Origin of the sequence: Paenibacillus woosongensis (assembly GCF_030122845.1) — a bacterium.
Taxonomy (GTDB): Bacteria; Bacillota; Bacilli; order Paenibacillales; family Paenibacillaceae; genus Fontibacillus; species Fontibacillus woosongensis_A.
Genome location: NZ_CP126084.1, coordinates 3,917,895 through 3,975,565, shown reverse-complemented (window position 1 = coordinate 3,975,565; position 57,671 = coordinate 3,917,895). Strand labels below are relative to the sequence as shown.

Below are 57,671 nucleotides of genomic sequence, written 5' to 3'. Positions count from 1 at the left end.
AGGGCAGCGAGCCCTTGGGGGCCCTCCCTTACGGTAAGGGAGGGTTTGGGAGGGTTGAGACCCCAATACTATTAATGAAGGAGCCATAAATTCATGAATCGTACTCATCATTGCGGATCGCTTAGCGCCGCTCACATTGGAGAAACAGTAATTCTGAACGGCTGGGTGCAGACCCGCCGCGACCTCGGGGGCGTTCTGTTCATCGATCTCCGCGACCGCAGCGGCATCGTGCAGATCGTATTCAACCCGGACTATTCCGGCGAAGCGCTGGAAATCGCCGATAAAGTACGCAGCGAATACGTCCTTGCCGTGAAAGGGAAAGTAGTCAAGCGGGATCCAGAAACGGTCAACCCGAACCTGCCGACTGGCGAAATTGAAGTGCAAATTTCCGAAATCGAAGTATTGAACGCGGCTAAAACGCCTCCGTTCTTCATTGAAGACGGCATCGAAGTGGACGAGTCGATCCGCCTGAAATACCGCTACCTGGATTTGCGCCGTCCGGAAATGCAGCAGACATTGATGCTTCGTTCCAAAGCAGCGAAGGTATTCCGCGATTTCCTGGACGGGGAGGGCTTTATCGAGGTAGAGACGCCAATCCTGACGAAGAGCTCTCCGGAAGGCGCTCGCGATTATCTCGTACCGAGCCGTGTACATGCCGGCGAATTTTTTGCCCTGCCGCAATCGCCGCAGCTGTACAAGCAGCTGTTGATGGTCAGCGGAGTGGAGCGCTACTACCAAATCGCCCGCTGCTTCCGCGATGAGGACCTGCGCGCCGACCGGCAGCCGGAATTCACCCAGGTGGACATCGAGACCTCCTTCCTGTCCCGCGACGAACTGCTCGACATGATGGAGAGACTCGTTGTACGTCTGTTCAAAGAAACCAAAGGAATCGACATTCCTACGCCGTTCCAGCGTTTGAGCTATGCTGACGCGATGGGCAAGTATGGCTCTGACAAGCCTGATCTGCGCTTTGGCCTGGAATTGATCGAAGTGAACGATATCGTATCGACCTGCGGGGTCAAAGTGTTCTCCTCCGTTATCGAGAAGGGCGGCGAGGTTAAAGTACTTAACGCCAAGGGCTGCGGTACATGGAGCCGCAAGGAAATTGACGATCTTGGAACGTATGCGGCCCGCTACGGCGCGAAGGGGCTTGCCTGGATTCAAGTGAAGGAAGGCGAATTCCGCGGACCCATCGTTAAATTCTTCTCCGAGCAGGAAATCGAGGCGCTGAAAGAGCGTACAGGTGCAGAGGAAGGCGATCTACTGCTCTTCTCCGCCGACACCAAGAAGGTAGTTGCCGACGTACTTGGCAATCTGCGTCTTAAAATCGGCCGCCAGCTTGGCCTGATCGACGACAACGTGTACAAATTCGCTTGGGTTGTCGACTTCCCGCTGCTTGGCTGGGACGAAGAGCAGAAGCGTTATGTCGCTGAGCACCATCCGTTTACGCGCCCTCGTGACGAGGATATCGCTCTGTTCGATACCGATCCGGGCAAAATTCTGGCCCAGGCCTATGACCTCGTACTGAACGGCTACGAAGTCGGCGGCGGTTCGATGCGGATCTACAAGCGGGAAGTTCAGGAGAAAATGTTCAAGGCCATCGGCTTGTCCCCTGAAGAAGCTCAGGAGAAATTCGGCTTCCTGCTCGATGCCTTTGACTATGGTACTCCACCGCATGGCGGCGTAGCCTTCGGTTTTGACCGTCTTGTCATGCTGCTGGCCGGCCGCAATAACCTGCGTGAAACGATCGCGTTTCCGAAGACGGCGAGCGCGACAGATCTGCTCATGAATGCCCCGTCTGAAGTGGATGCGCCGCAATTAGAGCAGCTTCATATTAAATTGGCCGTGAAGCCGGCTGAAGATAAAAAACAATAATTCATTCGCTAGAGACGGGTACTGCCTCCTGACAGGAAGCCGTAGCCCGTTTCTGCTTCATAAAGGAGGATTGCGGGAAGTATGCTGCATCAGTTTTCACGGACAGAGCTGGCGATCGGAGCAGAAGGTCTTGAAGCCTTGAAGAACAGTACGGTAGCGGTGCTTGGCATCGGCGGAGTCGGCTCGATTGCCGTAGAGGCGCTAGCCCGTACGGGAGTCGGACGCATCATTCTGATCGATAAAGATGTTGTCGATATTACGAATATCAACCGCCAAATCCATGCCCTGACTACGACGATCGGGCAGAAAAAAGCGGATTTGATGTGCGAGCGGGTTAAGCTCATTAACCCGGAATGCGAGACGATTGCGCTAAATATGTTTTATACGGAAGAAACCTACGAGCAGCTGTTCCAATATGACATCGATTACGTATTGGATGCCTCGGATACGATCATGTACAAAATCCATCTCATCAAAGAATGCCTGAAGCGAAAAATTCCGATGCTGTCCAGCATGGGCGCCGCGAATAAAATGGATCCGACCCGCTTCCAGGTAGCGGACATTTCGAAGACCTCGGTCGATCCGATGGCTCGCGTCATTCGCACGAAGCTCCGCAAAGACGGCATCAAGAAAGGGGTTAAGGTTGTATTCTCCACGGAGGATCCGGTCAAACCTCGCGAGGATGTCACTAAGAAAATTGCCCCGGAGGGCGCGAAAATCCGCAAGGCGAAGCAGCCTCCGGCCAGCAACTCGTTCGTTCCGCCCGTCGTCGGCCTCATTATGGTCAGCGTAGCCGTCCGGGAACTGCTCGAAATCAACGGAATCAAGATTTAATGAAGACAAAGCGATTTTGCCTTTTTACATGAAGGCGGTCGCTTTTTGTTTTCCATGGTGGTATAATGTAACTCCTTTTGACTCTGGATATATAAAATCACTCGCCAGGACAATTGGAACACTTAACCTATAAACCTTAGGAGGTAACTGAAATGACTGATTTTCAAAGTGCCTATCAAGAAGAGAAGGAGCGGCTGGACCGTACCTTACAGGAGATCGACCGCCAATTGTCAGCTTTGCGAGCCATACCTGTATATACAGGTCATGATTTTACGGAGCAGGTACTGGAGGCGGGCCGGGAGGAACAGCGCCAGCAGCTGGAGAAATCAGTGCGGGAGCCCTACTTCGGCCGGCTTGATTTTGAGGAACAGGGCCGGAAGCCTGCCTCTCTATATATTGGCAAAGTCGGCGTCAGCGACCCTTCCGGCCAGCAGCCGATTGTCATTGATTGGAGAGCGCCGGTAGCGAGTTTATTTTATTCATTTACAGGCGGGGATTCAGCATCCTATGAAGCGCCGGAGGGCATGATCGAGGGACTTGTCTATTTAAAAAGAAACATCGTGATCCGTCAGCAGATTCTGGAGCGCGTCGTCGATACGTTCAATCGGGAGGACGAGGGTCCCGCGGTGTCGGATGAATTCCTCGTCTATCGGCTAGGCGAAAATAAAGACAACCGGCTGCGTGACATCGTATCGACGATCCAGGCAGAGCAGGATCAAATCATCCGGGCGGCAAAAAACACGGCACTTATCATTCAGGGCGTGGCGGGCAGCGGGAAAACGACGGTAGCGCTGCATCGCTTGGCCTTTTTGCTGTATCAATATAAAGAGCAGATCAAGGCGGAGCGCATGATCATTTTTGCGCCGAACCATATGTTCATCGACTATATTTCCGAGGTGCTGCCAGAGCTCGGCGTCGGCGATATCCAGCAAAGTACGTTCCCGGACTGGGCTGCGGAAATACTTGGGCTGGAGCATCCACCGGCCGCAAGCCAGAGCGATCTTCACCGGTGGTTCGATGCAGGCCGGTCGGAGCCTGTGCCGGAAAGTGAGCTGCCGGGCCGATTCAAGGGCGCGATGCGCTTCAAGGCGGTGATCGATGCTTTTCTCGCTGACATGGAAGCCTTATGCGTCCCGCAGATCGATTTCGAGCCTTGGGAGGGAACGAAGCTTCCTTATGCCGAGATTCTGGCCTGGTTCGAAGGAGAATACAAGCATTATCCTGCGGCAAGACGCAAAGAGCGGGTGCTGGCCCGGCTTCACCGCTGGATCGAGATGGAGCTGAAGAAAGCACCGTCTGCGGCACAGCTCAAGGAGTGGAAGAAGAAAGCGCAGCAGCGCGAGAAGGCCTATGCCAAGAAGTGGCCGGAGCTTACGCCGCTTTCGCTCTACGAGGAGCTTTTTCAGCTCAAAAAAAAGGGGAGCATAGGCCTTCCAGACATGTCTGCTGATATTCCCCCGGCCATTTGGCAGGAGACGCGCGGCAACTTGAAGCAGGGCATCGTTAAAGAGGAGGATCTCGCGCCGCTGCTCTATTTATATACGTGCATTCATGAGATCGAGGGCCAGATGACTTTCGACCATGTTGTCATCGACGAAGCTCAAGATTTCTCTCCATTTCAGGTTGCGGTGCTGGACCGCTTTGTCAAAGGGCATTCTTTTACGATTCTGGGAGATTTGTCGCAGGGCATCCATTATTACAAAGGGGTGCGCGATTGGCATGAAATGCAGGAGCTGTTTCATTCGGAGGATACAGCTTATTTTGCCCTGACGCGCAGCTACCGCTCGACGATGGAAATCATATCTTTCGGAAACGAAATATTGGCTAGGGGAGTCGGCACAGAGCTGCTGGCCGTTCCCGTATTTCGCAGCGGGGAGCCGGTCAAGCTATTGCCTGCGGCGGGAACGGAACGGAGCGAGGCCATCAAAGAGGCACTGAAGGCCGTGCTCAAGGGAAGTTACCGGACGACGGCACTGCTGACGAGGACGCTGCAGGATGCTTCGGAGCTTCATGAAGGGCTTGTTCAGGAGGGGATCGAAGCCCATTTGATCGATGGCAGCAGCGATCAGTATGCCGGCGGCATATCTGTGCTGCCAGCTTATTTGTCCAAAGGGCTTGAATTTGACGCTGTCATCGTTACGGATGTCGACCGGGAGCATTACTTGCCGGAGGATGCTAAACTGCTCTATGTCGGCTGTACAAGGGCTCTGCACGAGCTCTGGCTGCTGCATGGAGAGGAATTACCTGATTATGTGATCATGGAAAATTCAGAGATGGTCATGAACATGACCCGTCCTCTTCCGTAAATTCAGATCGCATGAAAATGAGTATAGATTTATGCACAGGAAGAGCTGCCTTAAGCAGCTCTTTTTCTATTTTTAACTAAGAAATAGGTCTGATGTTATAATCATTTATATGTATTTGAGTTAAAGCAGCATGGAACAGGGGGGGAGTGACTAACCTATGAAGTCATTGCCGCTATACAAAATGATTCAAGAGGATATCCGGTATCTCATACGAACGGGGCAACTGAGGCCGGGGGATCGCGTCCCATCGGAGACAGAGCTTGCGGAGCAGTATCATGTAAGCAAGATTACGACTAAAAATGCTTTGAATGGACTGGCTGAAGAAGGAATCCTGGTCAGACACCGGGGAAAAGGGACATTTGTCAATCATATCCCCAAGGATATCCCGTCCATGGGCGGTCATAAGGGATTAATCGGGCTCATTCTCCCCAGCATGAAGACAAAGGTAGACCAGCGGATCATCAATGCTATCGAGCAATACGTTCGGAAAAATGGTTATCATCTTCTGATCAAAATTACTCAGGAATCATCGCTGGAGGAGAGCAAGGCCATCGAGGATTTACTCCAATTAAGGGTAAAGGGGCTCATCATATTTCCGATTGAACAGGAGATGTATAACAATGATATTTTAAGATTGTCATTGAATCGGTTCCCGCTCGTCCTGATCGACCGTTATCTGAAAGAAATCGAGACTTACAGCGTGAGTGCAGATAACGTAGACGGTTCCTATCAGGCGGCCAAGCACCTCATAAGCAGAGGGCATCGGCAAATTGCTTTTGTCACTATGGAAGTGACGAATTCGGTGACAGCGGACCGGGCGTTGGGATTTGAGAAGGCGTTCCTTGAACGCAATCTGTCGATCAACAAAAATTTGTGGTGTGTGGTGAGCATAGCTGATATGGCTGCAGGAAAAGGAAGCTCCATAATACAGGAATTTCTAATGAATCATCCCGAAATTACGGCCGTCTTTACTGGAAATGCTGAACTCACCCGCATAACGCTTCAGGGTATGAAATATATGAATTTGTCAGAAGAGCAACGTCCGGAACTGATTAGTTTTGACCAGTCCGATTTAGCAGAAGTGAGCTACATCAAGCAAAATGTCGAGGAAATGTGCAAAGTTACTGTGGAGCTTCTGCTGGAGCAGATTCAAGGGACGTATCTTCCAAGAAGAGTGACTATACCTGTTATTCTATTTCATTAAAAGAGCAGTCATTTCAATTATATACCCTATAAGATATAAAAAACTTCAAGGAGTGATGATAAGATGACGATAAAATAGAAAGCGATTACATTCGCCTGTGGGAGGAAGGACGCTATGAGAAAATATTTAAAGATTATGCTTGTTCTAATGGTAGGATGCCTGATATTGCCGTCTTCGTTGGCGCAAGCCTACCAGAATCCTCAGACACTCAGCCATGAATGGGCAACTTACGGTTCCGGTGATCCTTATATTTTGAAATTCAAAGGCGATTATTATTTGTACGTCAGCACCAAGGACTCCGAGACAGGCATTAAAGCCTGGAGCTCGCCGGACTTAGTGAACTGGACTTATGCCGGACTTGTGGCAACAGACCCCGTTACGAAAGGGGCATACGCACCGGAGGTTATTTATTGGAATGGCTACTTCTATATGTATACGTCTCCAGGCGGAAACGGCCATTACGTGCTGCGGAGTGAAAGCCCGACAGGGCCTTTTACGGTTCAAACCCCGAATAAAGGATTGAGTATTGATGGGCATGTGTTTATTGATGACGATGGACAGTGGTATTTTTACCGCGCTGAACACGGCCAGATGGTCGCTCATCCGATGAGTGATCCTTATACTTTTGGAGCCGGATCGAATACTGGCGCCTCGATCAGCGGAGGCTGGACAGAAGGGGCGACCGTTATTAAGCGGAACGGAAAATATTACATGACTTATACGGGAAATCATGTTCATAGTCCGGCTTACCGGATCGATTATGCGGTGAGCAGTAATCCTTTAACGGGATTTGTACCTGCCAGCAAGCAGAATCCCGTCGTCCTCTCGACCGAGGGGCCAACGATTGGATTGGGCCATAATGGGTTAGTCACCGGCCCGGATCTGGATTCGCTCTATATGTTCTACCATAACTGGAAGGGCTACACGCCTGAAGGCTGGCCGATTCGAAGTATGAATATGGATCGTGTCGTATGGAACGGGGACAAAATGCTCGTCTCGGGCCCTACGACAACATCGCAGCCCGACCCGGATATGCCGGATTTTTATGACCGCTTTAACAGAACGGCTATTGGTTCCAACTGGTACAATGTAAACGGCGGGCATTGGGGCATCTATAACCAGGAGTTAATGTGGCAGGATAGCCTGGGGTCAACGGCGGCGCATAAACAAATTACGAACGTGTCGACGGAGGCGAATTATACGGCAGAGTTTCATATGAAGCAAATGAATCGAGGCACAAGCGCCTCCCCGCGTTACGGCGCTACATTTTCTTATACAAATGAAGATAATTACGGCGTGGCAATGCTGAGCGAATTGAACAACCGCCTGGAAGTTAATTTTGTAGTAAACGGTGTGCCCCAAGGATGGGTCTATGCTTCACTGCCTTCCGGGTTTGATTATAGCAAGTGGCATAGCATTCGGGTCGAGAAATCAGGGAACGAATTCCGAATCTATGTGGACCAAATGCTGAAGATCGTACAAAACGCCAACCTTGGCGGTGGTCAGGTCGGCTATTTAACCGAAGATACGCATGCTGATTTTGCTTATGTCGCATTCAGCAACAAAGTGGACGGTAGTAACGCTTGGGATGCGTATAAGCCTGTCCCTGGCAAAGTGGAAGCAGTTCATTATATGAGCGGTGGCGAAGGAATTGCTTATCATGATACAACCGCAAATAATCTGGGCGGCGAATACAGGAAGGATGCAGTAGATATTCGCGTGAATCCGGAGGGCGGTTATAACGTAGGCTGGAACCAGTCTGGGGAATGGTTAAAGTATAAGGTCAATGTGGCTTCAACGGGGATGTATGATGTCACGTTTCGAATGGCAACGACCATGAATGGCGTGCAAATCAGACTATGGGATGGAGCAACGGACTTGACTGGTATTGTACAAATTCCTAATACTGGCGGCTGGGATGAATGGCGCCCGATCACGGTGAAGGGCATACCTCTCACGCAAGGCTTAAGAGAGTTGCGGGTTGAATTTGTGACAGGCGAGGCCGATTTTGCCAGTATGGAGTTCCGGCATCATGCAAGCGTGCCTCATCTGAGCGATAACTTTAATAGCGGCAAGAGCGGTGACTGGAAGCAATGGGAAGGAAGCTGGTCTGTAAGCGACGGACAGTATCACTCCGCAGGCGGCACATTTGCCAAGACAACGATTGGCAATGATCATTGGGCGGACTACACCGTAGAAGCGGATATTCGCATGAACGAGGGCGGTGGAGACTCGGGGATCATTGTCCGTGGAACTAATCCGGCAAACGGGCTGGAGCTTGGACAAGGCAATGCCGATTTCTTACAGGGATATTATGCTTACATCAAGACGGATGGAGTGTATCTCGGTAAACAAAATTACAACTGGAGCCCTTTAACGGGTGTGAATCTGGCTCTGTCCACAGGTACATGGCATAAAGTGAAGGTAGTCGTTCAGGGAACGAATATTAAGGTGTACGTGGGGGATATAAACGTTCCGAAAATTGATTATAACGATAACTCGGAAACGGCATTTACCCATGGAAAAGCGGGGTTAAGAACGGCTCATCAGAGTACATCGTTTGATAACTTCACGGTTTATCCTTAATTATAGTTCTATACTTCAGAAATAGTGGAAGAAGGATCCTGCCATGCGGCTGGGTCTTTCTTTGTTCGTATCTAAGCAGGTGGAGATGATGACGATGAGATTAGGCAAAGGCTGGCGGCATTTGCGAACGAGCATTAAATACAAATGGATTTTGCTGCTCACGGCGATGACATTAATCCCTTTGTTTATATTGGGGCTGGTCTCGTATTCAATTACAAAAGACGCGATTGACAAGAAAGTGACGGACTCCTCAAAGCAGCTGATCAGACAGACAGGGGAAAATATCGATATCCGCTTCTCCGGGTACAAGGATATGCTGATGCAGGTCATCACGAACACGGAAGTTATGTCTTTGCTGGATAAGCTGCAGCAGCGTGATGAAAGCATTGTGGAACATCTCACGCTGACTACCAAGCTGGCTTACTTCACGGCGGTTTCTCCAGAGTTCAAATCGATTTCGTTTATTACGGATGCTCAGTATATTAAGGGGATTTTTCGCTGGGAGGATCTTGAAGCACATCGGGCTGATTTCTATGAGCGGACGATGGCCGAGCGGAATTCTTATGTCTGGTTCCCCACCAGACTAGGACAGTATTCGGATACGGCGGACAATCATGAGGAGCTGGTCTTCTCACTGGCCAAGCAGGTATTCAACATTTATGATGGCCGGCAAATGGGCATGGTGGTTGTGCTCGATATCCGGGAAGAGATGCTAAGCGATATTTTAAGTAAAAATACAGACAGTGAGCTTTCTACAGAAAGCTTCGTGATCGATCAGAATGGAATTATTTTATCGCATGCGGATAAATCTATGCTCATGACGCCGATGAACCTATATTTTCAAAATGACACGGGGGCAGCTATTCAGGACGGGGTGAAGGAAGGCAGCTTCGTGGCCAAGTATAAAGGGAAAGAGGTTATGGTGAACTACCTGCAGCTAAAGAGCAACGATTGGAAGGTTGTACATATTATAGAACGGTCCAGTTTATATAAGGATTCGAATCAAGTAATAAAAGTAATCGCTATGATCATGATATTGTGCGTTTTGTTCTCAATCATTACGGCCTATGCCATGGCATCGTCTGTCTCCAAGCCTTTAAAAGCGATGGTGAAGGCGATGAAGCAGGTTCATCTCGGCAATCTAGCGACACGGATTCGCATTAACGAGGACAGAATCGATGAAATCGGCAGTTTAGAATACCATTTTAATGATATGGTGGGGAGAATTGAAGAATTGGTGGAAGCGGTGTACGAGGAGCAGAATAATAAAAGAATTGCCGAGGTAAAAGCCCTGGAGGCGCAGATCAACCCGCATTTTCTCTATAATACATTGGACGCGATCAAGTGGACGGCGCTATTTCAGAAAGCGAATAATACGGCGGAGATGGCACGGTTATTATCCCGTTTGCTGCATATCAGTATCGGAAAAGGAAGTGATACGGTTCTTGTTCACGAGGAGCTGGAGCATGTCGAATGTTATATGGGAATTCAAAATTTGCGCACCACAACTCCGATTGAAGTGAATTATGAGATTGAAGACAAGGTGAAGATGTATCGAACGCCCAAAGTTATTCTGCAGCCGATAGTGGAAAATGCGGTGCTGCATGGATTTGCGGATCAGCCGCAGGGAGCGGTGATCACGATTCGCTGCAGGCAGGAGGGGAAGCATCTATTATTCGAAATTATAGACAATGGACTCGGTTTCGAGGATGAGGTCAATTTCGGCAGCCTGGAAGCGGATGACTTGCCAAAGGGAGCTTTTTTCCTAGGGGTGGGTCTCTCTAATGTAGAGGAAAGAATCAAGCTCATTTGCGGCCAAGAGTACGGTCTTACGATAAACAGCAAGCCTGGAAAGGGAACCGTTGTAGTCATTACGCTGCCAATACTAGAGTAGTCAGGGGGACAATATGTATAAAGTATTGATCGTTGACGATGAGCATTTCGTCCGGTATGGAATTAAAGCGATGATAGATTGGGAGAGTATGGGGTTTGATGTAGTTGGCGAAGCAAGCAACGGCACGGAGGGGCTGATGGCCTTCGAAGAGCTGGCGCCGGATGTCGTCATATCCGATATCAAGATGCCTGTGATGGATGGGATCGAGTTTGTCAGTCAGGTCAGGGCATTGGATCGGCAGGTCAAACTGATTTTGCTGACTTGTCTTGATGATTTTGAGTATGCCCAAAAGGCCATACGTCTCGGGATTACGGATTACTTGATCAAGTCGGATATTATGCCCAAGGATTTGGAGCAGGTGATGATGAATCTGAAGGCCGTTCTGGACGAGGCTCAATCGACTGCTGGTCATTCCCCGAATAAGCAGGCGCGCGAGGAATCGAATAAGGATCGCGTTACCAAAGAAGCATTGTTAATGGGGCTGGCCCACGGCACGATTTCGGAGGCCCATGTCACCGAGGAGAAACTGCTAGCAGCGGGCCTGTCTCCCGGCAAGACTCCTCTGATCCTACTCTATATCGGGATCGATGATTTGGAAAAACTGAGAAGTCATCACTCGGAAGAGGAGATGATTATGTTTCACACCAAGGGGATGGAAGTAACTAGGGAAATATGCTCCATGGGTGCGGAGGATAACGAAATGATCTCTGGAAGCACGGGACTGTGGACTGTACTGTGTAAAGGTATCACTGCTGATGCGGCAGGGGAATTGGCGCAACGGGTCATCTCCCGAATCTCTGACGAATTAGGATTATCGGTAACCCTTGGAGTAAGCAGTCCGATCTATACCTTGCATGAGCTCCGGGATGCTTATTTAGAGGCAGAGCATCGCTATCGGCTCAAGCTGTTTATCGGATGCGGCATCGTGATTGGCCAAGAATTCGTATATGAAACTGACTTTGCGGCGAAGCCGGTTCCGGTGATGAACAAGAAGCTGAATGATTATTTGTATTCTTTGGATCGTGAAGCGATGCAGCAGTACCTTGTCGATACCTTTGATCATGTGAAGGCCAGGCTCGACTATGAAGGCGTGCATCTCATATCCATTGAACTGCTGCTGAATTTGACCAATATGTATTTGGAGTTATCCCATGATCATGAATGGCTGTATGAACGGAAGAAGGAATTGTTTGACCAGATTAAACAGCTTGAGACGCTGGAGGAGATTATATCGTGGTTCGTGGAGATCTATGAAGAACTGATCCAAAAGATGCGGGCCGTCTATTCAAGTGATCAAGGAAGCATTGCGAAGGCTGTTCAGTACATCGAGCAGAACTATGATCAAGATCTGTCGCTCCAAGTGCTAAGTCAGCATGTTCATCTTAGTAAAAATTACTTCTCTAATTTGTTTAAGCGAGAAATGGGCGAAGGGGTCATCGACTATATTACCAAAGTTCGGCTTGAGCGTGCCAAGGCCTTGCTCCGCAATACCGATCTTAAGAGCAGTGAGGTCGGCATGTTGGTGGGCATTTCCGACTCGAAGTATTTCTCCAAACTGTTTAAAAAAATGACAGGCGCAACACCAAGCGAATATAGGGATGGAATAAAGTCCATATAAGTCATCTGTAAATTTTACACGGATCGAGAGAAATATTGCACCAGAGAGACCGGGTTTGAAGATTCGTGCCATGAAAACCTTATTTTTTTACGATAGATTGCGTGGTTTATTCCGTTTGAATGACTGCCGCTTTATTCTAATATGAAAATCAAGAACAGCATGAATGCGCTTGCATGACAGGCGGGTTAGAAGAAGCTGTTCTAAACCTATACAAGAAAAGGGGATACGCCATGGCTAGAAAGAACAGGTTCACGACGATGTTATTCTTGATGCTTGCGATCATACTGATTGTAGCAGGCTGCTCCAGCCAAGGAAGCAGTCCGGCCAACTCGGGAAAGGCGGCCGAGACGAATAGCGGTGCAGGCGGCAGTGAGGCTAGCGGGCCGGTTGAAATTACGTTTTGGAATCTATTTGGGGGCGGGGAAGGCGATTTTGTCGATCAAATCGTGGACGGTTTTAATGCCTCCCAGCAAGAGGTCAAGGTCAAGACGCTGCGGCTGGAATCGGGGGAGTATTATGCCAAGTTCGGTACAGCACTGGCCTCCGGCAAAGGCCCGGATGTAGCGGTAGCTCATGCTGATCGGCTTGCGCCTTTTGTTAAGGCGGGTCAATTGAGTGCGCTAAACGAGCTGACGGAGAAGGCCGGCTTTGATTTCAACGAAATTACGGATAGCAACGTGGAAAGCGTCAGCTATGATGGAAATCCCTATGCCGTTCCCATCGATACTCATTTCCACATGTTCTACTACAATAAAGATTTGCTTGGGGAAGCCGGGCTGCTAAATGAGGATGGCACGCCGCAGTTTGGCGAGATTTCTCCGGAAGGCTTCAAGCAGTTTTTGACAGAGATCAAGAGCAAGGTTCCAGGGGTAACGCCGTTTAGTGTGAATACGCCGTATTTTCATGAGCCCTTCTACAATTTATATTATCAGGCTGGCGGCAGTATTTTGACGGATGATCTGAGTCAAGCCGATATCAACAATGAGAAAGCCATAGATGTGCTGAAATTTTATTTGGATCTCTATGATCAAGGTCTTAGCGATATTAACGATAAGACGCCTTGGGATACATTCCATAGCGGGAAATCCGCGACCTGGTTTGGCGGTGTGTGGGAAGCGGGCTGGCATCTCGGCGAAGAAGGCCTGAATGTCGGCATCATCTCGATTCCTCCGATCTTCGGCAGCGAGACGCATTGGGCAGCCTCCCATACTTTGGTTATTCCTGAATATGTGACAGAAGAGAAGCAGGTTGCTGCAATGAAATTTATGAAGTATTTCACGCTTGAAGGCGGGAAAATTTGGGCCCAGGCGGGGCATGTTCCAGCAGCGAAGGCGGTCACTGCCAGCGACGATTACATGAACCTTCCGTATCGGGAAGAGTTTGTCGCCTCGCAAAAGACGGTAAAACACGCGCCGAAGACGGATCGGTACAATGCGATCGATACGGTGGTGAAGGATGTGCTTCAGGCCGTTATTTTTAAAACGATAACGCCGGAAGATGGGGTTAAGGGCATGGAGAAGGATATTAACGAGATTCTTCAAAATTAAGAGTAAGGTGGATGAGATGAAACCGTGTCTGATGATGCGGTTTCATTCCTTAAACCTTGCAAGCGGACTTGGTTTCACAGTTTCGCATCGCGTTGGAGGAGGATGACCGTGAAAGCTCAGCAAGCAGCAAGCGGGTGGAAAAGGCAATTGAAAAATGAGTTTTCAGCCATTGCATTTCTAGCCCCATTTTTAATTCCGCTTCTTGTTTTCTATATTTGGCCATTGCTTAGAGGCGCTTATATTAGCCTTCATTCCTGGACGATTCTGGGAATGGAGAAGTATGTGGGCTTCGATAATTATATAAAAATATTGACGAACAGCGATTTTTATAAATATTTATGGAACAGCCTGTATTTTGTCATTTTAGTCGTTCCGATCATTATTTCGCTTGGTTTGTTGCTGGCTCTGTTGATTCACCGCAAGATTCCGTTTCAGACGATGTTCCGATCGGTTTACTTCCTGCCGTATGTACTTTCCGTTTCGGTTATTAGCTTTATTTGGCTCCGAATGTTTGATTCGAAGCATGGACTCGTGAATGTCATCCTGGAGGCTCTAGGATTATCTTCAGTTCACTGGCTTACCAATCCTAAAGCGGCATGGTGGTCCATTGTCATAGCAACGGTGTGGTGGACGGTCGGCTTTGTCATGGTATTGTTCCTGGCAGGGCTGCAGGAAATATCCCAGGAGCTCTATGAGGCTGCTGATATTGACGGCGCGTCTTCGTTACATAAATTCCGGTTCATTACGCTTCCGGGTTTATCTTCTGTGATGAAGGTGCAGATCTTTTTTCAAATCATCGCAGGCTTGAAGCTGTTCGGGCAGGTTCAGATTATGACCAATGGCGGACCCGGGGATACGACGAATACGATCATCCGTTATATCTATGTGACGGGATTCAAGAAGGATATGTTCGGGCTTGCAGCCGCACAATCGACGTTGTTTTGTATTTTTATGCTGTTGATTGCCGCGGTTCAATACATGGTTGTGAACAGAAAAGAGTCGTAAATGGAGAGTGAATAGAGGTGGCGCGAGCAGCGATTTATAGTTTAACCGTCATATTGGCAGTCATATTTGTAATTCCTCTAGTTTGGATGTTTGTCGTTTCTTTCAAGCCCGAAGGCGTATCCGCGATTACGATGGCAGAGTGGACGGACTTCTCGGACTTAACCATTAGAAACTATGCCAAGGTATTAGTCGAATCGCAAATTTTGAGATGGACCTGGAATAGCTTCGTGATCGGAGCCGTAACCACATTGATTACCGTGATCATTAGCTCGTTAGGGGCCTTTGCTTTTTCACGCAAAAATTTTAAATCCAAAGGTTTTTTATTTATTTTATGTGTGTCCGGTCTGTTGATACCGACGGAAGCGATGCTAATTCCTTTATACGAGACGGTCTTAAGCATGGATTTGCTGGATAATATGTGGGGCATTATTTTGCCCAGCCTGACGAATCCGCTTGGACTGATCTTGATTAAGCAATTTATGGATGGGCTGCCCAAGGACTATATGGAAGCAGCGCAAATTGACGGGGGGCGGGATTTCCGCTTATGGTGGTCGATCTATATGCCTCTAACGCGTTCAGCCATGATTGCAATTGGTATTTTCTATTTCATTATGTCCTGGAATAATTTCATCTGGCCGTATATCGCGATTAATTCGGAAGAAAACATGGTGCTGTCTACAGGCTTGCCGACCTTCCTATCGAATAACGTGCTGCATGTGAATACGATTATGGCAGCCAGTGCGATCGCTGCTATTCCTACGATGATTGTTTATATTTTTCTGCAAAAGCATATCGTTCAGGGTGTATCGATGACAGGGGTTAAAGGGTAATTGCCTTAGTCAACTGCTTAAGACGGCATAGCATGAGATAGAAATAGGATAAAGGAGTAGATGAGATACAATGGGAACACAGATGTATATTAAGGATTATCCAAGACCGCAATTCGTAAGAACGGACTGGGTTAATTTGAATGGCGAGTGGAGCTTCGAATTCGATGATGAAAACATGGGTGAGCGCTTGGGATGGCCAAAGCAGTTCGGCGGGGATCGCCAAATTATTGTTCCTTTTACTTATGAAACCAAAGCTAGCGGGATTGGCCAAGAAGAGCATCATTCTAATGTATGGTACCATAGAGCGCTGGATATTCCAGCCGAGAAAACGGGTAAGCGAGTCATACTGCATTTCCAAGCCGTTGATTATATCGCCAGGGTTTGGGTGAATGGGGAGTATGTTGGACAGCACCAAGGAGGTTACTCCGCATTTTCCTTCGATATTACCTCCTATATCACTTACGGAGAAGCCAATAGCTTGACGGTTAAGGTGGAAGATAGTATGGATGCCGCCCAGCCGCGGGGGAAGCAGCGTTGGGAGCAGAATAGCTTCGAGTGCTTCTATGTGCAGACGACGGGGATCTGGCAGTCGGTATGGCTGGAATACGTGGCGCCTGCTTATATCGAAAATGTGAAAATAACCCCGGACGTCGACGCATGGAAGGTAAGGTTCGAATATCAAATGAACGGCGATTGGCCGGCCGGAGATATGTGGCTGGAAACGATCGTCAGCTTGAAGGGGGAACAGGTTAAAAAAGCCGGCTTGGCGATGGATCGAGCCTGGCTCCAGTTGGAGGTTGACCTGATTCATGAAGTGAACGGCCCCTGGAAGATGAGCTACTGGACGCCGGACCATCCGAACTTGTATGACGTCGAATTTATATTGTACCGCGGGGGTGAGAAGATCGACCATGTCTATTCTTATTTTGGCATGCGGAAGATTTCAACGAAAGATGGACAGGTATTGCTTAACAACGAACCGATCTACCAGCGACTTGTTCTGGATCAGGGCTATTGGCCGGAGAGCCATCTTACTCCGCCTTCGGAGGAAGCCATTATCCAAGATATCGATGCGATTCTGGAGATGGGTTACAACAGCGTTCGAAAGCATATGAAAGTAGAGGATGCCCGTTTTCTGTATTGGTGCGATGTGAAGGGGCTGCTTGTATGGTCGGAGATGGCAGCTACGTTTGAATTTAACGACAATGCGATACAGAGATTCACTAACGAATGGATGGAAGTGGTGCGGCAGTATTATAATCATCCATGCATTGTTGTGTGGGTTCCATTTAATGAATCCTGGGGGATCATGCAAATTGCCAAGGACAGGAAGCAGCAGCATTTCACAGAGGCTATCTATCATCTCACCAAAGCTTATGATCCTTACCGGCTTGTCATATCCAATGATGGCTGGGAGCATACGGTGTCGGATCTCATAACGCTTCATGATTATGTAGAGTCAGGGGAAGAGTTCCAGCAGCGTTATAAGGATAAAGAGAAAATCGTCGGAAATGCAATTGCCTTTAACAAGAGGAAGTACGCTTTTGCTGACGGTTATGCCTATAGCGGGCAGCCGATCATTGTAAGCGAATTCGGTGGCATAGCTTTTAAAAATGAGGCGGGTTGGGGATACGGTCACCAGGAATCCTCGGAAGAATCATTTGTGGCAAGATTAAAAAGGATACATCAAGCTATTCAAAATACGGATTATATTGCCGGGTATTGCTATACACAGATTACAGATGTACAGCAGGAGATGAATGGGCTGCTGACGGAGTCGCGGAAGTTAAAAGTGCCATTGGATGTCATAAGGCAGATTAATCAATCCTAGTTTCGTATGGAATAGACAAAGGAGCTGCTCATTAGAAAATCCTAATGGGACAGCTCCCGATTTTGTTATATGGAGATTTAGTGGTTAGCATGAGGGTGATGTTTCCTTCTGGGCGGTGCGCATCTTGGCCAGTATTTTGCGGATACTCTCGTCTGAGAGATAATACATCTCGGCTAAATCTCTAACCGATAGGCCTGAACGATGCTTCCTAAATATTTCCTCATTCCGATTGGCAATCGATGTGCGGGAACCGCTTAGCTCTCCCCAGGAAGCACGGCTTTGCTCCGGTTTGGGGATATAGAGAAGCTCACCTTGAATATGGCGCTGCAATTCCTTCAGCAATCGGGGGGGAAGCACATCCTTCCCATTTTTGTAGCTCACGGTCATGTTCCTCCTTGTTTCGATGTGCTCGATCTAGTTCAAGAACGAAATAAGTCTGCATGATCGTAATCCCCCTTTCGCAATAATTGATTTTATCGTTATTGTCATTTCATAAATAACTGGCTATATCTTAACATATTTTCACAGCAACGAAAATAAGGGGGCTATACAGCCCCCCTTGCTTGAGGTTTCCGCTTACGCGGAAACCACCTCACTCACTGAAATCACATTCATCAGCCCCCTTTCCAGTGATTCGTCGGCCCGACATCTATATTAACTCATATTCCGCCTTGGGAAGAAAGCGAAAGAATGATTTTAAATGTTTTGTACCCCATCATGTTTTATGTCCCAATATGGTAAAATGGTGTTTAGGTTTAGGCTGTCATTATGAGTCATAAGGAAGTGAACTCCATGGATTTGTTCTCTTACCAGCAAAGCTCGAGCCCTGCCGGCAGGCTGCTTGCCGACCGGATGAGGCCGACGACGCTGGATGAATATATCGGGCAGGAAGAGATCGTGGGGCCGGGCAAGCTGCTGCGCAGGGCGATTGAAGCGGACCAGGTATCCTCGATTCTGCTGTATGGCCCCCCCGGCTGTGGGAAGACAACGCTTGCTCATATTATTTCCAATCATACGCAAGGAGAGTTTGTCCGGTTGAATGCCGTGGATGCTTCCGTTAAAGATGTGAGGGAAGTCATCGAGAAGGCGCAGAGCGATAAGTCCTTCTATGGAACGAAAACGATTCTGTTCTTAGACGAAGTGCACAGGTTCAACAGCTCGCGGCAGGATGCCCTGCTGCCGGCTGTAGAGAAGGGGACGATTACTTTTATCGGGGCGACAACGGAGAATCCGTTCCATTACGTGAACGGGGCTTTGATGAGCCGCTCGACCCTGTTCCAGCTGCAGCCCTTAACGAAAGAACATTCGCTCATGGCGATGAAACGGGCTTTGACGGATAAGGAGAAAGGGCTAGGCTTTATGCATCTTGAAGTGGACGAAGAGGCGCTGCTGCATATCGCGGCAATGGCGAACGGAGATATACGCCGGGCGCTGAACGCGCTGGAGCTGGCGGCGATGACGACGCCTCCCCGGCCGGACGGATGTGTCCACATTACTTTGGAGGTGGCAGAGGAATCGATCCGGCGCCCGCTCGTCAAGGCGGATGAATCCACGCAATATGACGTGCTGTCCGCGTTCCACAAGAGCATTCGCGGCTCCAGCGATGCGGCGCTGTTCTGGTTTCTGTATGCGGTGGAGAAGCTGGGGATGGACCCGATGACGTTCATCCGGCGGCTGATCGCCGCCAGCAGCGAGGATATCGGACTGGCGAATCCCCAGGCGATGGTTCAGGCGGTAAGCGCGTTGGAAGCGTACCGGAACAACGGCTGGCCGGAGGCGAAGTTGAACATCGCCCAGGCGATTCTGTTTGCGGTAGAGAGCCCGAAATCCAACGCTGTGACTACAGCAATCTCCAAAGCGATGACCGCCATCGAGGATGCGAAGTCGGCGGAGGTGCCTTTGCATTTGCGGGATACCCATTACAAGGGGTCCGCAAAGCTTGGGCATGTCGGCTATAAATATCCGCATGATTATCCAGGGCACTATGTGAAGCAGGATTATTTGCCGCCGAATTTGGCGAAGCGGAAGTTCTACGAGGCGACAGAGCAGGGGAATGAGAGCAAAATCCGCCATAACCAGCAAATTCGGCAGTCGAAGGACATGCAGTAGGATAGATACGACCCAATGTACGAATTTTTACTATCAGTCGAAGCACCGTTGGGTGCTTCGTTTTTTTTTATGTTTTTGGCGTAAAATAACTAGTATTCTATAATTCTACATTTTTTCAGAAAGTGGTGAAATAATGAATGGTCCGTCGAAGGGAGCAGATGATGCTGCTGAGGGATGGCTGCGGCAAAGTTCGAATATAAGCCTGGAGGAAGTGAATAGTTCGATCAAAATCCCAAAGGACGCCAAGTTCTGGAGGAAATTTTTCGCCTTTGCCGGCCCAGGGTCTTTAGTAGCCGTAGGTTATGTCGATCCTGGTAACTGGGCGACCTCCATTGCAGGCGGGGCGCGTTTCGGCTACACTTTGCTTTCCGTCATTCTTATTTCTAACTTGATTGCCATGCTGCTGCAATCCTTGTCAGCGAAGCTGGGCATTGTGACAGGACGGGATTTAGCCCAGGCCACAAGAGATGCGGTCGGGAAGAAAACCTCCTTCGTTTTATGGATTCTCACAGAATTGGCGATCGTGGCAACGGACTTGTCCGAGGTGATCGGCTCTGCTATCGCGCTTAATTTGCTGTTTGGCATCCCGTTACTGCTGGGCATTTTGATTACAACGCTTGACGTGCTGCTGTTACTGCTGCTGCAGAAGAAAGGGTTCCGCATTAGATCTCTCTGGGGATCCTGGGAGCGACGGTAATGCCTCACAATCTGTACTTGCATTCCGCCATCGTGCAAACCAGACAATACGAGCGGACCAGGGAAGGACGAAAGGAGGCGCTGAAATATTCCGTATTGGATTCGAATATTTCATTAATCATTGCTTTTTTGATTAACTCAGCCATTTTAATTCTTGGTTCTGCTGCTTTTTACGGTACAAGTATGGATGTTTCCGAGCTTGAAAGAGCTTATGAGCTATTGAGCCCTACGGTCGGAGTAGGCATCGCTAGCACGTTGTTTGCGGTCGCATTGCTGGCCTCCGGCCAGAACTCGACGATTACCGGAACGCTAACGGGCCAGATCGTGATGGAAGGTTTTGTACGGCCGTCATTTTAGTCTTGAATGTTTTCCTCGTCACATATATCATCATAACCGGACATGATTTAGGTTAATCGATCTGGATCCACGTGATCCACGATAAAAAGGAGCCGATACAGAGATTAGATAACAAAGGGAGTGGAAATGCCATGTTCGTATCCGAAAAATATGCTGGAACCCGTGAAGAGCAATATTCCGTCGTCAAGTCGCAGCTGCGGACGCTGCTGGAAGGAGAGCCTAACCGAGTAGCCAATCTCGCTAATGCGGCGGCGCTGCTGAATCAATTTCTGGAGCAAATCAACTGGGTTGGCTTTTACTTGTATGAAGATGGCGAGCTCGTATTGGGTCCGTTTCAAGGATTGCCGGCCTGCATCCGGATTCCGCTGGGCAGGGGGGTATGCGGAACAGCGGCCATGCAGCGCACAACTGTGCTGGTGGATGATGTCGATCAGTTTCCCGGCCATATTGCCTGCGATGCCGCCTCCCGTTCGGAAATTGTCGTACCGTTAATCAAGAACGGCGAGTTGCTTGGCGTCCTGGATATCGACAGCCCGATTACCAGCCGGTTTGATGAGCTGGACCGCGAGCAGCTGGAGCAATTTGTGGAAGAGCTTGTGCGCCATCTGTAATGGCCGCCAGAGAAACGGAAGAAGGGACTGTCTCCAAAGTGAACCTAGATGACTGAGGGGCTCCCATCTTTAGCACCTCTATACAAACTGTCGGACACGAAGCTAAGCAGGGATGTAGACTAAATGGAAATCATGTATTTAATTATGCTCGAAACGAATATTTCAGGGAATTAGATGGATTTGATGCACCAAAAATCAAGAATCCGGCCCAGGATGACCTTCTTCCCTCCCACTAACGACATGAAATCCATTTAAATCTACATTCCTTTCTTAGTCGTAGATAATAACTACTATAAATCCATTAAACTAAGGGGGGCACGTCGAGGGCAATCGCTCATTCCGTCGCTTCTTCTTGCGAGGGCTGGGTTCACACCGAATTTGGGGTTTGTGGCTTTGGCCCACAATCTACTGAAGGTGGCGGGCATCCGCTTCGCTACTTTCCTGCAAAGCGACAGAGCAAAAAAAGTTGGACGGAAAACCTTACGTTTTCTTGCCCAACTTTTTATTTTGGAGACTTATTAGACAGCCCCTTCTCTTTGTGCGCACACTTCAGTTAGCTTAGGGACGCTCCCAACTCAGGAACAGGCATCTTGTCAGCTGCTTCGATCGTGCCGCCGCCCAAGCATTCGTCGCCGTCGTAGAAGACGACCGCCTGGCCTGGGGTAATCGCTTTTTGCGGCTGATCAAAGGCAACAAACATCGTTCCGTCTTCCCGCGGAATCAAGGTTACTCCTTGATCCTGCTGGCGGTACCGGAACTTGGCCACGCATTTGAACGGCTTGTCCGGCAGCTTGTCCGCGCCTGCGATCCAGTTTACGCCCGAGGCGACCAGACCGGTCGAATACAGGCTTGGGTGCTTGTCCCCTTGCACGACGTAAAGGATGTTGTTCTGCAAATCCTTTTCCGCCACGAACCAAGGCTCACCGCTGCCCGATCCGCCGATGCCAAGGCCTTGGCGCTGCCCCAGCGTGTAATACATGAGGCCGTCATGCCGGCCTTTGACTTCACCCGTTACAATGTCAACCATATCTCCGGATTGGGCGGGCAGGTACTGGCTTAGAAATTCGCGGAAATTGCGTTCACCGATGAAGCAGACTCCTGTGCTGTCTTTTTTCTTGGCAGTATAGAGTCCCGCCTCCTCAGCAATGCGGCGCACTTCCGGTTTGGGCAGATGTCCGATGGGGAACATCGCTTTGGCCAATTGCGCTTGATTCAGCGCATTAAGGAAATAGGTTTGGTCCTTGTTGCTGTCTACGCCGCGCAGCAATTTATATTGGCCGTCATGTTCTTGCACAACACGGGCGTAGTGTCCTGTGGCTACGTAATCGGCGCCCAAATCCATGGCCTTATTCAGGAACTCCCCGAATTTGATCTCGCGGTTGCACATCACATCCGGATTTGGCGTGCGGCCGCGCTTATATTCTTCGAGAAAATAGGCAAATACTTTATCATAATATTCCTTCTCGAAATTGACGGTATAGTAAGGGATATCGATTTGCTCACAGACGCGCCGTACGTCCTCGGCGTCCTCCTCCGCCGTACAGCGGCCGAATTCATCGGTATCATCCCAGTTTTTCATGAAAATGCCGATAACATCATATCCTTGCTGCTTGAGCAGCAGCGCCGTTACCGAGGAATCGACGCCTCCGGACATGCCGACGACAATTCTTGTTTCGCTGTTTGATCCAGACATCTATATCACTCCTTTGGCGGTTTCCCTGTCGATATTTTATCATAAGCAGCCAGTTCGGGCGACATTATCGGAATGTTAATTCACGGTAACCGAATTGCGCGAAAGCCGGGCCGTTTTATTTTCCAAAAGACACGGGATATGTTACGATAAACATAGGTGAATGATAGGAATAGGGAGTTATTGGCCAAGTATGTCCTTTGGGCACGGACACAAGCCCCCTTATCATTACTTTATGGATCAATGTTCAATTATATAAATATTACTTGAAAATTGAAAGAGGTGGCTTCTTTGAAGATTTCCACGAAAGGACGCTATGGCTTAACGATCATGATGGAACTCGCTGCGAAGTTCGGCGAAGGACCTACTTCCTTGAAGAGCATCGCTGAGAAAAACCAATTGTCCGAGCACTACCTGGAGCAGCTGATTGCCCCGCTTCGGAACGCCGGGCTCGTGAAGAGCGTGCGCGGTGCATATGGGGGCTACATATTATCGCGTGCTGCCGAAGAAATTACGGCAGGGGATATTATCCGCGTACTGGAAGGGCCGATCTCCCCGGTAGACTTCACGGAGGAGGATGATCCGGCCAAACGGGATTTATGGCTGCGGATCCGTGACAGCATCGCTGAGGTGCTGGACTCGACTACGCTAGATAGTCTGATCAATTATGAAGAGGTTGGCTCAGAGCAAAACTATATGTTCTACATCTAAATATAGCGACGAACACAAAAAGACTCCTCTCGAGGAGTCTTTTGTTAGGCTTATGGCAAGGATACGACAGTTTACTTTATCCAATAAGAACGATCACGCTTCGCCTGCGTTTGTGCCGGGCGGGGCTTTTCGATTTTATCGATCGGGATGATGCGAGTGACGTGCACGATTTCTTCCAGCAGAAACCAGAACGCGCCTTCCACGGTGCGAAGCTGCACCTTCTTCGGGTCTGCTCCCCATTTCGGCAAGCCGCGCATCGTCTCACCCGAGTCCAGTATTATGACGACTTCCTGCTCTAGTGTAACTGCCATCTTTAGTTCGTGCATCATTCTCACGCTCCTTCGGTTTATACTTTTATCATCGGAATATTAACGCAGAAATTAAAGAGAAAATCATGATTATGATGCACATTTGCTGGACACCTGCTAAGCCCGGCGTTATGATGGGAATGTTTCAGGGGAAGAATACGATAGAAACGCATGAAATTCAGGTTGTTTGCGCAACCTTGCAAAGAAAAGACAGGTGATCATAAATTGAGAAAAATATATTTGGATCATGCAGCTTCGACCCCGATCCATCCGGAGGTTGCCGAAGCTATGATTTCCGTCATGCAGAAGCATTTCGGGAATGCATCGAGCGTACATTCCTTCGGAAGGGAAGCGAAGCGGGTAGTAAACGGTGCTAGGGATCGCCTGGCCGCGGCTCTCGGCTGTAAACCGGAGGAGCTGGTATTTACGGCGGGTGGCACGGAAAGCGATAATCTGGCCTTATTCGGAACGATGCATGCTCAGAAATCCCGCGGCAAGCATATTGTGACGACTGCCATTGAGCATCACGCCGTTCTGCATTCGTGCCAGCAGCTGGAGCGAGACGGCTTCGAGGTAACGTATCTTCCGGTCGATCGCACGGGGCGTGTCCATGCGGAACAGATTGCTGAGGCGCTGCGGCCCGACACGGTTCTGGTCAGCGTGATGTTTGGCAACAATGAAGTCGGTACACTGCAGCCGATCATTGAAATCGGGGAAATGATCCGCAGCACCGGCAGGGACATCGTCTTTCATGTTGATGCGGTCCAGGCACTAGGTGCCGTTCCTATCCATTGCAATGAACTCCCAGTTGACCTCATTAGCTTTTCCTCGCATAAAATAAACGGCCCTCAAGGCGTAGGTGCGCTGTATATCCGTAAACAACGAATGATCGAGCCGATTCTGCATGGCGGCCTCCAAGAGAAGAAGAGACGGGCTGGCACAGAAAATATGGCCGGGATCGTCGGCTTTGCCAAAGCTGCGGAAATCGCTGTATCCGGATTGTCGGGAAGACGCGAGCACGATCTGAAGCTGCGGTCAGCATTGTTGTCCAATCTGGAGCGGACCGTCGGCTCGGAGCATTTTCGCGTTAACGGAAATCAGGAGTTTTATCTGCCGCATATCGTGAATATCAGCTTCCCGGAAATGCAGACGGAGACGATGCTGATGAACCTCGATATGGAAGGAATAGCGGTAGCCAGCGGCTCTGCCTGCACCTCGGGATCGCTTGAGCCGTCTCATGTGCTCGAAGCCATGAATCTTCCGCAAAATCTTTTGCGCTCGGCGATTCGATTCAGCTTTGGTTTGGGTAATACTAGTGAAGAAATAGAGTACACTGCCGAAAAAGTTGGAACCATCCTAACCCGTCTTCGTAAAAAAATATAATGGGCTGTGTTTTTCAGATTCCAAGGAAAGGAGGATGCGTTCGCTTTTTCACATTAAGCTGTAATTAGCCCAGCGAGGAGGGACCTGAACAACTATGAGACTGCAGGATATGATAGGCTTGGCTGTCTTTGAAGTGGAGGGCGGCAAGCAGGTTGGAAAAGTCCTCGATGTAATGTTGAATGAAGATTGGACTATTTCAGGGATTACGCTGGAGGGGAAGACGATGTTTTCCACAAGCAGCAAAGTAGTGCTCTGGGAAGATATCGTCGCTTACGGCGAGGATGCCGTCATGATTCGCAATCAACAGGCTGTCCGCAAATGCGGAGCCGAGAATATACAGCTTACCTTCATTTCGGGTAACGGCAAATTGATGGAACTTCCCGTTCTCACGGAGGACGGTACGATGATTGGAACTGTTGCGGATGTTTATTTTGAGCAGAATTTGGGAAATACAATTACTGGTATCGAAATCAGTGATGGATTCATATCCGATCTGATGGAGGGGCGCAAAATACTGCCTCTTACGCCAGGGATAACGAAAGGGGAAAATGCGATCATGGTCCCCCCGAACAGTGAGCAACGGCTGGAGAAGACCATGAATTCTATCAATGGATAGGTGATTGAATGATGAAATGTCCAAATTGCAGCTCCAAGGATATTGGGAAGATCGGTTCCCATCAATTCTACTGCTGGGGATGCTTTATTGAATTGACGGTAAACGGAGAGAAGATGTCCGTATACCAGGTAGAGGAAGACGGAACGCTCAGTTCCTTGGATGATTTGTTCTTCGGCGAGGAAATGACGCAGGATTTCTCGCAAATGCATGCATCGACTTAATATGGCCGGCCTACATATAGAATACTACGATTCTATATCGGCGCAGGTGAGCCCTTCTCCGCTAGGAGGAGGGCTTTTTACTGTCTGTGGTACGGTTATTTTTGCCTCGTCACGCGCATACTGACCTATAGCCGGCCGCCAAGGAGGGATCGTGCGTGGAACCGTTCAACAACAACAAATTGTTTCGCAATGGAATATGGCTGCTGCTGGGCCTGGTTATCCTTTATTTCCTATGGCTGCTCCGCCCGATGCTGACTCATATCTACGGATTTCTAAAAGCCGTACTGGCTCCATTTGCCATTGCGATGATTATTTCTTATATTCTTAATCCCGTGGTACGGATGCTGGGCGGCCGCAAGGTGCCGAGGACGATGGCCGTGCTGCTGATTTATGCGGTGTTTCTGACCAGCCTGTCAGTGATTCTGATCAATGTCATTCCGATGTTCATTGAGCAGCTGGAGGAGCTGGGCGAACATTTGCCAGAGCTGACCCTGCATACCCAGCAAATGATCAACCGGTGGGACAGCAGTCTGCTTCCCGGCAGCATCCGGATGGGCATGAACAATTGGTTTTTTCAATTCGAGCATCGGCTGGCTGACGGAATCTCGAAATTTCTGGACAATATCGGTACGACGATCGGGGTCGTCTTCAATGCGTTCATCATTCCTTTTCTGATCTTCTATATGCTTAAGGATTTCGAGGCATTTGAAAGAATGATTCTTCATTATTTGCCGCGTTCCCGTCGCAAGTCCACCGTTTCGCTATTGAAGGATATCGACGGCGCGCTGGGCAATTATGTGCGCGGACAGCTGCTCGTATGCGTCATTATCGGGGTGCTCGCCTATTTCGGTTATATGCTGATTGGCATGCCTTTTGCGCTGCTATTTGCCGGGGTGGTTGCGGTATGCAATGTCATCCCTTATCTCGGCCCCTTTCTTGGCGCGGCGCCCGCTCTCGTTATGGCTACCACGATATCGTGGCGCATGGTGCTTATGGTTGCTTTGATCAATACGATATGCCAGTTCATCGAGAGCAACATTATCTCCCCGCAGGTCGTCGGTAGGTCGCTGAATCTGCATCCAATGCTCATTATTTTCGCGCTGCTTGTCGGCGGAGAAATTGCCGGGGTGGCCGGCCTTATTTTGGCGGTTCCTCTATTTGCGGTGGGCAAAGTGGTTTTGCAGCATTTTTATACGTATTATGTTCGCCGAAAAACGGTCTAGAACCGCATTGACAGCGGGAATTTCGCCTTATATACTTATTAGTGATTTGTTCAAACATGTATAATCCGCAAATCGTTGACGAAATGAAGTACGTCCATGTTCATGGTTTCAGAGAAGGCGTTCCTTCGCGAAGCTGGCAGACCGATCCAGAGGTCCCGCTGCGTGTTGGCTGAAAGAACCCGATCATTGACCGGACGGAAAGCTGATTTCAGAGAGCGAAGCAAATTCGCCGGGTGGTTCCCGTTATCGAACTGTTCGAGGCGATCGTATCTATCGGGCGTGGTCAAGTTCCGAAATACGATAACCAGGGTGGTACCGCGAGTTAATCGTCCCTGATATTCAGGGGCGTTTTTTCTTTATTTCAAGATCTCATGAACTAGGAGGAACCCTTATGAAATCAAGTGAAATTCGTTCCAAATGGCTGGAGTTCTTCGCCAGCAAAGGACATAAAATCGAACCGAGCGCATCTCTCGTACCTCATAATGATCCTTCCCTGCTGTGGATCAATGCCGGAATGGCTCCGCTGAAGCCTTATTTTGACGGCCGTGTAAAACCGGATAATCCGCGCATGGCCAATTCGCAGAAGTGCATCCGCACTAACGATATTGAGAATGTCGGAAAGACGCGGCGGCATCATACGTTTTTTGAGATGCTGGGCAACTTCTCGATCGGCGATTATTTTAAAGAAGAAGCCATTACTTGGGCTTGGGAGTTTCTGACGAGCAAGGAATGGATCGGATTTGACCCTGAGCGTTTGTCCGTAACGGTCTATCCGGAGGACGAGGAGGCGTTCAAACTGTGGAACGAGAAGATTGGCCTTCCTGCCGAGCGAATCATTAAGCTGGAGGACAACTTCTGGGATATCGGCGAAGGACCGTGCGGTCCTTGTACGGAAATTTTCTATGACCGCGGCGATGCGTACGGCGATTTGTCCGACCCAGACTGCACGCCAGGCGGAGAGAATGAGCGCTTCCTGGAAGTGTGGAATCTCGTCTTCTCGCAATTCAATCATAATAAAGACGGCAGCTATACGCCGCTGCCCAATAAAAATATCGATACCGGCGCAGGGCTGGAGCGGTTCGCATCCATTCTGCAGAATGTGAACTCCAACTTTGACACGGACCTGTTCATGCCAATTATCCAGGAGACCGCGAAAATCTCCGGGGTCAAATACGGTGCGAGCGAAGATAGCGATGTGGCCATGAAGGTGATCGCCGACCATATCCGCACGGTTGCCTTTGCCGTGGCTGACGGGGTGCTTCCGTCCAATGAAGGCCGCGGATATGTCATCCGCCGCTTGCTGCGCCGGGCTGTCCGTTACGGGAAGACACTGGGTCTCGATAAGCCGTTCATGTACAACCTTGTTAAGACGGTTGGCGATATCATGGGCAGCTATTACGGCGATGTGGTGGCGAAACGGGATTTCATCGAGAAGGTAATCCGCACGGAGGAAGAGCGGTTCCACGAAACGCTGAGTGACGGATTGGCAATTCTCTCTGAGATCAGCGAGCAAGCCAAGAAGGAAGGACGCACGGTGATCAGCGGCGCGGATGCCTTCAAGCTGTATGATACGTATGGATTCCCGCTCGATTTGACCGAGGATTTCGCTGCCGAGCATGGCCTGACCGTAGACCGCGAGGGCTTTGAGTCTGAAATGGCAGGACAACGGGAGCGTGCCCGGGCTGCGAGCCATAAAGGCGGCAGCATGTCGGTACAGGGCGGCGTATTGGCTGACTTTACGACTAAATCGGATTTCGTTGGATATAATGAGCTAGAAACGTCCACCAGAATTTTGGCAATCATTGTGAACGATGAGTTTGCCGGTGTATTGTCGGCGGGCGAAAGCGGCCAGGTTATTCTGGAGTCCACTCCTTTTTATGCCGAAAGCGGCGGTCAGGTGAGCGACAAAGGGGTAATTCTGAGCGAGCTGGGCAGCGCCGATGTGAACGGACTGTTCAAGGCGCCGCGCGGACAGCATGTACACCAAGTCACGGTGAATTCTGGCGAACTTCGCGTAGGAGCGGCCGTGACGGCCCAGGTGGATCGCAAGCTGCGCAGCGAGATTCTGAAGAACCATACCGCTACACATCTGCTCCACAAAGCGCTAAAAGAAGTGCTCGGCGAGCATGTCAATCAGGCCGGCTCCCTGGTCGAGCCGCAGCGCCTGCGCTTTGACTTCTCGCATCTGGGCAGCATCTCCCCTGAGGAGCTGGCGGAGATCGAGCGCAAGGTGAATGAGCAGATTTGGAATGCGCTGGACGTCGTGATTGAATACAAGCCGATTGACGAAGCCAAGGCGATGGGCGCTATGGCCTTGTTCGGCGAGAAGTACGGCGATATCGTCCGCGTTGTCCAGGTCGGCGATTACAGCCTTGAGCTGTGCGGCGGCTGCCACGTCAGCAATACGGCAGAAATCGGCCTGTTCAAACTGATCAGCGAGAGCGGCATCGGTTCTGGTGTACGCCGGATTGAGGCGGTGACGGGCCGTGGGGCTTACATGTACATGGATGGCCAGCTCGAGCTGCTCAAGCAATCCGCAGCGCTGCTTAAATCGAACGTCAACGAGGTGCCGAAGCGGATTGAAGCGTTGTATCAGCAGCTGAAGGATCTTGGGCGCGAGAACGAGTCGCTTCAGGGCAAGCTGAGCGCCATCGAGGCCGGCGAGTTGACGAATCGCATTGTCGAGGCCGGAGGAACCAAGCTGCTTGCGGCGCGGGTAGAAGCCGCAAGTATGGATATGCTAAGAACCTTGGCTGATGAGCTGAAAGTCAAAGTACCGGATGCCGTCCTTGTACTCGGCGCAGCGATGGAGGACAAAGTGAACTTTGTCGTGGCTGTACCTCAGGAGCAGGTAAAGCGCGGCATTCATGCCGGCAAGCTTGTCAAGGAAGTGGCAGCCGTCTGCGGCGGGGGCGGAGGCGGTCGCCCGGATATGGCGCAAGCCGGAGGCAAGGATGTCTCCAAGCTGGAGGATGCCTTGAAGCTTGCTGAAGAGTTAGTTGCAGCGCAAGGGTAGATATGCTGCATTCGATACCGTAACTGAAAATTTCCTTTAAGAACCTACAATATGATATAGTAAGGGTAGACTAAGAGGAAACCAGACTGCGATCAAGAAGACGTATGTCTTAAGAAGCGAGGTGTCATCATGGACTACATGGATAAAACTGTAAAGTTTAATGTCAAGGGTGATGAGCAGGAGGCGTCTGCGCAGGAAATTCTTCTTACGGTATACGAAGCGTTGCAGGACAAAGAATACAATCCAATCAACCAGATTGTCGGATATCTGCTGTCCGGGGATCCGGCATATATTCCGCGCCACAACAATGCTAGAAGTCTTGTGCGCAAGAAGGAACGCGACGAATTGATCGAAGAACTGGTAAGGTTTTACATGTCCAGTCACCGTTAGGAGAATAGCATGAAAATTATGGGTCTGGACTACGGGGATCGCAGAATCGGCGTTGCGGTTAGCGATATGTTCGGATGGACCGCCCAAGGCGTGGAAGTCATTGAACGCCGGCGGGAGGGCGACGAGTACGGGCGGATTGCTGAACTGGCCAGTCAGCATGAGGTCGAGGAAATTGTCGTTGGTCTTCCGAAGAACATGAACGGATCGGTCGGTCCCCGTGGTGAAATATGCAAGGCCTTTGCAGAAGAGCTTCGCAGCAGGATCGAGCTGCCGGTTCATTTATGGGATGAGCGGCTGACCACCGTCTCGGCCCAGCGGACGCTGATTGAAGCGGATGTCAGCCGGAAGAAGCGCAAAGGAATTGTGGATAAAATGGCCGCAGTTTTGATTTTGCAAAACTATTTGGACTCTAAGAGTAAAAAGTGAGGGTGATCGCACATGTCTAATGATCGTATCGGCAATGAAGAAGAACCGGAGATTATTTACATCCCTGACGACGAGGGCAATGAGGAAGAGTTTGAAGTCATCATGAAGTTCGAGGTTGACGGTTCGGATGCAAAGTATATGATGGTCGTTCCTGTGGAATCCGATGAGGATCAAGAGGCCGAAGAGGTATACGCATTTCGTTACGAGGAAGACGGCGATGACCTGAAGCTGTATACGATTGAAAGCGACGAGGAATGGGAAATCGTCGAGGAAACGTTCAATACGCTGATCGATGAATTCGACGGGGAGGATCAGGATTAATGCCGGAATTTTCCGCCAGTCATGTAGTATGGACCTCCCGCGTAAAGGATGCATTCGGTACCGTCGTAGAGCTTGAGGATGAAGAGGGACGGGTTTCCGATTATTCGATCGAGAGCGAATTCGATGTCGCAGGCAGCTCCTATGCAGTGCTTAGAGCAGAGGGCGACCGAAATGCCGAACCGGAAATATTCAAAATTATCAGCGGCGAGAACGGAGCCTTGGAGCTCGTTACGATCGATGATGATGATGAATGGGAGAACGTGTCCGAATTGTACGATGAATTAACATTTCCGGAATAGAGCGGTGCGATAGCACAACTCTTCTGTGAAGCCAGTCATTTTTATAGATAAGTCTGAGAAGGGCGGATACCGCCCTTTTTGGCTGTTAAGGGAGTTGATTGATTGAAGAAGGTATGGAAGTGGCTACTTTCCTTATTGCTTATCATGCTCATCGGCGCAGGCGCGCTGGCTGCGTACGGCTATATGGAAATGCAGCCCGTGAACCGGTCGGAGCAGCCCGTCCAGATTACGATCGCACCGGGAACGGGTACGGCTTCGATTGCGAAGATTTTGGAAGATCAGGGTCTGATCAAAAACTCTTTTATGTTCAAAACCTATTTGAAGTGGAATTCGCAGGGCAGCCGCTTCCAGGCGGGCATATATGAAATGCAGCCGGGCGTGACGTATGACGAAATCATCCAAAAGCTAAACAGCGGGGACGTGGTCAAGGCCGAGATGATTCGCTTTACCATACCTGAGGGTTATACCGTCAGGCAAATGGCCGACAAGCTCGCCGATGCAGGTTATGTGGATAAAGAAGCGTTCTTGGAGCTGACCAAAGAGCCTCAGGGGATCGATGGCGCCGTTCTTGCCGATGTTCCGGCGTCGGCGGTGCTGAATTATCGCTTGGAGGGATATTTGTTTCCGGAAACCTACGAATTGGAGAAAGGAAGCACGGAAGCGGATATCATTGCCAGGATGCTGCAGGAAACGGATAAACGAATCAAGAGCATTCCTGATTTTGACCAGAAGCTGAAGGCCCGGGGACTGGATTTCAACCAGTTGATGACGGTCGCTTCCCTGGTGGAGCGCGAGGTCGTTGCGGAGAGTGAGCGGGCCCTGGTGGCAGGAGTAATTTATAACCGCATCGCCAAGGATATGAAGCTGGAAATCGATGCAACGGTTCAGTACTTGCTTGATAAGCCGAAGGAGCGGCTGCTGTACAAGGATTTACAGAGCGTGGACAGCCCTTACAACACCTATATGTACAAGGGGCTTCCTCCGGGGCCGATCGCGGCACCCAGCTTGAAATCGATCGAAGCCGCGCTGGAGCCAGAGAAATCGGATTATTTATTTTATGTCACCAAAAAAGACGGCAGCGGCGAGCATTTATTTGCGAAGACGTATGCGGAGCATCTGCAGAATATCAAAAAAAGCAAAGAAACAGCTAAATAACGAAGGTGGTTGAATATGGGAAACAAACCGGAGCTGCTGGTCCCGGCAGGTTCTTTGGCGGAGCTGGAAGGCTATCTGGAAGCCGGAGCCAACGCTGCGTTAATCGGGGAAGAGAAATACGGAATGAGGCTGCCCGGCAGTATGGCCGTAGATGAAATCGCAGAGGCCGTGAAGCTGGCTCACGCCCGCAGCGCTAAAATTTATGTCAGCGTAACGAATATTATTAGCAATGAGCTGCTGGCGAAGCTTCCGCTCTATTTGCAGCGGCTGGAGCAGGCCGGAGTCGATGGCATCCAATTCGGGGATCCTGCGGTACTGCAGGCGGTAAGATCCATGGGGTTGAATTTAAAGCTCCACTGGAATGCGGAGATGACCTCCACGAACTATGCAACGGCGAATTATTGGGGGAGCAAAGGGGCATCGCGCGTCGTGCTGGCCCGCGAGCTCAATATGGATGAAATCACGGAAATGCAGCCTCACCTCAAACTTGATTCCGAGGTACAGGTTCACGGTATGACGAATATTTATCATTCCAAACGTCGTCTGGTGGACAGTTATTTGAAGCATCAGGGAAGAACGCTGGAGCATGGCAAAGACGAATTGGGCAAAGAGCGGGGATTGTTCCTTGTCGAAGCGGAGCGTCCTGGAGAGAAATTTCCGATTTTTGAGGATACGAATGGCACGCATATTATGAGCTCCGATGATATTTGCATATTGGAGGACCTGCATCATCTAATGGCTGCGGGTGTGAACAGCTTCAAAATCGAAACTTTGCTGAAAGACGTCAATTACAATACGACGGTTATTAAGGCTTACCGGAAAGCGGTCGACAGCTATTTTAGCAATCCGGACGACTATGAATGCAATGAAGAATGGCTGGATGCAATTCGGGAAGTTCAGGATCCCGGGCGTGAGCTTTCATTCGGCTTCTTCTACAAAGAGCAAGTATATTAATAAAGGCATGAGGTGAACGAGGATGCAAACGGCACAGAAACATCAGCCGAAATATACCGGGAAACGCTATCGCTTGGACAAGCCTGAGCTGCTGGCTCCGGCGGGAAACTTGGAGAAGCTGAAATTTGCCATCCATTATGGGGCGGACGCAGTATATATCGGGGGACAGAAGTACGGTCTTCGTTCGAACGCGGATAATTTCAGTTTTGAAGAGATGCGCGAGGGCGTGGAGTTCGCAAAGAAATACGGAGCCAAGGTATTTGTGGCTACAAATATTTATGCACATAATGAGGATATCGAGGGAATCGAAGAATATTTGCGCAACCTGGAAGCTGCAGGAATCAGCGCGATCATTGCGGCGGATCCGATCATTATCGACACGGCTCGCCGCGTAGCGCCAGGACTTGAGGTGCATCTTAGCACCCAGCAATCCACGATCAACTGGCAGGCGGTGAAATTCTGGAAGGAAGAGGGCTTACCGCGGGTCGTACTGGGCCGGGAAACCAGCATGGAAGAAATTCAGGAAATCAAGAAACATGTGGACATCGAAATCGAATCCTTCATTCATGGGGCCATGTGTTCATCCTTTTCCGGACGGTGCGTATTGTCCAACCATTTCACGGACCGGGACTCCAACCGGGGGGGCTGCTGCCAGTCCTGCCGCTGGAAATATGATTTGTTCGAGGATGGACCGGGCGAGGAAGTCTGGGTATCTGAAGAGGAATTGGCTATGGCACAGGCAGGGCGGTCGCCGAAGACAGGAATTACCCCGCTCCCGCTGTTCCAGGAGGAGGATAACCCGTTTACGATGGGCTCCAAAGATATGTGCATGATTGCCCATATTCCTGACCTGATCGATGTCGGCATTGATAGCTTTAAGATTGAAGGGCGAATGAAGTCGATCCATTACGTGGCCACCGTAGTCAACGTCTATCGCCAGGCGATCGATTCGTATATGGCCGACCCGGATAACTATGTATTAAAGCCGGAATGGCTGGAGGAAATCAACAAAGCGGCAAATCGTCCGCTGAATACGGGCTTCTTCTACGATACGCCGGATCACGAGGATCATATTTACGAGCCGGAGGAGAAGGCGGTGCCGTACGACTTCGCTGGACTTGTCATGGAATATGATCCGGCTGAAGGCACGGCAGTTATCCAGCAGCGCAACTACTTCAAGCCAGGCCAGGAAGTCGAATTCTTCGGTCCGAACGGAACCTTCTTCAAGCAAACCGTCGGAACGATTTGGGACGAGGAAGGCAACGAGCTCGATGCGGCACGACATCCGCTGCAAAGAATCAAAATGAAAGTAGATCACCCCGTAGCCTATTTCGATATGATGAGAAAAAAGAATTAGTGGGATAAAATGTAAAAAAAGAGCCTTTGTCCGTGTAGGACTAAAGACTCTTTTTTTGATGTTCAGAAGTATAGATTTCAGTGGCTACAGAATCTGAAAATGCAAGAAAAGCTGTAAACAATCGCAGTCTGGTCCCTTTGGGCAAGACTTGTCTGGTCCCTTTGGGCAAGACTTGTCTGGTCCCTTTGGGCAAGACTTCGGTAAGACGTTTTCCTTACTGTCATTTTAACTTTTTTGGCAAAACGTTAAACTCATAGGAGATTTTTACCGATAATAAAAAGGAAAAGGTGGTTTTTTGTCGAATATTAACAAGCAACAGAGGAAAAATTTATGAGGTTTGTAGCATGACCTCGAGTCCTACTTTCGTGGGGTTAATTATTATGAGCGGTGGGTGATCAACATGAAATTGGTTCCAAAGAAGGAGAACCAAGCTAAAGACAACAAGAAAGAGACAAAGAAAGGTACGGATGCCGTACAGCCTAAAAATAAAGCAGGCGGAAGTTGGAAGGAGAAATTTAGTTCAATAATCGAGCACCTTCCTAAAGACATTAATCCGTCGAAATCGGTAGGTATTCGTTTGTTTCTGATTTTCTTTATTGCCATTATGTCCTTTGTACTTGCGATAGGAATTCTATCCTATACAATGGCCAAAAACACGATTGAGAAGAATGCTGAAACAGCAAGCCAACAAACCATCGTGCAAACTTCGCAGAAGCTGGATATCATTTTCCAGAAATATGAAGAGACCTTGCAGCAGGTATTCCTTGACGACGAAATGCAGAAAGCAATCCGGGATGCCTCGCTTACTACTACATCAGATTATGACCGCTTCACAACTTCTAACCAAATGAGAAACCGTCTGAACTCCATGACGTTCTCAAGCAAAGGCGTTGTTGCGGTATACATGGTTCCAGGGGAAGAGGATCTGATCGGCCCGGTAACGTCGGGAAGTGCAGACAACAATTTCATCAACAATATTCGCAGCGAATCTTGGTTCGAGGAAATGGCGAATACGTCTCAGGTGAAATGGATTACGGCTTCCAATGAGAATGCAAGCGGAACGCAGATCTTCAGATTGGTCAGATCCGTGCAGAGCGTAAGCAGCATGAAACGATTCATTCTCGTGGCTGATATTAACCTGGAAATTCTAAACGGATATTTGCAGGAGCTTAACCTTGGCAATGGCTCTAAAGTCCAAATGCTCACGGCTGATAATATGATCGTTGGTTCTTCGGTTGAAGGAGAGAACGGACAGCAATCCGAATTTACTATTCAGAAGAAGGAGGACGGAGTCCCAGGAAGCACACGCATCAAAAATGCGCAGGGCAGAACGGTGCTGGCCGTATACAATACACAGCAAAATTCAGGCTGGACGCTGATGGGAGTGCTGCCTACGGATCAATTGACCAAGGATGCCAGAAGTATTCTGGTGACTACGTTCATCTCGCTGGTTGTCGTAGCTATTATCGCCATCCTGATCGGCATGTGGATAGTCGGAATGATCGGCCGTCCGCTGGTTGCGCTTAAGAATTTGATGGAGGAAGGCGCGAAGGGCAACCTCAATGTCCGGATGCAGCCGAAATCCAAGGATGAAATCGGGATGCTGACCGCGAGCTTCAACGTCATGATGGAGCAGATTACACAGCTGGTCAAGCAAACGAACAATTCCGCGCAGGATGTGCTGGATACGGCGGCTGAACTAACACAGGCTTCCAATAAAACAGCTATTTCTGCCAAGGAAATCGCAATTGCGACAGAGGAAATTGCTAATGGGGCAACAAGCCTGGCCAATGAAGCAGAGCGGGGCAATGAGCTGACGGAGAACATTTCGCGGCAAATGGAGCATGTCATCTCCGCGAATAAAGAGATGGAGACGTCCGCACGTCAGGTGGAAAGATCCAGCCAGCAGGGTACGGAGTACTTAAATGAGCTGCTGCAGAAGACAAGCGTTACGGGCGAAATGGTCAATGCGCTAACCGAGAAGGTCGAAGCGCTGAAATCCAGTACATCCTCCGTGATGAAGGTACTCGATGTTATGCAGAACATTACGCAGCAAACGAACATCCTGTCGCTGAACGCTACGATTGAAGCGGCTCGGGCCGGAGCTGCAGGGCGCGGATTTATGGTCGTAGCAGACGAAATCCGCCAGCTGGCCGATCAGTCCAGACAATCCATCACGATGGTAGGGGAAATCACCGACAATATCCAGAAGGAAATGAACGAGACTGTCGAGGCCTTGTCGGAAGCAAGCCCGCTATTCCAGGATCAAATCAAATCCGTGAAGGAAACAAGCCAAATCTTTGTATCCGTTCAGGAGCAAATGGAAGGTTTCGTGCAGCATCTGGATTCCGTAACAGCATCGATCGACGAGCTGAACCAATCGCAATCCGTATTGTCTGAAGCGATGAGCAACGTCAGCGCGGTAGCGCAGCAGTCGTCCGCGACCTCGGAGGAGGTAGCTTCCCTGAGCAGCGAGCAGCAGAACGTCGGAGACCAGCTTGTCAACCTGTCCAACAAACTGGAGAATGTTTCCAATGGTCTGAAGGAGTCTTTGTCCAAGTTCACGGTGTAACCTAGACAAAAATATAGGCGTACTAATATGGACAAATTTAGAGTATATGTTAGTATGTTTATAAAATCTTATCTGAGGTGATTGTAGGTTGATAGGTCGCAGCGGTAATCCGACATTGAATGACAAAACATTCGATCAAATCGGATATCATTCCGGACAGGATGCAATGACGATTGAAGGTACGGTCAACAAAGTATTTATTACACTTGCGGTACTCTTAGGTGGCGCATTTGCATCCTGGTCCATGTATTTCAACGGGCAGAACGTAATTCCTTACGCCATCGGCGGGGCGATAGGGGGCCTCATTCTGGCTCTTATCATTAGCTTCAAGCCGACGACAGCTCCGTTTCTCGTACCGATTTATGGGGTTCTCGAAGGGTTGTTTCTAGGCGCGATTTCTGCGATTTTCGAAAATGTGCAGCGCGGGATCACGTTGCAGGCCGCACTGCTGACGATGGGCGTTTTTGTCGCTTTGCTGCTCGCTTACAAATCAAGGCTGATTAAAGCGACGGAGAACTTCAAGCTGGGCGTGTTCGCGGCTACAGGCGGCATTGCGCTTGTATATTTGCTGAGCTTTGTCCTAGGGTTCTTTGGAATATCGATTCCTTATCTGCATGAGAGCAATTGGATCGGAATCGGAATATCCGTCGTGATCGTTATCGTGGCCGCTCTGAATCTCGTACTTGATTTCGATTTCATCGAGAATGGCGCTAACCAAGGCGCTCCAAAATATATGGAATGGTACGGTGCGTTCGGATTAATGGTTACCTTAGTATGGCTTTATATCGAGATCGTTCGCCTGTTGGCAAAACTGGCGAGCCGGGATTAACGGATCGTGTTTCAAGTTTGAGGTGGAGAGAAATCTCCGCCTCTTTTTTATTGTAAAATTTAGATAATGATCTAAAAGACCTATATCACAGTTAGGCTATAGTATTATAACAATTGCTTATTGATATAGTCCTTAGCACTATTTAATTTATGACTTTAGCTTTCGATATTATAAATAAGGTGTAGCAGATTAGATACGAAGGGAGGGTCTTTTCTATGAAAACTCATGTTATGGAGCTTAAGGCCGGAGACAGATTAAGGGAAGACACTTTTAATGGCGCTGGGCTTCACATATTGCCTAAAGGTACGGTTATCCAAACCGAGGAAATTGCCTTATTAATTCGCCAGAGCATCGATTATGTCGACATCGACCCGCGTGACGGGGGGAGCGAAGAGGCTTACTCTTCAAATGTCGCAGACAGTATAGGATTCAGCCAAGAATTGCGAAAAAACTTCGATAAGACGATTCAAGCTTTTCAGGCCATTTTCCTTGAAGCGTTAACGACAGGTAAATTCAATCAATCCATGGTTGACGAACAGCTGCTGCCGACTTTGGAGGCGCTGGATGACCGCAAAAATATTACAACTCTGCTGTACATGCTCAGCAATGACGACGTGAACATTTATAATCATTCCCTGCAGGTTGGACTGCTGTCTTATTACATAGCTACCTGGCTCGGATACTCCAGAGAAGAGTGCCATGAGATCAGTAAAGCAGGATATTTGCATGATATCGGCAAAAGCCGTGTGCGCCAATCTATAAAAAACAAAACCGAGTTGCATGGCGAAGAACTGGAGGAAATGAGGCGCCATACCCACTATGGCTACGAAATTATCCGGGAATCGATCAAGGACAATAAGACGATCGCACTTGCTGCTCTCCAGCATCACGAATATGAAGACGGCTCTGGATACCCAATGGGAATCGGAAGAACTGAAATACATCCATATTCGCAAATTGTAGCCGTTGCCAACGCATATGTCGAAATGACGACTTCGCCTAGGCGGCAACCGCATGATAGTTTAATCACCGTTCTGCGGAAAGTGTATGAGCTTGGATTCGGAAAACTAAACGAAAGGGCAGTCCAAGCCTTGACTCAAAACCTTCTGCCAAACTTTATTGGCAAGCGGGTGCAATTAAGCAATGGGGAAAATGCAACGATCGTGTACAATAACCCTACCGATATTTTTAAACCTCTCGTTAAGGTGGATGATTTCTTCAGAGACTTGGCACGGGAGAGAGATATTGAGATCGTCGAAATATTTTTTGAATAACTAATGTGAACAAGCCCGACTGAACCCTTTGACTCAGTTGGGTTTTTAGTTGTCCGTTTATAACGCCGCATGGCGTTTTTTTTCATTTCATGGCGAAATTCTACTACACTCACCAAGCCAGATTACCCTGAAGTGTGAATCTGCTTTTCCCAGGAAATAATGAGAAGACGGAAAGGTGGGGGACGATGACATTACTTCGTAAAAGACGCATATTTTATATTCTAATAGGTTTTATGCTGATGCTTTGCATATATGCAGTTCGCATGGTCTGGATTCAGATCGCTTCGGCCAATAAGGCCATTAGCGCGTCTGGGATGACGATGAATGAATTGGCTGTGCGCCAGCGGGAAGAAGGAATAGAATTGGATCCAGGAAGAGGACAATTCTTGGATCGGTATGGCGAACCACTGACAGGGAAGACGGTTTGGGTTCCCGTTTTATTTCCGCTCAAACACTTGCCAGATACCAGCCAAATACATGATGTGGCTGACTTGCTTGGGGTTACGGCGGCTGAATTGGAAGGGAAATGGAGCAGGCTTCAATATCCGTACATATGGAAAAGCTCGGAAGGGCAAGCACCGCTCGTGCTGGCTGAGCATGAGGCGGAGCGATGGAGCCAGGTTAGCGGATTCAGGATTCTCCCTTACATGCAGCGCTATTTGGAAGATAAATCGGGAAAACAATGGCTCGGATATGTTTCGCAGCGACCGGATTATATCCGCAGTCTCTATGGGCAAACGAATAGCCGAGCACTTCCTTTATCGCTGCAGGTTGGAGCGTCGGGACTGGAACGCACCTTTGACCAGTTTCTGCGCGGCGTCGGACCTACCCGGGCCGCCTATACCGTAGATGGACAGAAAAGACCGATATCCGGTCTGGGAATGCGTTTAACAACGGCTAATGACCGTTATTATCCGCTGTCTGTCCGAACGACCGTGGATCGGACGATTCAGCAGCATTTAGAAGATTTGACCGAGCAGATGGGAATCCGTGAAGGAGCCATCGTTGTCCTGGATGCGGTGCAGGGAGATGTCGTGGCTATGGTATCGCGTCCTTTTTTTAATCCCCGGCAAATCGATTTGGAGCAGGGCAGTTGGAGCAACCATGCGGTGAAGGCTGCGGTACCGGGTTCGATCTTTAAGACGGTCGTCGTTGCTGCGGCGTTGGAGGAGGGGGTAGCTTCTCCGGGAGAAAAGTTTCATTGTACGGGACATTACGGTAAATACGGTCTTTCTTGCTGGAAGGAAGGAGGGCATGGCATGATTACGCTCAAGGAAGCTTTTGCCCAATCTTGCAATGTCGTGTTTGCCGAGTTAGGCGAGAGATTAACGGCGGACAGCATCGAACGTACCGCGGACAAATTGGGGCTCGGACGCATGGTCGGTTGGCAGAGCCCTTCTTTTTACGGAGGTCTGGCATTAAGGCAGATCGATCAAGAGGAGGCTGGAGCGGTGTTCGCCAAAGGGGCTAGTCCTGATGGGGGAGCGAGGGCACAAACGGCTTTAGGTCAACGCGATGTGCTGGTGTCCCCTTTGCAGGCTGCCAACCTGGTGGTAACCTTGCTCCATGATGGGAAAGTCGCGGCGCCGCGGCTAGCCCAGGATATTTATTTTAAAAATGGCGTCCGAATGCTTGAACTTCCTCCCCAGTCCGCTCCATCCAATTACGGGGCTATTTCCCCGGCTACGGCAAGAATACTGCGCGGCTGGATGAAGGAAGTCGTAAGTCATGGGACAGGGCAAGCCTTGCAGAATGCCCAGTGGCATCTGGCCGGCAAGTCAGGAACTTCGCAGACTGTCTCGGCCGGGAGGCCGGCCAATCATCAGTGGTTTATCGGATACGGGCCTGTGGAGCAGCCCCGTTACGCGGTGGCTGTTCTTGTGGAGAATCGGAGCCCAGGCGCGCCACATCAAGCTACCGAACTGTTCCGTAGAGTGATGGATCTACTGGCAGCAAGAATTCATGAAATTTAAGACCCTAAATTTGGAGTTAATATGATAAAATAAAAGGGATACACTAAAAGCCTTAGGGCCCGCCAAAGTCAGTGAATGAGATAGAAAAGTGGGGAAAACACATGGAGACTTTGCTGCTGTGGTTATTTTATATTTCAACACTATACGCTTTTATACCCGGTTTGATTACGCGGTTGTTCGGCTTTCGCGTATTCAGGCGAGGGATTGGGATGGATGAGTTTGCTCTAACCTTCGATGACGGTCCGGACCCGGTATATACGTCGCAGCTGCTTGATTTGCTAAAGAAATACGGAGCGAAAGCCACCTTTTTCGTTGTCGGCTCGAATGCGGAGAAGTACCCGCATTTGATCAAGCGAATGCATGAAGAAGGCCATTTGATTGGCATTCATAATTATGTTCATAAGACGAACTGGCTAATGGGACCGGCAGCGGTTAAGAAGCAGATTCAACGAACGAATAAAATTATCCATGACATTATCGGCAGTAATACGCATTACTACCGTCCGCCTTGGGGAATCGTCAATTTGTTCGACTTCGCCAGACGCAACGAGACGCAGATTGTGCTCTGGTCGTCGATGTTTGGCGATTGGCGCCAGCGCCTGGGTGCAGATCGATTAACGGAACGCATGCTGAAGAAGCTGAGGGGCGGCGAAGTATTTCTGCTGCATGATTGTGGAAATACGCTCGGAGCGAATGCGCAAGCCCCTATGGAAATGCTGAAAGCGCTGGAAAGAGTACTGCAGGTAGCCGAGAAGCAGGGAATCGGCACGATCCGGATTGACGATATGATCCAGCGGAGCGAAGCGGTGAAACGTGAGTCCCGCAATCAAAAAAGTATGGCAGCAGCGCCAAAGGAAACTTCAAAGCAGAAGGCAAGCCTTTCCTTCGGTAAACGTATTGTTGTCTCGTTATGGCTGTTGTGGGAGAGACTTTTTCATTTTGTCTTCCAGCTGAGAACAACAAATAAGGAAGAACCGATCTTTCATTTCCGCATTCGTCCGTATCGGGGAGAGCCGGTGATGATGAATGGCGATATAGAGCTTGCAAACGGCGATCGGGTATTGGAGCTTCATTTCGACAATAAGCGGCTGTTCGAAATTGGCTCTCGCTCGAGAACGTCCGTACAAATCGCCATCCAAATGATCCGCGGCGTCGAGAAGACGCTTCCCGAGCTTGCGCAATATGTTCAGACCCATCCGGAATTAATGGATGTCAAGGCATTGTATGGCGTAAGCATGATCAACCGCGGGCCGGAGCAGTTCGGGTTTACGGTAACCGATCTGCCGGACAGCTTCTTCGCCCGCTCGACGCGCCTGTACTTGAAATTTCTGATGAGCGTCATTCATCCTTCCGGCGGGGATCGCCTCAAGCAGCGTTCCTCCCATGAACTGATACCTAAGCTTATCGTGATGCCAATGGAGCTCTTGCTTGATAAATACTCTGAGGATGGGTCGCATCGCCGTTTCTCTGGCAAAGAGAGCGGTGAGATCGCCTCTGACCAGGAGAGCGCGGAGCCCGAGGAGACTGCTTTAAGCGCAACGCAGCCGTGTTAGTCCTGACACTAAAGGGGCGGTTCCACATGAAGATGTGGAACCGCCCCTTTCTATGCATATGAAGATGATTTCAATTAAATTTTCATAACTCCGCCGTTGCTCGCGTTGGTAACGAGCTTGGAATAGCGGGCAAGGTAACCGGTCTTCACCTTCGGCTCGAAGCCTTTCCAGTTCGCACGGCGACGGGCCATTTCCTCATCGGAAACATGAAGCTCGATTTTGCGGTTATTCAGATCCAGCTCGATGATATCCCCATCTTCTACGAAAGCGATTGGTCCGCCTTCGGCTGCTTCCGGAGAAATATGGCCGATACTGATGCCGCGGGAAGCTCCAGAGAAGCGGCCGTCCGTAATGAGGCCGACTTTTGCGCCAAGGCCCATACCGGCGATTTGCGAGGTTGGAGCAAGCATCTCCGGCATACCTGGTCCGCCTTTTGGCCCTTCATAGCGAATGACGACGACATGGCCTTCCTTGACCTTGCCATTTGCGATGCCTTCCAGCGCTTGCTCCTGCGAGTCGAAGCAGATGGCCGGGCCTTTATGGTATCCGCCAACCGAAGGATCAACCGCACCGACCTTGATTACGGAACCTTCAGGTGCGAGGTTTCCGTACAGAATGGCGAGGCCGCCTTTCTCGGAATGCGGGTTGTCGATGGAACGGATGACTTCACGGTCATGGACCTCGCTGCCGGCCACGTTCTCGGCAAGCGTCTTGCCCGTTACGGTCATTTGGCCGCCATGGATCGCTCCAGGCTTCTTCAACAGCTCGTTGATTACGGCACTTACGCCGCCAGCCCGGTGAACGTCTTCGATGAAATGGTCGGATGCCGGAGCCAGCTTCGAAATATGAGGGACACGGTTGGCCACCTCATTGATACGCTCCAGCGGGTAATCGATGCCTGCTTCCTGAGCCAAAGCCAAGGTGTGCAGCACCGTATTGGTTGAGCCACCCATGGCCATATCAAGCGCGAAGGCGTTGTCGATCGATTCTTTCGTTACGATATCGCGTGGTTTAAGATCCAGCTTGATCAGCTCCATCAATTGACGGGCGGATTGTCTTACGAAATCCTTCCGCGCTTCGTCGACCGCGAGAATCGTACCGTTGCCCGGCATGGCCAGTCCCAGCGCTTCGGCGAGACAGTTCATGGAGTTGGCCGTGAACATACCGGAGCAGGAGCCGCAAGTCGGACAGCCGTATTGTTCAAGCTCAAGCAGGTCAGCATCGTCGATCTTGCCCGCTTGATAAGCGCCTACGCCTTCGAAGACAGAAGTCAAGGACAGTCTGCGTCCTTTGCTGTCTACGCCGGCTTTCATCGGTCCGCCGCTGACGAATACGGTCGGGATGTTCACGCGAAGCGCGCCCATCATCATCCCTGGCGTGATCTTGTCACAGTTCGGGATGCAGACCATTCCGTCGAACCAGTGGGCGGAAACAACGGTTTCCAGGGAGTCGGCAATGATTTCCCGGCTCGGCAGGGAATAACGCATCCCGATGTGCCCCATCGCAATACCATCATCGACGCCGATGGTGTTGAATTCAAAAGGTACGCCGCCGGCTTCGCGGATCGCTTCTTTGACGATTTTACCGAATTCCTGCAAATGCACATGGCCAGGAACGATATCAATATAGGAGTTACATACGGCGATGAACGGCTTGCCGAAATCCTCGTCCTTCACGCCTGCAGCCCGCAGCAAACTGCGGTGAGGCGCGCGGTCGAAGCCTTTTTTGATCATATCTGAACGCATTTTCTTGGCAGTCATGGTTGCCTATCCCCCCATAAAATGTATATTGTGATTTTGGAACTTTACACCGCTAAAGGTTTTCTCTAAAGTCTATCATATGTATTCGGCTTTTTCTAGCGCTTGATAAGGATTGGAAGGAAGGTTTTTGATTAAAAAAAGAGCCCCAGTCTAATCTGGAACTCTTCCTTGCAAACGGATGGTTTTCCATCCTTATTTATTGTTGTTGTTATTGTTGTTGCGGGCTTCCCCGCCCATGCGTCCTATACGGCGGTAGAATTCCTTATCGTGCTTCTCGGAGGTGGCTTCTCCGCCCTTTTGGCCAATCTCTTGATAGAATTCCTTGCTGTGGCTTCTGGAAGTAGCTTCTCCGCCTTTTTGCCCGATTTCCTGGTAGAACTCTTTGCCGTGGTTTTTGGAGGTGGCCTGTCCTCCCAAGCGACCGGCTTCTTGACGGCTCATTTTGCCGTTTCCGCGTGCCATTTCCAATCAACTCCTTATGCGAAAAATATTGTTTTGCGTATGATTTATTTACCACAGTCAGTTAGTTTGAAACGCCAGAAACCAAAAAAAGAGCCAAATGGCTCTAAAATTGGCAATATTCTTCAATATTGCTGATTTGGCTGGTCAATGCTTGCTGACTGTACGGAAGGGGCGGAATGCCCGGCGCTCCAACTTCAGCAGCCATTGCACCGGGGGTTCAATGACCGGCGACGTCCATTTGCGTACAAGGGGATGGCTGAGCACAAGGGTCAGGAAGATAGCCCCGACAATAAGCATGGCGGAAGCTGCCGTATTCGTAACGCGATCATATAAAGGGGAGGCGGCCGCAAAGCGGATAATGAATCCATGCAGGAGGAACACATACAAGGTGCGCCGTCCCAGATCGGTCAGCCTGCTCTCCCGCAAGGGCACGAAAGACAGAAAAGCGATTCCTGCCAGCAGCTGCAGGGCGTAAAGAGCCAGTCGGTAGGCTCCGGCATACCATTCGTCATGACCGAGCTGCCCGTACGTCATGCTGCCGTACAGCCATCCGGCATCGATAAGCTGCCCCCATAAAACGACGGCAACCAGCATAACACCGGCAAGTGACATAGCAAGCGCACGGGCCAAAGGAGTGAAGAATTTCTCCAAATAGGCAAATGAAAAATGATAACCGGCAATAAAGAAAGGCAAATACACAAAGGTCCGCGACAAGCTGAGCCAGACTCCATCTACTTGCAAATATCCGACGAGCACGCCTAGAGCAAGCGATACCGCCAGCTGCTGGAGGGGCGTCCATTTGTTCATGACGATCAGCAGTACGCGCCAGCACAGATGACTGGCAAGGAACCAGAGCAGCAGGTACGGGGCAAAGAAGGAATGGTGGATGTTCTGTACCTTAAATACGGTAACGTCCAGTATCGAATACAGGCTTTGAAAGATCACGTACTGGAGGCTGATTTGCAGCATCAGCTTGCGGCCGGGCAGGCCGAGCAGATTGGTTTTGGCGAAGTAACCGGTGACGAATACGAACAGCGGCATATGAAAAGTAAAAATCCATACATATAGAGCATGCATGGCGTCTATGTCTTGGATCAGCGGCTCGATGGCATTGCCGATGAAGACGCAAATGATCAGTAAAAAGCGCAGGTTGAGAAAAAATGCCTCTCCGCGCGGATTCGATGGGATGATGTTCGTCTTCATGCTGACAGCCTCCTCAAGCCTTTCAATCATTCAAAATTTTAAGTATTCGGTCTCTGTAATAAAGGTACTCTTTTTGAAGATCAGTACACGTGATAATTATCACAATAGAAAACGCTGTCAGTCCGCGCATTTGTGGCAAAGTATTGAATCATATACAATAGCGGTAATGTGAGTAAGCTGTACGAGGGCTGCATAAAGCGAACGATGAAACCGGGGGGAATGACTATGGCGATTGTTCAGGCAGGCGAACGCAGGGTGCCATGCCAGGCAATATTATTTGATAAGGATGGAACCTTGCTGGATTTCATGGCCCTCTGGGGAGAATGGGCGATGACGCTGCTGGATTTGCTGGACAGCCATTTGGAATTGCTGGGGGCGCGGCGGATCGACAGCAGAGCAGCGCTGCTGGGGCTTAAGCTGGATGAGCGGCAGCAGATCGAGGATTATGATAAGACCGGGCCGCTGGCGATGGGGAGCGAGGAAGAGGTCACCGCGCTGCTCGCCTGGCAGCTGTATGCGGCGGGAGTTCCCTGGAACGAGGCGCTGATTCAGGTTAGGCAGTTCAGCTCGTCGGCGATGATTGAGCTGAGAAATCGCAGAAATGCCAGACCAATGCCAGGGCTCGCAGCTTTACTGAAGGCTTGCCAATCGCAGGGAATCCGCCTTGCTGTTGTCACGTCGGATACGACGGAGGCAGCGAGCGAGCATTTGAGCTGGATGGGAATCGAGCGCTATTTCGACGTCATTGTCGGCAGGGATCGGGTGAGCCTTGGCAAGCCTTTTCCCGAAATGGCTGTGCTTGCTTGCCGCGAGCTTGGCGTATCCCCGGAGCATGCGGTCGTCGTAGGGGACAGCAACGGGGATATGCAGATGGGCAAGCAGGCGGGGGTGCGGATGACGGTTGGAATAGCTCCGGACGGCGGAGGGGAATCGTATCTGCTGGATGCAGATGCGGTTATCCGCAGTTTTATAGAAATGAAAGTGCTGGAGGAGGCATGAAAGCAATGACATTAAGCAAAATCGAGCAGCTCGCGTCCTGGGTGAAGGAGGGGCGCAGAATCGTATTTTTTGGCGGGGCAGGCATTTCTACAGAAAGTGGAATACCCGATTTTCGTTCCGCAGCGGGCATTTATCAGCAGGAGAAGGCTTCGCCGTATTCCCCGGAGGAAATTTTGAGCCGGCCGTTTTTCGACCGCCATCCAGAGGTATTCTATGATTTTTACAAAACGAAGATGATCCATCTGCATGCCGAGCCGAATCCGGCCCATCGTTGCTTGGCCTGGCTGGAGGACGAGGGCAAGCTGGATGCGGTTATTACCCAAAATATCGACGGCCTGCATCAGAAGGCAGGCAGCCGCAGCGTGCTGGAGCTGCACGGTTCCATCCACCGGAACTATTGCATGGACTGCGGGAGGTTCCATAGCCTGGAGGAAGTGATAAGTACGGGCGATCCTGTGCCAAAATGCCAGACTTGCGGCGGGACTGTCAAACCCGATGTTGTATTGTACGGGGAGAACCTGAATACGCAGGTGATCGAAAGAACGGTTGAGGCAATTAGCGAAGCGGATCTGCTGCTGATCGGCGGAACTTCCCTGACCGTTCAGCCGGCGGCTCACCTGGTCACGTATTTTCGGGGACAGCGGACAGTGCTGTTGAATGCATCGCCGACAGCTTACGATAACCAGGCCGATTTGCTGATTGCCGAGCCGATTGGCGCGGTGCTCGGGCAGGTGGAATCGCTGCTTAAAGCCGGGAGCTGAAGGGTTCGCCATGATGCCGAAAACGGTTTCTTCCTTCTTGCCAAAGGTTTTTGAACGAGATATGATATTTTGCGAAAGAAAATTACAGCAGGAAGGTAGGGAACTAAATGGCATATATTGCTAGTGAAGACCGGTACGAGTCAATGATATATAACCGTGTGGGTCGTTCGGGCCTTAAGCTTCCGGCCATATCGCTTGGATTATGGCATAACTTCGGTGGTGTAGATACGTTTGAGAACGGACGCGAGATGATTCGCAGAGCTTTTGATTTGGGCATTACCCATTTTGATTTGGCCAACAATTACGGCCCGCCTCCGGGTTCGGCGGAAGAAATGTTCGGTACCGTGCTGAAGAAAGACCTGGCACCCTATCGGGATGAATTGGTGATCTCCTCCAAAGCCGGCTACTATATGTGGCCAGGTCCTTATGGCGAGTGGGGATCCCGCAAATACTTAATTTCCAGCCTCGATCAAAGCCTGAAGCGGATGGGACTTGATTATGTTGATATTTTCTATTCCCACCGCTTTGATCCGGAGACCCCGCTAGAGGAGACGATGATGGCGCTGGATCACATCGTTCGCTCCGGTAAGGCGCTGTACGTAGGCATATCGAGCTATTCAGCGGAGCAGACGAAGGAAGCGGTCTCCATCCTCAAGCAGCTGGGCACGCCGCTGCTCATCCACCAGCCGAATTATTCGCTGCTGGATCGCTGGATCGAGAATGGCCTGCAGGACGTTCTGGAGGAGAATGGGGTTGGCAGCATCGCCTTCTGTCCATTGGCTCAGGGGCTGCTCACAAACAAATATTTGAACGGCATTCCGGAGGATTCCCGTGCGAAGAACCCAACCGGCGCTCTGCAGGAGTCGCAAATCACGCCTGAGATGCTGCGTAAAGTACGCGCACTGAATCAGATGGCGGCAGCACGGGGGCAGAGCCTCGCCCAATTTGCGCTCGCATGGGTGCTCCGCGGAGGCAAGGTCACATCTGCGCTGATCGGCGCAAGCCGGGTGAGTCAAATTGAAGAGAACGTTCAGGCGCTAAGCAAGCTTGAGTTCACCGACGAGGAATTGAACCGGATCGAAACGATCCTTCATAACCACGGCGAGCATTAATTTTGTCCGTACGCATAGAAGAGCCCGTTTCCCTGCCCATAGGGAAGCGGGCTCCGGTTATTTTCCAGAGGCGTTTCTCCGGTACTCGCTTGGCGATTGTCCGTAAAATCGGCGAAACTGCCGCGAGAAGTAGAGCGCATCGTTAAGGCCGACAGAGGAAGAAATCTGTTCGATGGACAGCTCAGGCCGCTCGCGCAGCAGCTGCCGCGATTTGTCGATTCTGAGCTTCAGCAAGTAGGTAACGGGAGTCAGCCCGGTCTCCTTCTTGAAAACGCGGGAGAGATAAGCGCGGTTATATCCCAGGCTTGCGCACATTTCTTCAATGGATACATGATGGGCATATTGGCTTGAAATATAGTAAATCATCTGCTTGACGATTTTTTGCACGGCCGACTCCCCGGAGGGAAGCGTTGATTCCTTAAGATAAGAGTCCTCCGCCTCGGCCATGATCAAATACAGGCAGCCGAGAGAGTGCAAATGCGAGCTTGGCTTCTTGCTGCGGAATTCCTGCAGCACGGACGTCAGCAGCTCGGGAATACGGCTGTCCGCCGGGGCGTGAATGACGGGATGCTTGGGCGTTAAACCCGCACGCTCCAGGAGCGAGGGTACCTTTGCCCCCGTAAAAGCGATCCAGCGGTAACGCCATGGTGTCACGGTATCGGATGAATAGCTAACCAGCTGATTCGGATGAATGAGAAAGCCGTCTCCGGGCTGCAGCTCGTATATGGAATACTCCGTTTGGAAGGTACCGTTGCCCTCCTCGACAAAATGGAGCAGATAATAGTCATAAACTTTCGGCCCGACGCGGTGATCCGGTCTGGTCTGGCTCTCGCCAGCAAATAAAATGTGCAGGTCGCTCTCATCAAATACTTCGGGGTTGGCGGCAGCGCTGTAGGTTTCTGGCAGCATTGGGGGAGCCTCCTTCGTGCTTGGCGGATCATTTCATTCTATTTATATTCTACTTGGGAAGGTCATATTTATCCATACAAACCTCGCATACATACATTATCAAAATGGCGCGAAGTCTTTATACTGAGAGCAAGAACCGAATATTCCATGAAGATGGGGTGTGCATGTTGAACAAACAGGAAATGGAGCAACTGTTCCTCTCCCGGAACGGGAGCAGCCAAGAGAGCATATTGGTATTCAATGCGCCGGGACGCGTGAACCTGATCGGCGAGCATATTGATTATAACGGGGGTTACGTTCTGCCGGCAGCGCTGGAATTCGGAACGACGCTGGCGATCCGCCGCCGTCCTGACCAGAAAGTAACCTTTGCTTCCGCAAATTTCCCGTATGCCGCGGAGTTCGAGGCGAATGAGCTAGGGCAATCCAAAACAGGGGAATGGGTCGACTACCCGATCGGGGTCATCGCGGAGCTGGGCAAGCTGGGTACGACGCTGACTAGCGGTTATGACCTGCTGTTCCATGGAGAAATACCGAACGGCGCGGGTCTGTCCTCTTCCGCTTCGATCGAAGTCGTCACTGCATTTGCGCTGCTGACCATGGAGGGCAAAGAGACGGATACCGTGGAAATTGCCCGCCTGTCCCAGCGCGCGGAAAATCTCTATGTCGGTGTAAACAGCGGCATCATGGACCAGTTTGCCGTAGCAAACGGTGCCAAGGATCATGCGATCCTGCTCATGTGTGATACGCTGGAATATCAGCGGGTACCGTTCCGTACTGGAGCTTACAAGCTGGTGATCGGCAACACGAACAAACGAAGAGGTCTGGTTGACTCCAAATACAATGAACGCCGCTCGCAGTGCGATGAAGCGCTGCGTCAGCTGCAGGCTCATGAGCCGGGGCTGGAATACCTGGCGCATTTGAAGCCGGAGCGCCTGGGGGAGCTGGAGACGATTTTTACAGACCAGGTGCTGCTGGACCGTGCCAAGCACGTCGTGCTGGAGAACGCTCGCGTGCTGGAATCCGTAGAAGCGCTGACCAACAACGATCTCCAGCATTTCGGCAAGCTCATGAATGCGTCGCATGATTCTCTGCGTGATTTGTATGAGGTGAGCTGCATGGAGCTGGATGTCCTGGTGGAGGAAGCGCGACGCATTGAAGGGACATTGGGGTCGCGGATGACTGGAGCGGGCTTCGGCGGCTGTACGGTATCTCTTGTACATGAAGATGCCGTAGATGACTTCGTCAAGCAGGTTGGCGAGGCTTATCAGCGCCGTACCGGTCTAGAAGCTGAATTTTATGTTTGTGGAGTAGGGCAGGGAGTACATGAAATGAAGGAGGAGAACTAAAATGGCTATTTTGGTTACTGGCGGAGCAGGGTATATCGGATCACATACGGTGGCGGAATTGCTGGACCGTGGAAAAGATGTCGTCGTCCTCGACAATCTGCAATCGGGCCACCGCGAAGCGCTGCTAGGCGGCAAGCTGAATGAGGGGGATTTGCGGGACAAGGCGCTGCTGGCTAAGCTGTTCGCCGAGAACGAAATCGAAGCGGTCATTCACTTCGCGGCTAACTCGCTGGTCGGAGAGAGCATGCAGCAGCCTGTGAAATATTACGACAACAACGTATACGGTACGCTTTGCCTGTTGGAAGCTATGGATGCAGCCAATGTGCGGCGCATCGTATTCTCTTCCACGGCCGCTACTTACGGGGAGCCTGAGAAGGTACCCATCGAGGAGTCGGACTTGACGCAACCAACGAACGTGTACGGAGAGACGAAGCTGATGATGGAGCGGATGATCGACTGGTTCGATAAGGTGCTTGGCATCAAATACGTGTCCCTTCGTTATTTCAACGCGGCGGGCGCGCACGATAGCGGACGAATCGGGGAAGACCACAGACCGGAAAGTCATCTCATCCCGCTGATTTTGCAGACTGCGCTTGGACAGCGGCCTTCGATTTCCGTCTTCGGCGACGATTACAATACGCCGGACGGCACATGCGTCCGCGATTATATCCATGTCAGCGATCTGGCGGACGCGCATTTGCTTGCGGTAGAGCATCTGATCGCAGGCGGAGAGAGCAACATCTTCAACCTGGGGAATGGACAAGGCTTCTCGGTTAAGGAAGTGATCGAACAGGTCCGTGAAGTGACCGGCCGCGATTTCGAGGTCGTCATGAGCCCGCGCCGCGCCGGAGATCCGGGCGTGCTGATCGCTTCATCAGATAAGGCGAGATCCGTTCTGAAATGGCAGCCGACGCGAAGCAGCCTGGATAACATCATTCGCAGCGCTTGGGCTTGGCACAGCGCGCATCCGGGCGGTTATGACGATTTCAAGTAAGGAGTGGGTGGACTGTGGCAGCGAAAGAAAGAACTATGCAAGAAGCGCAGCAAGCGATAGAGCGGCTGCTGCAATATGGGCTCGGGCATCGATTGTTTGATGACTGGGATCTGGATTATACGCGCAACCGCCTGCTGGAGCTGTTCGGGCTGGATGAGCCGTGCATGACGGAATTGGAGGAGCCTGCTGGCAGCGAGCTTCGCGAGCCGCTGGATATCTTGATCGATTATGGCTATGCGATTGGCCTTATTCCGGATAATTCCGATACGTATCGCGACTTGCTCGACGCTAGAATCATGGGTCAGCTGATGGCCCGGCCTTCAGAGACGATCGCTGCGTTCAAGAAGACCGCGCGCGAGGAAGGCATCGAGGCGGCAACCCGAAATTTCTATGCCCTTGCAGTGGACAGCAACTATATTCGCATGGACCGGGTTGCGAACAATATTTACTGGAATCAGGCCACGCCTTACGGCGAGATGGAAATTACGATCAACTTATCGAAGCCGGAGAAAAGCCCGAAGGAGATTGCCATGGCCAAGCTGCTGCCTCCTCCGGTCTATCCGAAATGCCAGCTATGCCAGGAGAATGTGGGTTATGCCGGGCGGGTCAATCATCCGGCCAGGCAAAACCTGCGGGTCATTCCGCTTGAGCTGAACGATGAGCCGTGGCTGTTCCAGTATTCGCCTTACGTATACTACAACGAGCACTGCATCGTCTTCCATCATGATCATGTGCCGATGAAGCTGACGCGGGATACCTTCAAGCGCCTGCTGGATTTCACGGCGGAATTCCCTCATTATTTCATCGGTTCCAACGCGGATTTGCCGATCGTCGGCGGATCGATTCTGACGCATGACCATTTCCAGGGGGGCAGGCATACGTTTCCGCTGGAGAAGGCTCCGGCCGAAGCGGCGTTCCGGCATGAAGCATTCGAAGGCGTCACGGTTTCCATCGTGAAATGGCCGATGACCGTGCTGAGATTGAACAGCCACCACCCTGAAGTGCTGCTGGACGCTGCCGATAATTTGTATGAAAAATGGAAAAGCTACAGCGATCCGGAAGCCGAGGTGCTGGCATTCACCGAAGAGAACGGGCAAACCGTCCCGCATAACACGGTTACGCCGATCGTACGCCGCGGCGCGGACGGCAGCTATGAAATGGATATCGTGCTGCGCAATAACCGGACGAATGAGCAGTATCCGGAAGGGATATTCCATCCACACCGGGAAATGCACCACATCAAGAAGGAGAACATCGGTCTGATCGAGGTCATGGGACTCGCGATTCTTCCTGGACGGCTAAAGGAGGAGCTTGGCCGCATCGCGGAAATTCTAAGCGGGAACCAAGGTTTGTATGAAGAAGTTCTTGCAGGACGTGAGGCTGCTCTTGCAGTTCACACCGAATGGATCCGGGAGCTTGTTGCCGCGCATGGGCACGGCATGAGCCCGGAAGAAGCCGAGGCGCTGCTTCGCAATGAGGTAGGACTGAAATTCTCCGCTATTCTGGAGCATGCCGGTGTGTTCAAGACTACGCCTGCCGGACGCGAGGCCTTCCGCAGATTCGTTAGCGCCGCTGGGTATCGCGAAGCGTAGCATGATTTAGATTAAGACTGTCTTTCATTCGATGAATGAAAGGCAGTCTTTTTTCATAAGAAAGCAAGGCGTTTTTCTCCAAAGGAAATGGTCACTCGAAGCCGCTCCGCTCACTTTAAGCATGCCGATTGTTTCCTAAAAGGGGGAAGAGTATAATTTAGAGTGCAGTACATAATTTAAGGGATAAACTAAGGGAGGCATGTTGCATGAACTCTTTTCAATTTCATAACCCGACGAGGCTCATTTTTGGCAAAGGGCAAATCACAGCACTGAAGGCGGAGGTTCCCAAATACGGCAAAAAAGTGCTGATGGTATACGGCGGCGGGAGTATTAAGCGGAGCGGGCTGTATGATCAGGTGATTACCCAGCTTAAAGAAATCGGGGCAGAAGTGACCGAGCTGGCCGGTGTGGAGCCAAATCCTCGCTTGTCCACCGTTCATCGCGGAGTGGATCTATGCAAGACGAAGGAGATCGAACTGGTTCTAGCAGTAGGCGGAGGCAGTGTGCTGGACTGCGCCAAAGCGATTGCGGCAGGAGCAAAATACGATGGGGATATGTGGGATTTTGCCGAGCACAAGGCGGTTCCGAAGGCGGCGCTTCCGCTAGGAACCGTGCTGACGATGGCCGCTACTGGCTCGGAAATGAACGGTAATTCGGTCATATCCAACGAAGCGACCGAGGAGAAGCTGGGCTGGGGCAGCCCGCTCGTGTATCCTGTTTTCTCGATCCTAGATCCGGAGAACACCTTTACTTTGCCGAAAGACCAGACGGTGTACGGTATTGTTGACATTATGTCGCATGTGTTCGAGCATTATTTTCACAAGGAAACCAACACATTGCTGCAGGACGAATTCTGCGAGGCGCTGCTTCGTACCGTAATTGAGACGGCACCTAAGCTGATCGAGGATTTAGAGAGCTTCGACCATCGGGAGACGATTCTCCTCTGCGGCACGATGGCTCTGAACGGAGTGCTGAATATGGGGCTTTCCGGCGACTGGGCAACGCATAACATCGAGCATGCCGTATCCGCCGTGTATGATATTCCGCATGGAGGAGGCCTGGCTATTCTGTTCCCGAACTGGATGAGTCATAATCTGCCTCAGGACGTAGCCCGCTTCAAGCGTCTTGCGGAGAAGGTGTTCGGGATCGATCCAAGCGGCAAAAGCGACCAGCAGGTGGCCGAGGAAGGAATCGCCGCCCTGCGCGCGTTCTGGAACTCGATCGGCGCGCCAAGCAGGCTTGCCGACTACGGTATCGATGACAGCAAGCTGGAGCTGATGGCCGATAAAGCGATGCGGTTCGGACCGTTCGGCAATTTTGCGAAGCTGCAGAAAGAGGACGTTCTGGCCATTTACCGCCGTTCCTTGTAACGCAGCGGTCAAGTGTACTATCGTGTGCTGGCCGCTGCATAACATAAGGTGCGGCCAAAATCCAAGATATATAAGCCGAGCAGGGACCCGCGGGTGCCTTGCTCGGCTTTTGCGGTTCACCGCGATTCCTGCTAATCCTGCTAAATGAACGAAACGAAACCACTTCCTGTAACGTATTACTAAATATATACACATCCAGAAAGGAGGGGCTGCAGATGGAGGCCATGTTCTGGAGCTGTCTGCTCGGCGGAGCCGTATTCGCTTTGCTCAGCGTCATCGTGGGGGATATCGTCGGCAGCTGGCTGGACGGGGTATTCGACATTTTAAACGTCGATTTTCTAAAGCCGATTATTCTGGCTTCCGCGGTGACTACGTTCGGGGGTGCCGGCGTATTGCTCGTTCGCTACACCAGTCTTAGTACTGCGGCCGTCATTGTATTTTCGATTCTAATCGCGTTGTTAATGTCGGTGATCATTTATTTTGCTTACGTTAAGCCGATGGAGAACAGCGAGAACTCGACAGGCTTCTCTGCAGCCGAGCTTCCGGGCAAGCTGGGTGAAGTGACCGTGCCAATCCCAAAGGCGGGGTTCGGGGAGATCATGGTCAATTTTGTGGCTGGCAACACGCTACATATTGCATCAAGCTGGGACAATACGGAAATTCCGGCAGGCACGCTCGTCGTCGTTATTGATTCCAAGGACGGCGTCGTGCAGGTATCGCGGCTTTATGAGAATGGACAGGAAAGGGAGATGGTGTGATGTTATTTGAAGGGATGCCTGATTTTTTGTTAATTCCGTTGATCATTATTGCGGTCATTGTTGTGCTTGGCTTAGCGTTTTGGGCTCGGTATAAGACAGTAGGTCCGGATGAGGCGATGATTGTTACGGGTTCCTTCCTAGGCAGCAAAAATATTTCTGATGATGAAACGGGCCGCAAAATCAAAATCGTCCGCGGCGGCGGGGCTTTCATTTGGCCCATATTCCAAAAGGCGGAGTTCATGTCCTTGCTGTCGCATAAGCTGGACGTGATGACTCCGGAGGTCTATACCGAGCAAGGCGTGCCGGTATCGGCTGACGGAGTTGCCATTATCAAGGTGGGCAGCTCGGTAGAAGACGTGGCTACGGCGGCGGAGCAGTTTATGGGCAAGCCGATTGAATCGCTTAAAGGAGAAGCCCAAGAAGTTCTCGAGGGGCATCTTCGCTCAATTCTCGGATCGATGACCGTAGAGGAAGTATACCGCAACCGGGACAAATTCGCCCAGGAGGTTCAAGGCGTCGCTGCCCGGGATCTCAAGAAGATGGGGCTGCAGATTGTCTCCTTCACGATTAAAGACGTACGTGACAAGCACGGCTATCTAGAGGCGCTTGGTAAGCCTCGTATTGCTGCGGTCAAACGGGACGCCGAGATCGCTGAAGCCGAGGCGGTGCGGGACTCGCGGATTCAAAAGGCGCTCGCAGAGGAGTCCGGTCAGAAGGCCGAACTGCTCCGCGATACGAATATCGCCGAGGCCACCAAGGAGAAGGAACTGAAGGTCGCTTCCTTTAAAAAGGAGCAAGACACGGCGAAAGCAGAAGCTGACCAGGCTTATC

The 57,671-nt window shown here is 50.6% G+C and carries 47 protein-coding genes and 1 pseudogene (1 of these 48 only partly in view); 41 read left to right on the top strand and 7 right to left on the bottom strand.

All coding sequences use genetic code 11. The annotated features are described in order from the left end of the window. The first annotated feature begins 93 nt into the window (after positions 1-93). From aspS to QNH46_RS18105, 11 genes are all read left to right on the top strand, one after another. Positions 94-1,875, top strand: a complete 1,782-nt coding sequence (gene aspS / locus QNH46_RS18155) for an aspartate--tRNA ligase (RefSeq protein WP_283925507.1) — start codon at positions 94-96, stop codon at positions 1,873-1,875. A gap of 81 nt (positions 1,876-1,956) precedes the next feature. After that, positions 1,957-2,709: a tRNA threonylcarbamoyladenosine dehydratase gene (locus tag QNH46_RS18150; RefSeq protein ID WP_055105145.1), complete on the top strand. Its 753-nt coding sequence runs from the start codon at positions 1,957-1,959 to the stop codon at positions 2,707-2,709. A 152-nt stretch (positions 2,710-2,861) separates the two neighbouring features. Beyond that, a complete protein-coding gene (locus QNH46_RS18145) occupies positions 2,862-5,015 on the top strand; it encodes a HelD family protein (RefSeq protein ID WP_283925506.1) in 2,154 nt (717 codons plus the stop codon). 157 nt (positions 5,016-5,172) lie between these two features. Then, positions 5,173-6,219, top strand: coding sequence for a GntR family transcriptional regulator (locus QNH46_RS18140; protein ID WP_283925505.1), 1,047 nt, complete (start codon positions 5,173-5,175; stop codon positions 6,217-6,219). 114 nt (positions 6,220-6,333) lie between these two features. Next, positions 6,334-8,805, top strand: a complete 2,472-nt coding sequence (locus QNH46_RS18135) for a family 43 glycosylhydrolase (RefSeq protein WP_283925504.1) — start codon at positions 6,334-6,336, stop codon at positions 8,803-8,805. A gap of 43 nt (positions 8,806-8,848) precedes the next feature. Next, positions 8,849-10,699, top strand: coding sequence for a cache domain-containing sensor histidine kinase (locus QNH46_RS18130; protein ID WP_283925503.1), 1,851 nt, complete (start codon positions 8,849-8,851; stop codon positions 10,697-10,699). 13 nt (positions 10,700-10,712) lie between these two features. Then, a complete protein-coding gene (locus QNH46_RS18125; protein WP_283925502.1) occupies positions 10,713-12,317 on the top strand; it encodes a response regulator in 1,605 nt (534 codons plus the stop codon). Between the two features lie 230 nt (positions 12,318-12,547). Beyond that, positions 12,548-13,864: an ABC transporter substrate-binding protein gene (locus tag QNH46_RS18120; RefSeq protein WP_283925501.1), complete on the top strand. Its 1,317-nt coding sequence runs from the start codon at positions 12,548-12,550 to the stop codon at positions 13,862-13,864. 108 nt (positions 13,865-13,972) lie between these two features. Beyond that, positions 13,973-14,869 carry a carbohydrate ABC transporter permease gene (locus tag QNH46_RS18115; RefSeq protein ID WP_283925500.1) on the top strand — a complete coding sequence of 299 codons (897 nt, stop codon included), beginning with the start codon at positions 13,973-13,975 and terminating at the stop codon, positions 14,867-14,869. Positions 14,870-14,922: 53 nt separating this feature from the next. Then, on the top strand, positions 14,923-15,699 hold the full coding sequence (locus QNH46_RS18110) for a carbohydrate ABC transporter permease (protein WP_283925499.1): 777 nt from the start codon (positions 14,923-14,925) through the stop codon (positions 15,697-15,699). 70 nt (positions 15,700-15,769) lie between these two features. After that, positions 15,770-17,530: a glycoside hydrolase family 2 protein gene (locus QNH46_RS18105; protein WP_283925498.1), complete on the top strand. Its 1,761-nt coding sequence runs from the start codon at positions 15,770-15,772 to the stop codon at positions 17,528-17,530. A gap of 84 nt (positions 17,531-17,614) precedes the next feature. On the opposite strand, the gene QNH46_RS18100 is transcribed toward QNH46_RS18105, so the two are convergent. Next, positions 17,615-17,911 carry a CD3324 family protein gene (locus QNH46_RS18100; protein ID WP_283925497.1) on the bottom strand — a complete coding sequence of 99 codons (297 nt, stop codon included), beginning with the start codon at positions 17,909-17,911 and terminating at the stop codon, positions 17,615-17,617. Positions 17,912-18,322: 411 nt separating this feature from the next. Between QNH46_RS18100 and QNH46_RS18095 the strand changes: the two genes are divergently transcribed. From QNH46_RS18095 to QNH46_RS18085, 3 genes and pseudogenes are all read left to right on the top strand, one after another. Continuing rightward, positions 18,323-19,639, top strand: coding sequence for a replication-associated recombination protein A (locus QNH46_RS18095; RefSeq protein ID WP_283925496.1), 1,317 nt, complete (start codon positions 18,323-18,325; stop codon positions 19,637-19,639). A 133-nt stretch (positions 19,640-19,772) separates the two neighbouring features. Further along, a pseudogene (locus tag QNH46_RS18090) lies at positions 19,773-20,677 on the top strand (Nramp family divalent metal transporter); the annotation flags it as partial. A gap of 146 nt (positions 20,678-20,823) precedes the next feature. Further along, on the top strand, positions 20,824-21,303 hold the full coding sequence (locus tag QNH46_RS18085) for a GAF domain-containing protein (protein WP_283925495.1): 480 nt from the start codon (positions 20,824-20,826) through the stop codon (positions 21,301-21,303). A gap of 553 nt (positions 21,304-21,856) precedes the next feature. Here QNH46_RS18085 and mnmA read toward each other — a convergent pair. After that, the gene (gene mnmA, locus QNH46_RS18080) at positions 21,857-22,996 is read right to left on the bottom strand and encodes a tRNA 2-thiouridine(34) synthase MnmA (protein WP_283925494.1); all 1,140 of its coding nucleotides are present in this window, start codon (positions 22,994-22,996) and stop codon (positions 21,857-21,859) included. A 288-nt stretch (positions 22,997-23,284) separates the two neighbouring features. Here mnmA and cymR point away from each other — a divergent pair, with 288 nt between their 5' ends. After that, the gene (gene cymR / locus QNH46_RS18075; RefSeq protein WP_283925493.1) at positions 23,285-23,704 is read left to right on the top strand and encodes a cysteine metabolism transcriptional regulator CymR; all 420 of its coding nucleotides are present in this window, start codon (positions 23,285-23,287) and stop codon (positions 23,702-23,704) included. Positions 23,705-23,775: 71 nt separating this feature from the next. Here the strand turns inward: cymR and QNH46_RS18070 are convergent, their stop codons facing one another. Further along, the gene (locus tag QNH46_RS18070; RefSeq protein WP_155610750.1) at positions 23,776-24,030 is read right to left on the bottom strand and encodes a hypothetical protein; all 255 of its coding nucleotides are present in this window, start codon (positions 24,028-24,030) and stop codon (positions 23,776-23,778) included. A 207-nt stretch (positions 24,031-24,237) separates the two neighbouring features. On the opposite strand from QNH46_RS18070, the gene QNH46_RS18065 reads away from it, so the two are divergent. The 17 genes from QNH46_RS18065 to QNH46_RS17985 all read left to right on the top strand — a co-directional run bounded on the left by QNH46_RS18065 (position 24,238) and on the right by QNH46_RS17985 (position 43,574). After that, the gene (locus QNH46_RS18065) at positions 24,238-25,395 is read left to right on the top strand and encodes a cysteine desulfurase family protein (protein WP_283925492.1); all 1,158 of its coding nucleotides are present in this window, start codon (positions 24,238-24,240) and stop codon (positions 25,393-25,395) included. Between the two features lie 94 nt (positions 25,396-25,489). Continuing rightward, positions 25,490-26,011 carry a PRC-barrel domain-containing protein gene (locus tag QNH46_RS18060; RefSeq protein ID WP_283925491.1) on the top strand — a complete coding sequence of 174 codons (522 nt, stop codon included), beginning with the start codon at positions 25,490-25,492 and terminating at the stop codon, positions 26,009-26,011. Between the two features lie 11 nt (positions 26,012-26,022). Continuing rightward, positions 26,023-26,232, top strand: coding sequence for a hypothetical protein (locus tag QNH46_RS18055; protein ID WP_196427132.1), 210 nt, complete (start codon positions 26,023-26,025; stop codon positions 26,230-26,232). 155 nt (positions 26,233-26,387) lie between these two features. Continuing rightward, positions 26,388-27,455, top strand: coding sequence for an AI-2E family transporter (locus tag QNH46_RS18050; RefSeq protein ID WP_283925490.1), 1,068 nt, complete (start codon positions 26,388-26,390; stop codon positions 27,453-27,455). 391 nt (positions 27,456-27,846) lie between these two features. Then, positions 27,847-30,471 carry an alanine--tRNA ligase gene (gene alaS, locus QNH46_RS18045; RefSeq protein ID WP_283925489.1) on the top strand — a complete coding sequence of 875 codons (2,625 nt, stop codon included), beginning with the start codon at positions 27,847-27,849 and terminating at the stop codon, positions 30,469-30,471. A gap of 129 nt (positions 30,472-30,600) precedes the next feature. After that, positions 30,601-30,861: an IreB family regulatory phosphoprotein gene (locus QNH46_RS18040; RefSeq protein WP_055105165.1), complete on the top strand. Its 261-nt coding sequence runs from the start codon at positions 30,601-30,603 to the stop codon at positions 30,859-30,861. A gap of 9 nt (positions 30,862-30,870) precedes the next feature. Beyond that, on the top strand, positions 30,871-31,287 hold the full coding sequence (gene ruvX, locus QNH46_RS18035; RefSeq protein WP_283925488.1) for a Holliday junction resolvase RuvX: 417 nt from the start codon (positions 30,871-30,873) through the stop codon (positions 31,285-31,287). 12 nt (positions 31,288-31,299) lie between these two features. Further along, the gene (locus tag QNH46_RS18030; RefSeq protein WP_213589607.1) at positions 31,300-31,608 is read left to right on the top strand and encodes a DUF1292 domain-containing protein; all 309 of its coding nucleotides are present in this window, start codon (positions 31,300-31,302) and stop codon (positions 31,606-31,608) included. Continuing rightward, positions 31,608-31,907 (top strand): DUF1292 domain-containing protein, encoded by a 300-nt coding sequence (locus QNH46_RS18025; protein WP_213589609.1) that lies wholly within the window; start codon positions 31,608-31,610, stop codon positions 31,905-31,907. The genes QNH46_RS18030 and QNH46_RS18025 overlap by 1 nt, the downstream gene beginning before the upstream one ends. Positions 31,908-32,051: 144 nt before the next feature. Then, positions 32,052-33,062, top strand: coding sequence for an endolytic transglycosylase MltG (mltG, locus tag QNH46_RS18020; protein ID WP_430691947.1), 1,011 nt, complete (start codon positions 32,052-32,054; stop codon positions 33,060-33,062). Positions 33,063-33,077: 15 nt separating this feature from the next. Then, the gene (locus tag QNH46_RS18015) at positions 33,078-34,016 is read left to right on the top strand and encodes a peptidase U32 family protein (protein WP_283925486.1); all 939 of its coding nucleotides are present in this window, start codon (positions 33,078-33,080) and stop codon (positions 34,014-34,016) included. A gap of 22 nt (positions 34,017-34,038) precedes the next feature. Next, entirely contained in the window at positions 34,039-35,373 is a 1,335-nt protein-coding gene (locus QNH46_RS18010) for a peptidase U32 family protein (RefSeq protein ID WP_283925485.1), read from the top strand. A 400-nt stretch (positions 35,374-35,773) separates the two neighbouring features. After that, entirely contained in the window at positions 35,774-37,945 is a 2,172-nt protein-coding gene (locus QNH46_RS18005) for a methyl-accepting chemotaxis protein (RefSeq protein WP_283925484.1), read from the top strand. 88 nt (positions 37,946-38,033) lie between these two features. Further along, entirely contained in the window at positions 38,034-38,774 is a 741-nt protein-coding gene (locus QNH46_RS18000) for a Bax inhibitor-1/YccA family protein (protein ID WP_283925483.1), read from the top strand. Positions 38,775-38,989: 215 nt separating this feature from the next. After that, the gene (locus tag QNH46_RS17995; protein WP_283925482.1) at positions 38,990-40,048 is read left to right on the top strand and encodes an HD-GYP domain-containing protein; all 1,059 of its coding nucleotides are present in this window, start codon (positions 38,990-38,992) and stop codon (positions 40,046-40,048) included. A 185-nt stretch (positions 40,049-40,233) separates the two neighbouring features. Beyond that, positions 40,234-42,021, top strand: coding sequence for a peptidoglycan D,D-transpeptidase FtsI family protein (locus QNH46_RS17990; RefSeq protein WP_283925481.1), 1,788 nt, complete (start codon positions 40,234-40,236; stop codon positions 42,019-42,021). Positions 42,022-42,122: 101 nt separating this feature from the next. Next, complete coding sequence (locus QNH46_RS17985; RefSeq protein ID WP_283928487.1) at positions 42,123-43,574, top strand: polysaccharide deacetylase family protein; 1,452 nt, start codon at positions 42,123-42,125, stop codon at positions 43,572-43,574. Between the two features lie 74 nt (positions 43,575-43,648). Here QNH46_RS17985 and ilvD read toward each other — a convergent pair whose 3' ends face one another. The 3 genes from ilvD to QNH46_RS17970 form a co-directional block, all read right to left on the bottom strand. Beyond that, positions 43,649-45,334: a dihydroxy-acid dehydratase gene (gene ilvD, locus QNH46_RS17980; RefSeq protein WP_283925480.1), complete on the bottom strand. Its 1,686-nt coding sequence runs from the start codon at positions 45,332-45,334 to the stop codon at positions 43,649-43,651. 192 nt (positions 45,335-45,526) lie between these two features. After that, positions 45,527-45,796 (bottom strand): KGG domain-containing protein, encoded by a 270-nt coding sequence (locus QNH46_RS17975; RefSeq protein WP_283925479.1) that lies wholly within the window; start codon positions 45,794-45,796, stop codon positions 45,527-45,529. Between the two features lie 144 nt (positions 45,797-45,940). Beyond that, positions 45,941-46,999, bottom strand: a complete 1,059-nt coding sequence (locus QNH46_RS17970) for an acyltransferase family protein (protein WP_283925478.1) — start codon at positions 46,997-46,999, stop codon at positions 45,941-45,943. A 225-nt stretch (positions 47,000-47,224) separates the two neighbouring features. Between QNH46_RS17970 and QNH46_RS17965 the strand changes: the two genes are divergently transcribed. The 3 genes from QNH46_RS17965 to mgrA all read left to right on the top strand — a co-directional run bounded on the left by QNH46_RS17965 (position 47,225) and on the right by mgrA (position 49,871). Next, entirely contained in the window at positions 47,225-47,998 is a 774-nt protein-coding gene (locus tag QNH46_RS17965) for an HAD family hydrolase (protein WP_283925477.1), read from the top strand. 5 nt (positions 47,999-48,003) lie between these two features. Further along, complete coding sequence (locus QNH46_RS17960) at positions 48,004-48,759, top strand: NAD-dependent protein deacylase (RefSeq protein WP_283925476.1); 756 nt, start codon at positions 48,004-48,006, stop codon at positions 48,757-48,759. Between the two features lie 107 nt (positions 48,760-48,866). Then, entirely contained in the window at positions 48,867-49,871 is a 1,005-nt protein-coding gene (gene mgrA, locus QNH46_RS17955; protein ID WP_213589654.1) for an L-glyceraldehyde 3-phosphate reductase, read from the top strand. A 57-nt stretch (positions 49,872-49,928) separates the two neighbouring features. On the opposite strand, the gene QNH46_RS17950 is transcribed toward mgrA, so the two are convergent. Continuing rightward, positions 49,929-50,780: an AraC family transcriptional regulator gene (locus QNH46_RS17950; RefSeq protein WP_283925475.1), complete on the bottom strand. Its 852-nt coding sequence runs from the start codon at positions 50,778-50,780 to the stop codon at positions 49,929-49,931. Between the two features lie 167 nt (positions 50,781-50,947). On the opposite strand from QNH46_RS17950, the gene QNH46_RS17945 reads away from it, so the two are divergent. The 6 genes from QNH46_RS17945 to floT all read left to right on the top strand — a co-directional run. Then, on the top strand, positions 50,948-52,126 hold the full coding sequence (locus tag QNH46_RS17945) for a galactokinase (protein ID WP_283928486.1): 1,179 nt from the start codon (positions 50,948-50,950) through the stop codon (positions 52,124-52,126). A 1-nt stretch (position 52,127) separates the two neighbouring features. After that, a complete protein-coding gene (gene galE / locus QNH46_RS17940; protein WP_283925474.1) occupies positions 52,128-53,120 on the top strand; it encodes a UDP-glucose 4-epimerase GalE in 993 nt (330 codons plus the stop codon). A gap of 35 nt (positions 53,121-53,155) precedes the next feature. Then, complete coding sequence (locus QNH46_RS17935; protein ID WP_283928485.1) at positions 53,156-54,712, top strand: UDP-glucose--hexose-1-phosphate uridylyltransferase; 1,557 nt, start codon at positions 53,156-53,158, stop codon at positions 54,710-54,712. A 206-nt stretch (positions 54,713-54,918) separates the two neighbouring features. Next, positions 54,919-56,082: an iron-containing alcohol dehydrogenase gene (locus QNH46_RS17930; protein ID WP_283925473.1), complete on the top strand. Its 1,164-nt coding sequence runs from the start codon at positions 54,919-54,921 to the stop codon at positions 56,080-56,082. A 215-nt stretch (positions 56,083-56,297) separates the two neighbouring features. Next, positions 56,298-56,840, top strand: a complete 543-nt coding sequence (locus QNH46_RS17925; protein ID WP_213589661.1) for an NfeD family membrane protein — start codon at positions 56,298-56,300, stop codon at positions 56,838-56,840. A gap of 14 nt (positions 56,841-56,854) precedes the next feature. Next, positions 56,855-57,671, top strand: the 5' portion of a protein-coding gene (gene floT / locus QNH46_RS17920) for a flotillin lipid rafts scaffold protein FloT (RefSeq protein ID WP_283928484.1). The gene runs 773 nt beyond the window's last position; only the first 817 of its 1,590 coding nucleotides appear in the window; the start codon lies at positions 56,855-56,857; the stop codon falls past the right edge of the window.

What these genes read in the sequence shown, in the direction of transcription:
- QNH46_RS17925 (WP_213589661.1), top strand. Translation starts at nt 56,298, where the DNA reads ATGGAGGCCATGTTCTGGAGCTGTCTGCTCGGCGGAGCCGTATTCGCT.
- aspS (WP_283925507.1), top strand. Translation starts at nt 94, where the DNA reads ATGAATCGTACTCATCATTGCGGATCGCTTAGCGCCGCTCACATTGGA.
- QNH46_RS18120 (WP_283925501.1), top strand. Translation starts at nt 12,548, where the DNA reads ATGGCTAGAAAGAACAGGTTCACGACGATGTTATTCTTGATGCTTGCG.
- ilvD (WP_283925480.1), bottom strand. Translation starts at nt 45,334, where the DNA reads ATGACTGCCAAGAAAATGCGTTCAGATATGATCAAAAAAGGCTTCGAC.
- QNH46_RS18085 (WP_283925495.1), top strand. Translation starts at nt 20,824, where the DNA reads ATGTTCGTATCCGAAAAATATGCTGGAACCCGTGAAGAGCAATATTCC.
- QNH46_RS17990 (WP_283925481.1), top strand. Translation starts at nt 40,234, where the DNA reads ATGACATTACTTCGTAAAAGACGCATATTTTATATTCTAATAGGTTTT.
- QNH46_RS18130 (WP_283925503.1), top strand. Translation starts at nt 8,849, where the DNA reads ATGCGGCTGGGTCTTTCTTTGTTCGTATCTAAGCAGGTGGAGATGATG.
- QNH46_RS18135 (WP_283925504.1), top strand. Translation starts at nt 6,334, where the DNA reads ATGAGAAAATATTTAAAGATTATGCTTGTTCTAATGGTAGGATGCCTG.
- QNH46_RS18005 (WP_283925484.1), top strand. Translation starts at nt 35,774, where the DNA reads ATGAAATTGGTTCCAAAGAAGGAGAACCAAGCTAAAGACAACAAGAAA.
- QNH46_RS17930 (WP_283925473.1), top strand. Translation starts at nt 54,919, where the DNA reads ATGAACTCTTTTCAATTTCATAACCCGACGAGGCTCATTTTTGGCAAA.
- QNH46_RS18060 (WP_283925491.1), top strand. Translation starts at nt 25,490, where the DNA reads ATGAGACTGCAGGATATGATAGGCTTGGCTGTCTTTGAAGTGGAGGGC.
- QNH46_RS18150 (WP_055105145.1), top strand. Translation starts at nt 1,957, where the DNA reads ATGCTGCATCAGTTTTCACGGACAGAGCTGGCGATCGGAGCAGAAGGT.
- QNH46_RS18105 (WP_283925498.1), top strand. Translation starts at nt 15,770, where the DNA reads ATGGGAACACAGATGTATATTAAGGATTATCCAAGACCGCAATTCGTA.
- mltG (WP_430691947.1), top strand. Translation starts at nt 32,052, where the DNA reads ATGCTCATCGGCGCAGGCGCGCTGGCTGCGTACGGCTATATGGAAATG.
- QNH46_RS17965 (WP_283925477.1), top strand. Translation starts at nt 47,225, where the DNA reads ATGGCGATTGTTCAGGCAGGCGAACGCAGGGTGCCATGCCAGGCAATA.
- QNH46_RS17985 (WP_283928487.1), top strand. Translation starts at nt 42,123, where the DNA reads ATGGAGACTTTGCTGCTGTGGTTATTTTATATTTCAACACTATACGCT.
- galE (WP_283925474.1), top strand. Translation starts at nt 52,128, where the DNA reads ATGGCTATTTTGGTTACTGGCGGAGCAGGGTATATCGGATCACATACG.
- QNH46_RS17950 (WP_283925475.1), bottom strand. Translation starts at nt 50,780, where the DNA reads ATGCTGCCAGAAACCTACAGCGCTGCCGCCAACCCCGAAGTATTTGAT.
- QNH46_RS17995 (WP_283925482.1), top strand. Translation starts at nt 38,990, where the DNA reads ATGAAAACTCATGTTATGGAGCTTAAGGCCGGAGACAGATTAAGGGAA.
- mgrA (WP_213589654.1), top strand. Translation starts at nt 48,867, where the DNA reads ATGGCATATATTGCTAGTGAAGACCGGTACGAGTCAATGATATATAAC.
- alaS (WP_283925489.1), top strand. Translation starts at nt 27,847, where the DNA reads ATGAAATCAAGTGAAATTCGTTCCAAATGGCTGGAGTTCTTCGCCAGC.
- QNH46_RS18095 (WP_283925496.1), top strand. Translation starts at nt 18,323, where the DNA reads ATGGATTTGTTCTCTTACCAGCAAAGCTCGAGCCCTGCCGGCAGGCTG.
- QNH46_RS18070 (WP_155610750.1), bottom strand. Translation starts at nt 24,030, where the DNA reads ATGCACGAACTAAAGATGGCAGTTACACTAGAGCAGGAAGTCGTCATA.
- mnmA (WP_283925494.1), bottom strand. Translation starts at nt 22,996, where the DNA reads ATGTCTGGATCAAACAGCGAAACAAGAATTGTCGTCGGCATGTCCGGA.
- QNH46_RS18055 (WP_196427132.1), top strand. Translation starts at nt 26,023, where the DNA reads ATGAAATGTCCAAATTGCAGCTCCAAGGATATTGGGAAGATCGGTTCC.
- QNH46_RS18140 (WP_283925505.1), top strand. Translation starts at nt 5,173, where the DNA reads ATGAAGTCATTGCCGCTATACAAAATGATTCAAGAGGATATCCGGTAT.
- QNH46_RS17960 (WP_283925476.1), top strand. Translation starts at nt 48,004, where the DNA reads ATGACATTAAGCAAAATCGAGCAGCTCGCGTCCTGGGTGAAGGAGGGG.
- QNH46_RS18010 (WP_283925485.1), top strand. Translation starts at nt 34,039, where the DNA reads ATGCAAACGGCACAGAAACATCAGCCGAAATATACCGGGAAACGCTAT.
- QNH46_RS17970 (WP_283925478.1), bottom strand. Translation starts at nt 46,999, where the DNA reads ATGAAGACGAACATCATCCCATCGAATCCGCGCGGAGAGGCATTTTTT.
- QNH46_RS18145 (WP_283925506.1), top strand. Translation starts at nt 2,862, where the DNA reads ATGACTGATTTTCAAAGTGCCTATCAAGAAGAGAAGGAGCGGCTGGAC.
- QNH46_RS18125 (WP_283925502.1), top strand. Translation starts at nt 10,713, where the DNA reads ATGTATAAAGTATTGATCGTTGACGATGAGCATTTCGTCCGGTATGGA.
- QNH46_RS18040 (WP_055105165.1), top strand. Translation starts at nt 30,601, where the DNA reads ATGGACTACATGGATAAAACTGTAAAGTTTAATGTCAAGGGTGATGAG.
- QNH46_RS17975 (WP_283925479.1), bottom strand. Translation starts at nt 45,796, where the DNA reads ATGGCACGCGGAAACGGCAAAATGAGCCGTCAAGAAGCCGGTCGCTTG.
- QNH46_RS18015 (WP_283925486.1), top strand. Translation starts at nt 33,078, where the DNA reads ATGGGAAACAAACCGGAGCTGCTGGTCCCGGCAGGTTCTTTGGCGGAG.
- ruvX (WP_283925488.1), top strand. Translation starts at nt 30,871, where the DNA reads ATGAAAATTATGGGTCTGGACTACGGGGATCGCAGAATCGGCGTTGCG.
- QNH46_RS17935 (WP_283928485.1), top strand. Translation starts at nt 53,156, where the DNA reads ATGCAAGAAGCGCAGCAAGCGATAGAGCGGCTGCTGCAATATGGGCTC.
- QNH46_RS18025 (WP_213589609.1), top strand. Translation starts at nt 31,608, where the DNA reads ATGCCGGAATTTTCCGCCAGTCATGTAGTATGGACCTCCCGCGTAAAG.
- QNH46_RS18030 (WP_213589607.1), top strand. Translation starts at nt 31,300, where the DNA reads ATGTCTAATGATCGTATCGGCAATGAAGAAGAACCGGAGATTATTTAC.